Below are 57,671 nucleotides of genomic sequence, written 5' to 3' on the forward strand. Positions count from 1 at the left end.
CGGTTCGAGAGATTGAGGTTAGACGAGCCTGGGCATTCCAAGTTGGTCAGCCCATCTAATGGTGAGGGTGGCGTTAAGGAGCTTGCCGCTGTTGCGCCACCAGCGACCGGCATTTGCTGCCACTTGCTGGGCCACCCCAGGTTTSGCTCCCCTTGCCATCATYTCCCGAAAGATCGTCCTGCCGTGCTTCCATTGCTTGAGCTGGATTRCCCTCACACGATGGCGCATCCACTCGTCCAGCGCTTGCCAGACCCGAGGTGTTTGCGCCAGCCGGAAGTAGGCTTTCCATCCGCGCACGAAGAGGCGCAGCCGTTCTGCCACCGCTTTCAGGGATCGACCCGTCACGCGCGGTGTCAGTTCGCGAATGCGCTCCTTGAACGCCTTGRTTGCCTTRTCGGCAACCCGTCTCTTGACCACCCGCCCTGGTGCTTTGAAGAAAGCATAGCCGAGGAATTTGCGRCCGAAGACGGTGGCAACGGCGCTCTTGGTCTCSTTCACCTTAAGGCGAAGTCGGCCATAGAGACGCCGCAGCAGAGCCATCACCCGCTYGCCCGCCCGCTGTGACCGCACGTAGACGTTACAGTCGTCGGCATAGCGGCAGAAGGCATGGCCCCGCTGTTCAAGTTCCTTGTCCACCTCATCCAGCAACACATTGGCCAGAAGCGGCGACAGCGGCCCACCCTGCGGCGTGCCTCGGGTCCGCTTGAGGACCACACCCCCATCAACAATGTCGGCGTTCAGATAGGCCCGTACCAAGCGGATCACGCCGGGATTGGGGATTTTCTTGCGCAGACGGTCGATCAGGATGTCATGGTCAACCCGGTCGAAGAATTTCTCCAGGTCAACGTCCACGACAACCCGCCGTCCGGACTGCACGAACGATTGCGCCGCCAGGACGGCATCGTGTGCACTCCTTCCAGGACGGAAGCCGTAGCTGTGCTGACTAAAAGTCGGATCAAGAATAGACTGGAGGACTTGCAGGAGCGCCTGTTGGATCAGACGGTCCAGCACCGTGGGGATGCCAAGCTCGCGCTCGCCGCCCCCTGGCTTCGGGATCATCACATATCCGGTTCTTGTCCATCGGCCCGCAGGTTCGATCCACGCTTCCTCCCCACGGTTGGTCACCCTTCCGCAGTTGCACTTCACTTCGCTCGCTGTGACCAGCTTACGGTGGGACTTCCACCCACAAGAATGCGCCCATGCTGGGCGCACAACAAAAAAAGCCGTCGCCTAGGTCAGGCGACGGGCTTTCGTTCAATCCCTACGGAAAATCTTAGACGCCGCTCTGGCCGTCGGAGCCGATATAGGCGATGCGCAGCATGTTGGTGGCACCAGGTGTCCCGAGCGGCACGCCGGCCGAGATAATGATGCGGTCGCCCGGCTTGCCGAAGCCTTCATCGGCTACTATGCGGCAGGCACGGTTGACCATGTCGTCAAGGTCGGTCGCGTCATGCGTGACGACGCAGTGCAGGCCCCACACGATGGCAAGGCGGCGAGCCGTCTGGATGACAGGCGACAGCGCCAGGATCGGCACCTGCGGGCGCTCGCGCGAGGCGCGCAAGCCGGTTGTGCCTGACGAGGTATAACAGACGATGGCCGACAGGCGCAGCGTCTCGGCGATCTGCCGGGCCGCGAGCGAAATCGCGTCGGCGCCGGTTGCCTCCGGCTGCGCACGCTGCGCGTAGATAATACCAGGATAGTGCGGCTCGCGCTCGATGGCGCTGGCGATCGAGGCCATCGTCGAGACCGCTTCGACCGGGTAGTCACCCGAAGCGGATTCCGCCGATAGCATCACCGCATCGGCGCCTTCGAAGACGGCCGTGGCGACGTCGGACACCTCGGCGCGGGTCGGAACCGGCGCGGAGATCATCGATTCCAGCATCTGCGTCGCGACGACGACCGGCTTGCCCGAACGGCGGCAGGCGCGGATCAATTGCTTCTGGATGCCCGGCACGGATTCGAGCGGCATTTCGACGCCGAGGTCACCACGGGCGACCATGAGCGCGTCGGACAGCTCGATGATTTCCTCGATGCGCTCGATCGCCTGCGGCTTTTCGATCTTCGACATGATGCCGACACGGCCGCGCGCGATCTTGCGCACTTCAGCCAGATCTTCCGGGCGCTGCACGAAGGAGAGCGCGACCCAGTCGACATCGTCGGTTTCGAGAACAGCTGCGAGGTCGGTGCGGTCCTTGTCGGTCAGAACCCCGACGGTGAGCAGCGTGTCGGGAAGGCTGACGCCCTTGCGGTCGGAAATCTTCGTGCCGGAAATGACCGTCGTGACGATGCTCTTGCCGTCGCACTTTTCAGCGCGCAGGGCGAGCTTGCCGTCGTCGATCAGCAGGCGGTGACCGGGCTGCACCGATTCCAGAATTTCCGGATGCGGCAGGAACACGCGGGTGGCGTCGCCGGGAATGTCCTTGTTGTCGAGCGTGAAGGTGTCGCCCGGCTTCAGGTCGACCTTGCCTTCGGCGAACTTGCCGACGCGCAGCTTCGGGCCCTGCAGGTCGGCAAGGATGCCGATCGGACGGCCGGAGCGCGCTTCGACGGCGCGGATACGCTTGATCAGCGTGCGCATCACGTCATGGCTGGCGTGGCTCATGTTGATGCGAAAGACGTCGGCACCGGCCTGGTGCAGCTTCTCGATCATCGATTCCTCGGACGAGGCGGGTCCGAGGGTGGCGAGGATTTTAACTTTGCGGTTGCGCTTCATTGATTCGGGCTTTCTTGGGTGCCTGGGGTATCGGAAAGTTGAACCATCCAGCTGCCCTGGCGGCCCGTGTCATATTCCTTGAACCCCATCTTTTGATAGCCACGGGCGTAGCAATCATTGACTCCCGTGATCTTGAACTCGTTTTCCGCCACGCACATCTGCACGTCACCCGTCCATCGGCCTCCCCGGGCAGCGTCTTCGGCGTAGAGATAATAGTATCGGGACTGCAACTCCCCCTCGATCAGCGTCGCACAGGTCGTCGCCGGCACTTGCCACCAGCCTTCCGTCATCCAGCCATCCTTGGCTCGATATCCGATCGCCACGCCCACCAGATTCTGCGTTCCGTTGCACACACGGAAATCCGCGCGGGCCACATCGGCAATGAAGAACGGCGAGAACGCCGCAAGGACAAAAAGGGCAAAACGGGCAAGCGGCCCGGAACGCGTAAGGAAACTTGGCGCGGTCTGGATCAACACGACTTCCAATTGGCTCCCGGTTATTCGATGTTTGTGCTTTCTTGCGCTGCCTCCCGGCGAATGTCAACGCAATGCTAATCGATTATATCCTAGATGACCGACCGTACTTCGGCCGGGCCGCAGCCTTTGCTTGCCAAGCGCGCTTGAACCCATCGGTGACGCGTGCGATCAAAGACGGCCCCGTAAACTGCGATCGACATTTCATCCATGAGCACTTTCAAATCATTTGAACTACTAGCCGGCGATCATGACAAAGGCATGGTGCTGCTCGGCGATCACGCGATGAATCGACTGCCGGAGCGCTATGGACGACTTGGCTTGCCGGACAATGCCTTCGAGCGCCACATCGCCTATGACATCGGCATCGAGGGACTTGTCAGGAACCTGTCGACGAGGCTCCGAGTGCCCGCCGTCCTGGGCGGCTTTTCGCGGTTGCTGATCGACCCGAACCGGGGCGAAGACGACCCCACGCTGATCATGAAGATATCGGACGGCGCGATCGTGCCGGGCAACCATCCGATCACCGTGGAGGAGTGGAATTACCGGATCGAAACGTTCCACCGGCCCTATCACAATGCCGTCAGCGAAACGATCGACAGAGTCGCCAACAAGACCGGGAGTGCGCCGCTCGTTCTCTCGCTTCATTCCTACACGCCGGTCTGGAAACACTTTCCCCGCCCCTGGCACGCAGCCGTCCTGTGGGATACCGACAAGCGCGCAGTCGCCCCCTTGCTTGATTTGTTGCGCAGCGATCCCGATCTCGTGGTCGGTGACAACGAGCCTTACGACGGCGCGCTGAAGGGCGATACAATGTATCGACATTGCATGCTGACCGGCATTCCGCACGCGCTGCTCGAGGTACGCCAGGATCTGATCGGCGACGAGCCGGGTATTGCTGCGTGGGCGGACCGTCTCGCACCGATCTTCGAGACCATGAATGCCGATCCGGCACTGCACGAGTACAACGTGCATGTGTCGCGCACCGGTCCGTACGAATAAAGGAGACCGAGATGGCCGCCCTGACGAGACAACAACAGACCGAATTCGAGGCTGCGGCTTTTCGTCGCCTCGTGGAGCACCTGCGCGAGCGCAGCGATGTCCAGAACATCGATTTGATGAACCTTGCGGGCTTCTGCCGCAACTGCCTGTCCAACTGGTACCGCGAAGCAGCCGAGACGGACGGAGTTCCGCTCTCCAAAGACGAATCGCGCGAAATCGTCTACGGCATGCCGTATGACGATTGGAAGAACCTCCACCAGAACGACGCCTCGGCGGAGCAAAAAGCAGCGTTTGAGCTGAACAAGCCGCACAAATAATTCCTGTGCGGCTCGAATCGGCTTGACCCCGGACACGCTTCGCGGCAGTCAACGCCATCCGAATTTTCCCACCCCCAATCAGGAGAACACGATGTCTGATGCTCATGGCGTCGCCCGCGATCAGCTTCGCGCCTTTGTGGAGCGCATTGAACGCCTGGAAGAAGAAAAGAAGACCATCGCCGACGACATCAAGGACGTCTACGGCGAAGCCAAGGGCATGGGCTTCGATACCAAGATCCTCAAGAAGGTCGTTGCGCTGCGCAAAAAGGACGAGCAGGAACGTATGGAAGAGGACGCAATCCTCGACACCTATCTGCATGCACTCGGCATGATCGAAGCTCCGCCGGAAGGCTGATCGTTTCGCGCCTTACCTTCAAAGCCGCCGACATTCTCGGCGGCTATTTTGTTTGCGATTGGGTCGGGCAGAACTTATCTGCCGGCTTCCTTGGCCGCCTTCTCGATCACGTCAGCAACCTTTTTCGGCTGCGAGGCGAAGACCGCGTGACTGGACTTGATCTCGGTGACCACGCTGCCGGCACGCTTTGCCATGGTCCGCTCCAGTTCGGGGTTGATGGAGCGATCCTCGGTCGCCACGATGGACCAGCTCTTTTTCGTCCGCCAGGCAGGTTCCCCGACTTTGGTGCCAAAGACCTCTTTCGCAGCAAAGACCTGTGACTGCGCCACGAAGGCTGCTTCGGCCTTAGGCAGGTCGGCGGCAAAATCGGCGTGAAAGACGCTTGGATCGAGATAGAGATACTTGCCGTCCTTGGTTTCCTTGATGCCCTTTCCGGCCGGAGGCTTTGAGGCCGCAAGAGTAGCTACACTTTCGCCCTTGTCAGGCTGGAAGGCCGCCACATAGACAAGTCCCTCGACATGCGGGTTCCGGCCGGCTTCCGTAATGACCATGCCGCCATAGCTATGCCCGACCAGTAGCGTCGGCCCATCCTGCAGGTCCAGCACGCGGTTCGCCGCAGCGACGTCGTCGGCGAGCGAGGTCAAAGGTTCCTGTACGACCGTAACGTGAAAGCCGCGCCGCTCCAGGATTTCGGTGGCCTGGCGCCAGCCGGATCCGTCGGCGAAGGCGCCGTGAACAATGACGATGTTCTTGATGTCAGCGGCCTGGGACGCAAAGGCGATGACGCTGGTGGCGAGTGCCAGTGCGAAGGTGGAAACGATACGGCGGTTCATGCGGTCGCTCCTTTAATCTATGGGATGCCGGGCTTGAAATGGTCGGGAGGCGCGGCTGAGGTTGAAAACGTGGGTAATCTGGTCTGCGCGACGTATCGCTGATATGTCAGGCTCCATCGCGATATGTAACGCAGTGTAGGAAGCTCAACCCTGTGCAAATTTGCGTGGGAACGCTGCGCCCGCCGCCCTCGCCAATGCTCATAGAATAAGCATTGAAACAAATTGCTTGATTTTGAGGCGTCGTTCGCGCATTCAATGCCGCACAAGGGACTTCGACCTTGGCCTCAGAGATCATAGGGCAAGACAACCGCAGCATGGCACCTTTCGCGATATCAATGCCGACGCTATCTCATCTGACGCAAATCCCTGACGACCGGCGGTAGACCCCGTGGCCAACCGCTCTTCCAAGCCTGGTGACCTCAACGTGCTCGTCATCGACGAGAACAGCATCCGCGCGTCGATCATCGATGTTGGCCTGCGGGAGGCAGGCTACGACAACGTCACGATCATCGACGACATGAACGGCCTCGCGAGGCGTATCACGGAGATCAACCCCGACGTCATCGTCATCGACCTCGAGAACCCGAACCGCGACATGCTGGAAAGCATCTTCCAGATTTCCCGCGCGGTTAAGCGCCCCATTGCAATGTTCGTTGACCAGTCGGACGAGGCCTCCATCGAGGCCGCCGTCGAGGCCGGCGTCTCCGCCTATATCGTCGACGGTCTGAAGCAGGAGCGTGTCCGCCCGATCCTCAAGATGGCGATCAGCCGTTTCAATGCCTTCTCGCGCCTGAACCGCGAGTTGGAGGAAACGCGCGGCGAACTGGAAAACCGCAAGCTGATCGACCGCGCGAAGGGATTTCTGATGCGATCCCGTGGACTGAGCGAAGATGAGGCCTATGCGCTCATGCGGCGAACGGCCATGAACCAGAATAGAAAAATCGTCGAGATTGCCCAAAGCCTGATCACGGCTGCGAGCCTTCTGGATCCGGGAACCGACGCATGACGAGCACACATCAGATCACCGCCGGCTTTCTGCCGCTTCTCGACAGCGCAATTCTGGTCGCCGCCAAGGAGAAGGGCTTTGCAGCGGAACAGGACATCGAGCTGAGGCTCGTGCGTGAACGCTCATGGGCGACGATTCGCGACCGGCTTGCGGTCAGCCATTTCGACGTGGCGCATATTCTCGGCCCCATGCCGATCGCCTGCAATCTCGGACTGACCGCGCCGGCGCCGCGTATGATCGTGCCGATGGCGCTTGGACTTGGCGGCAATGCCGTGACTGTCTCCGCCGACGTCTGGAGCGAGATGGCCGCATGCGGTGCCTCGCCCGATCTCGACGCCCACGCGAGCGGCCTTGCCCTGCGGCGCGTCATTGATAACAGGAACGGCGAGCGTCTGCGCTTCGGCGTCGTCCACCCCTATTCAGGTCATAACTACGAGCTGCGCTACTGGCTCTCCGCAAGCGGCATCGATCCCGACAAGGATGTGGAGATCGGCGTCCTGCCTCCGCCCGATATGGCGGACGCGCTGACATCAGGCCTCATCGACGGCTACTGCGCCGGCGAGCCATGGAACACACTCGGCGTGCTCCATAACCGCGCGCATCTGGCGACGGTGAAGGCCGCCATCTGGAAATCGAGCCCTGAAAAGGTGCTTGGCGTCAACAGCCGCTGGGCCGACGGGCATCCGGAAGCGCTCGCGGCCCTCCTGCGGGCGCTTTACACGGCCTCCCGCTGGTGCGCCGACATCCGCAATCACGAGGAGCTTGCCAAGCTGCTCGCGAAGCCCGCCTATGTCGATCGGCCTTTGGAAAGTCTGCTACCCGCATTGACCGGTCTGCTGCACATTGGCGGGAAGGAGACGCTGAGCATCAAGGACTTCTTTGTCCCCAATGCCAAGGCAGCGACGTTCCCTTGGAAGAGCCACGCCTTGTGGTTCTACACGCAGATGGTTCGCTGGGGGCACATCCGGCATACCGCAGAAAACCAGCAGATCGCCAACGACACCTACAGGCCCGATATTTACCGAAGCGCCTTGAAGGCGCTTGATGTCTCGATGCCGGCGGCGAGTTCGAAGGTGGAGGGTGCGCTCAAGGTCGAGACGCCCGTCGGCTCGAGCGGCGCGCTAACCCTTGGGCCGGACGGCTTCTTCGACGGCGGCCTGTTCGATCCCGATGACGTCGACAGCTATATCGCGAGCCAAGCTCGCCGCTGAGCACGTGCTTATTTTATACGCATTGCACAAATTTTAGAGTGATTGTTGCACGTGCGTTGACACCGAGGACGTTCGCGGGATCTCCGCGACCAACGATTTTCATTCAAAACCAATAGCTTACTAAAACTGGCACGGCCCTTGCTTTGTTATAAGCAGGCCAACAGGCCAAGAATTCCGCGTCCAACGACGGGCGCCCACAGCAAAGCCGCTGATCAGGATATCTCGCGCACGTCTAGTGAAAGCGCGCCCTGACCAGCGGCTTTTTGTTTTTAACCCCTAGCGATGGATAGGCACGACCTTGTCGGGCCCCGGAGAAGCCATGTCTGTTATCAGGAACACGCAGTCCATGTCCGCCGGCGAACCAGCCAAAGCATTGTGGATGTCCACGATTGCCTTCACCCTCTGTTTTGCCGTCTGGACGATCTTCGCGATCATCGGCATCCGCATCAAACAGGATCTCGGCCTGAACGAAGCCGAGTTCGGATTGCTGGTCGGCACGCCCGTTCTGACCGGTTCGCTTGTCCGTATCGTCCTTGGCATCTGGACCGGCCGTTATGGCGGCCGCCTCGTCTACACGCTCACCATGTTGGCTGCTGCCCTGGCGACCTTCCTCCTCTCCTATGCCCAGACCTACACGCAGATGCTGATCGCCGGCCTCGGCGTCGGCCTTGCCGGCGGCTCCTTCGCAGTCGGCGTCGCCTATGTCTCGCCCTTCTTCCCGCCTCAAAAGCAGGGAACGGCGCTCGGCATCTTCGGTGCCGGCAACGTCGGCGCCGCAGTGACCAAATTCGCGGCACCCTTCGTCTTGATCGCCTGGGGCTGGCAGGCGGTTGCTCAGATCTGGGCGGTCGGCCTGGCATTAATGGCAATCGTCTTCTGGTTCACCACAACGGATGATCCAGCCTTCCGCCTTCGCCGCGAGGGCAAGGTTGCCTCCAAGAGCCTGGCACAGGAATTCGCGCCGCTGAAAAACGTCCAGGTCTGGCGTTTCTCCCTCTACTACTTCTTCGCCTTCGGCGGTTTCGTTGCCCTGTCGCTGTGGCTGCCCCGCTATCTGGTCGGTGTTTACGGCTTCAATCTAGCAACTGCAGGCATGGTCGCAGCCGCTTATTCCATTCCGGGCAGCATCTTTCGTGCATTCGGCGGTGTTGTCTCCGACAAGAAGGGCGCCCGCAGCGTGATGTATGTGATGTTCGCCGTCGCAGCTGTCGCGACACTCATCCTGTCACTCCCGGCTGCCGGCGCAAGCGCAACGGTCGGCATCACGCCTGCGGTCTTCATCGTCGTCATCTTCGCTCTCGGCTTCGTCATGAGCCTCGGCAAGGCCGCCGTCTACAAGCACATCMCGGCCTACTACCCTGAAAGCGTCGGCGCCGTTGGCGGCATCGTCGGCATGATGGGCGGCCTTGGCGGCTTCATCCTGCCGATCGCCTTCGGCTTTCTCAAGGATATGACCGGCCTCTGGTCGAGCTGCTTCATGCTGCTCTTTGCGATCGTGATCATTTCGCTGGTCTGGATGCACCTGTCGGTCAAGCAACTCGACCGCCGTGGCCTCTCCGCCCAAGCCGTCGCTGCCACCTGATCTGAGGACCTGAAACCATGACTGAGAAGCTTGTCATCATCGGCAACGGCATGGCGCCCGGGCGCATGCTCGAGCACCTGTTCGAAAGGACGCCGGGCCAATATCAGGTCACGATCTTCAACGCCGAGCCGCGCGTCAACTACGACCGCATCATGCTCTCGCCGGTTCTGTCCGGCGAAAAGGACTACGAAGAGATCATCATCCACGGCGATGGATGGTACATCAAGCACGGCATCACCCTCTACAAGGGCCACAAGATCATCAAGATCGACCGTGCGGCCAAGACGGTCACGTCGGATCACGGCGTCACGGAAAGCTACGACAAGCTGGTGATCGCCACCGGCTCCGTGCCCTTCATCATTCCCGTGCCCGGCAAGGATCTGCCCGGCGTCATCACCTATCGCGACCTCGACGACGTGCAGGCGATGCTGCTCGCCGCCCAGTCTCGCGAGAAAGCGATCGTCATCGGCGGCGGCCTGCTCGGCCTTGAAGCGGCGGCCGGCCTTGCCTCTCGCGGCATGGACGTCACTGTCCTGCATGTCATGCCGACACTGATGGAGCGCCAGCTCGATCCTGCTGCCGGCTATCTCCTGCAGAAGGCAGTGGAAGAGCGAGGCATCAAGGTCATCTGCAAGGCCAATACCAAGGCCATCATCGGTAACGGCAAGGTCGAGGGCATCGAGCTCGACGACGGCCGTATCATTCCGGCGACCCTCGTCGTCATGGCGGTCGGCATCCGCCCGAGCGTTGGGCTCGCCAAGGACGCCGGCATTGCCGTCAACCGCGGCATCGTCGTCGATGACGGCATGCTGACCTCGGACGGCAGCATCATGGCGCTCGGCGAATGCGCCGAAGTCGGCGGCATGGTCTACGGCCTTGTCGCTCCGCTTTACGAGATGGCCCGCGTCGCCGCCTCGCATCTATCCGGCGACCGTTCCGCTGCCTTCGTGCATTCCGACACGCCGACCAAGCTCAAAGTGACAGGCATCGAGCTCTTCTCGCTCGGTGACTTCGCCGATGGCGACGACCGAGAGGAAATCGTGCTGCGCGACGCCTCAGCCGGCGTCTATAAGCGCCTCGTGTTGAAGGACAACAGGATCATCGGCACCGTGCTCTACGGCGAAACCGCCGACGGCGCCTGGTTCAACGATCTGAAAAAGAAACAGACCGATATCAAGGAAATGCGCGAAACGCTGATCTTTGGTCAGGCCTACCAGGGAGGGTCGCCGCTGGACCCTATGGCGGCCGTTGCAGCCTTGCCGGATGACGCGGAAATCTGTGGCTGCAACGGCGTATGCAAGGGCAAGATCACGTCGACGATCACGTCCAAAGGCCTGACGTCACTGGACGACGTGCGCGCCCACACCAAGGCGTCCGCCTCCTGCGGCTCCTGCACCGGCCTCGTTGAAAAGCTGATGACGCTGACGCTTGGCGACAGCTACAACCCGGCCGCCGTCACGCCGATGTGCACCTGCACCGAACTCAGCCATGACGACGTCCGCCGCCTCATCAAGGCCAAGGGTCTGAAGAGCATCCCTGCCGTCATGCAGGAGCTCGAATGGAAGACGTCGTGCGGTTGCGCCAAGTGTCGCCCGGCTCTCAACTACTACCTCGTCTGCGACTGGCCGGACGAATATGCCGACGACTACCAGTCGCGCTTCATCAACGAACGCGTCCACGCCAACATCCAGAAGGACGGCACCTATTCCGTCGTTCCGCGCATGTGGGGCGGCGTGACGAACTCCAACGAACTGCGCGCCATCGCTGATGTCGTCGACAAGTTCGAAATCCCGATGGTGAAGGTGACGGGCGGCCAGCGCATCGACCTGCTCGGCATCGAGAAGGAAGACCTGCCGGCTGTCTGGGCCGATCTCGGCAAGGCAGGATTTGTTTCCGGACAGGCCTATGCCAAGGGCCTGCGCACGGTGAAGACCTGCGTCGGCTCCGATTGGTGCCGCTTCGGCACGCAGGACTCCACCGGCCTCGGTATCCGCATCGAGAAGTTCATGTGGGGCTCCTGGACGCCGGCGAAGCTGAAGCTCGCCGTCTCCGGCTGCCCGCGCAACTGCGCCGAAGCGACCTGCAAGGATATAGGCGTCATCTGCGTCGACTCGGGTTTCGAGATCCACTTCGCCGGCGCCGCCGGCCTCGACATCAAGGGCACGGAGGTCCTCGGCCTCGTCAGGACCGAGGACGAGGCGCTGGAGCATATCGTGGCGCTGACACAGATGTATCGCGAGCAGGCCCGCTATCTCGAGCGCATCTACAAGTGGGCAAAGCGCGTCGGCTTGGAGGAAATACGCCGCCAGATCATGGGCGACGCCGACAAGCGCGAGGCTTACTACGATCGCTTCGTCTTCTCCCAGAAATTCGCCCAGGTCGATCCCTGGTCGGAGCGCGTCTCCGGCAAGGACAAGCATGAGTTCAAGCCGATGGCGACCATCGGTTACCCGCAGGCCGCTGAGTAAGGAGATTGATATGAACTGGATTTCAATCGGCGACATCTCCGACATTCCGCTGCGGGGCGCTCGCTGCGTGAAGACACCCCAGGGAAAGATCGCCGTCTTCCGAACGGCCGAAAACGAGGTCTTCGCCATCGAGGACCACTGCCCGCACAAGGGCGGGCCGCTCTCCCAGGGCATCGTCCATGCCAAGGCAGTCACCTGCCCGTTGCACAACTGGGTGATCTCGCTCGAAACCGGCAAGGCGCTCGGCGCCGATGAGGGCGAAGTGCGGACCATTCCCGTCCGCAACGAGGACGGCGCCCTCTACATCGCGCTTGAAAGCCTGATGATGGCAGCCGAATGATGCAGAAAGAGGTCAAGACAACCTGTCCCTATTGCGGTGTCGGCTGCGGCGTCATCGCCAAGCTCGCGGAAGACGGCAAGGTGTCCGTCAAGGGCGACCCGGACCATCCCTCCAACTTCGGGCGGCTGTGCTCGAAGGGCTCGGCGCTCGGAGAAACCGTCGATCTCGACGGGCGCATCCTCCATCCGGAAATTGCGGGGGAGCGGGCGGAATGGGGACAGGCGCTTGACCTCGTCGCGCAACGATTTTCCGATGCCATCGCCGAGCACGGCCCCGATTCCGTTGCTTTCTATGTGTCCGGCCAGCTGCTGACCGAGGACTACTATATCGCCAACAAGCTGATGAAGGGCTTCATCGGTTCGGCCAACATCGACACCAATTCGCGGCTCTGTATGTCGTCCTCCGTCGCCGGTCACCGCCGCGCCTTCGGCTCGGACACAGTGCCGGGCACCTACGAAGACATCGAGCTTGCCGATCTGGTGATCCTCACCGGCTCGAACCTCGCCTGGTGCCACCCGGTCATCTACCAGCGGCTGGCGGCGGCCAAGGCCGCGCGCCCCGGCATGAAGGTCGTCGTCATCGATCCGCGGCGGACGATGACATCAGATATCGCCGACCTGCATCTCGCCATCCGCCCGGACAGCGATGTTGCCCTTTTCGTCGGCCTTTTCGAACACCTGATCGCAAGCAACGCCATCGACCAGAACTACGTCGCCGAACATACCAACGGCTTTGCGGAGGCCTTTACGGCTGCCACAGGCGTCTCCTTCAACGAGGTGCTTGATATGACCGGCCTGCCGGCCATGCAGCTTCGCGAATTCTACCGCCTCTTTGCCACGACCGAGAAGGTCGTCACCTGCTACAGCCAGGGCGTCAACCAGTCCTCATCTGGCACCGACAAGGTCAACGCCATCATCAACTGTCATCTCGCCACCGGCCGCATCGGCCGGCCGGGCATGGGCCCGTTCTCGCTCACCGGCCAGCCGAATGCGATGGGTGGTCGCGAAGTCGGTGGGCTTGCCAACATGCTTGCCGCCCACATGGCCATCGAAAATGCCGAGGACCGCGACCGTGTCCAGCGCTTCTGGAATGCGCCGGCCATTGCGCAAAAGCCGGGCCTGAAGGCCGTCGACATGTTCAGGGCTGTCGCCGACGGCCGCATCAAGGCGCTCTGGATCATGGCGACCAACCCGGTTGTTTCCATGCCGGATGCCGACGCCGTCGAGGCCGCCATCAAGGCTTGTCCCTTCGTCGTGGTCTCCGATGTCCTGAAAAGCACAGACACCGCCCGTCACGCCCATGTCCTTCTGCCCTCGCTCGGCTGGGGTGAGAAGAGCGGCACTGTCACCAACTCCGAGCGCCGCATCTCCCGCCAGCGCCCCTTCCTCGATGCACCGGGAGAGGCCCGCGCCGACTGGTGGCAGCTTGCCGAAGTGGCGCGTCGCATGGATTTTGCCCAAGCCTTCGACTTCAGCTCCAATGCCGAAATCTTCGACGAGCACGCCGCTCTCTCCGCCTTCGAGAACAACGGCCGTCGCGACTTTGATATCGGCGCATACGTCGGCTTGAACCGTCAGTCGTACGACGAACTCCCCCCTTTCCAGTGGCCACAGCCCGCAGGCCACAACGCGACCGAGACCCGCTTCTTCGCCAAGGGCGGCTTCTACCACGCCGACGGCAAGGCACGTTTCATCGCCGTCGAACCGGTCGCCTCGGATCGCACCAGCGCCGACTATCCCTTCACACTGAACACCGGCCGTATCCGCGACCAGTGGCACACGATGACCCGGACGGGCAAAAGTGCGCGGCTCTCCTCGCACATCGCCGAGCCCTTCGCAGAGCTTCATCCGCGCGACGCCATCGAGATCCGCGTCGGCAATGCCGGCCTCGTCGAAATCGAAAGCCCTCACGGCAAAGCCCTGGTTCGCGCCCTGATCACCGAGCGCCAGGCGCGCGGCAGCATTTTCGTACCGATGCACTGGAACGATCAGTTCGCCGCGAAGGCACGCATCGACGCCGTCGTCGCACCCTTGACCGACGCAATCTCCGGCCAGCCGGCATCGAAGAATGGTGCGGTTGCTGCTCGACGCTTCAAAGCGGCGCGCTACGGCTTTGCCGTTTCCGCAGCCAAGCCTGATCACCTCGATGCCGCCTATTGGGCGCTGGCAAAGGCCGAAGGCGGCTGGCGAGTGGAGCTCGCCTTCGACCGGCCGGTCGAGGACTGGTGCACGTGGTGCCGCAGCACCTTCGCTATTCCCGAGGGCGTCGAGCCGCTTGGTTACGCCGACCAGCAATCCGGCGATCTGAGGCTTGCCTTCTTTGGCGGCCAGCGACTGCTTGCCGCCTTGTTCCTGGCGCGCGAACCGGTGGCTGTTGCGCGCAACTGGGCGATCTCGCAGCTCACCGCCGAGCACACCAATCTGCGCAAGCGCTTCGCTCTCGTTGCCGGTCGCCCGGGCGCAGACAAGCCCGATCCGGGTGCCACCGTCTGCTCCTGCTTCGGCGTCGGCGTCAACCAGATCGTCGCCGCTGTACGCGGCGGCTGCCACAGCGTCGAAGCCGTCGGCAAGGAACTCAATGCCGGAACCAACTGCGGCTCGTGCCGCGCCGAAATCAGGGGGATCATCGATGGATGTCTTGCAGCAGCCGCGGAATGAAGCACCCGCCCGCATGGAACCGCTTGCCAAGCTGCCGGTGTTCTGGGCACTTGAATCCAAGCGCGTGATCGTCGCCGGCGGATCCGATGCCGCCGCCTGGAAAGCCGAGCTTCTCGCTGCCTGCGGCGCGGAGGTGCATGTCTACGCCGACGCGGTTTCCGACACTTTCGAGAACCTGATCTCGCGCGGCGCCGAGCATCCTCGGGGCAGTTTCGTCCGTCACTGCCATGGCTGGAATGAAACCATCTTCGCCGGCGCGGCCATCGCCATCGCCGACTGTGAGGAAGAGGACGAGGCGAAAGCCTTCTTCGACGCCGCCCGCATGGCCGGCGTCCCAGTCAACGTCATAGACAAGCCTGCCTTCTGCCAGTTCCAGTTCGGCTCCATCGTCAACCGCTCACCCGTCGTCGTCTCGATCTCGACGGATGGCGCCGCCCCGATCCTCGCCCAGGCGATCCGGCGTCGCATCGAGACATTGCTGCCTTGGACACTGAAGGGTTGGGCTGAACTCGCTCAGACATTGCGCGACCGGGTCAATGAACGACTGACTCCCGGCCCGCTCCGCCGCGCCTTTTGGGAGCGATTTGTCGATCGCGCCTTTTCAAGTTCGGATACGCCGGAGGAGGGCGTCGGCGGGCTGCTTCTCGAGGAGGCCGACAGGCTTCGGGAAGCGCCCGCCCACTCCTCGCGCGGTCGCGTGACGCTGGTCGGCGCCGGCCCGGGTGATGCGGAGCTTCTGACGTTGAAGGCCGTCCGCGCCCTGCAAGCCGCAGACGTGATCCTCTTCGACGACCTGGTTTCTTCAGAGGTTCTGGAGCTTGCCCGGCGAGAAGCCAAGCGCATGTTGGTTGGCAAGCGCGGTGGCCGCACAAGCTGCCGCCAGGAAGACATCAACGCCATGATGGTGAAGCTCGCCAAATCAGGCAAGCGGGTCGTACGACTGAAGTCCGGCGATCCGATGATCTTCGGCCGCGCCGGCGAAGAGATTGCCCATCTCGATCGCGAAAACATCCCCGTCGATGTCATCCCCGGCATAACAGCCGCAAGCGCCATGGCCTCCCGCCTCGGGATTTCGCTGACGCATCGCAACCATGCCCAATCCGTCCGCTTCATCACCGGCCATTCTCGTCATGGCGGCCTGCCGATCGATGTCGACTGGGCCGCTGTCGCCGATCGCCACACCACAGCTGTCTTCTACATGGGTGGCAGGACGGCACCGCTCATCGCCGACCGGTTGATCGAGGAAGGCCTGCCGCCGGAAACGCCGGCCATCATCATCAGCGACGTGAGCCGTTCGACCGAACGTGACTGGAGCGGCACGCTCGCAACCATCCCTGAGGGAATTGCGGCGATCGGCTACGACAATCCGGTACTGATTGCGGTCGGCAGTGCGCTTGCAGCACGCCTGAACGTTCGCGACACGAACGGTTTCGACGGTGATCATCGTTTGGTCATGGGTGCGCGCTGATGCAACTCCACAAGATCGCCCCCGCCCTCCTCGTTCTTGCCATTGCCTTGAGCTGGCCGCGCTTCAGCAGCATCTTTCGCGGCGAAACACAGGCCGCGGTGGCAACTGCGCCGCTGACCATGATCGCCAGCGCCGTCAGCCTTTCCGCTCTCGGATTGGCCTTCGCCGGCAACGGACCATGGCTCGGCATGCTGATCGCGGCGCTAGGCCTGCTTCTCGGCTGGACGATGCGCACGCCGGCGCCGCCGTTTGCCATCTCGCTTTCCGCGCTTAGTCTAGCCGCATACCTGCAGTTCGGACCGCCCACTCTCTTCTAGCCGCCATTCAGGCCGCGATCCGCGCCGTCCGTTCCGGCAGCATGTGGGCCGTGGCGCTTAGCAGGTCCGTCTGCGAGATGAGCCCGACGACATGGCCGGTGGGATCGACGATGACAACGGCGTGGGTGCGCCCGTCCGTCAAGACGGGCAACAGACTGACGGCCGGCGCATCTGGAGGAGCGGTTGCCGCCGTCACGATATGGCCGGCAACCTGCTCGGCCTGCATCAATTCGCGCAGCCCGACCGTGCCGATCAATCGCCCAGTGCCATCCTTAACGGGCAGCGTGCGGATGTTGTGCTTCAAAAGCAGCGCGCGCGCATCCTCCGCCGTGGCATTCTCCCCGACCGCAATCACATCACGCGACATGATATCGGCGCAGCTGACGGTGCCATGGGAACGAACGGCAGCCTCTACCTCGACCTGCCGCAGCAAGCGGCTCAAGTCACCACGATCGATATCGAACGTTTCCTCGAACTTCGCCAGCGCCGCATCGACGTCTTCCTCGCGGAAGCCTATCCGTGTCACGGACGGCGGATCGATCGTCTGATGCGTATTGACCGGCGCCGGCACGGCGACGTGCGGATAGTTTCGCCGTCCCAGTTTATGGAAAACAATGCCGAGCGCCACCAGGATGCAGGAATTCAGCGCCACCGGCACAAAGGGGAAAAGCAGCCCCCAGCTCGCTACCGCCGGGCCGCCCAGCACGGCGGTCAGCGCCGCGGCGCCACCCGGCGGGTGCAGGCAGCGGGTGAACGACATGGCGCCGATCGCCAACGAGACGCCGACGCCGATCGCGATGATCGGTTCGTGAATGAAGTGTGCGGCGAGAATGCCCATCATGGCGGAGATCGTGTTGCCACCAATGATCGACCAGGGCTGTGCCAGCGGACTTGCCGGCACGGCGAAAAGCAGCACGGCCGAAGCCCCCATCGGCGCGACGATTAGCGGCAGGTGCGGGCCCTGGCCGAAAAAGTAGCCACAGACCATGCCTGTCAGCGCGATCGCAATCAGCGCGCCAAGGCAGGCAAGCATGCGCTCACGCAGCGTGGCGCCGGCGAGGATCGGCGAAAACAAGCGGCGGCCGAGGGCCTTGGGAGTGCTGGAATCTGACATGACGAACCGACAGTTTGTGAAACGAAGCGTGCGGGTTGCAAGAAGGTTGCGCGCAGAGGTCAGCCGCTTGGAGGTGAGAGGCCGTCCCTGCCCCTCGAGGCAATGAGGACATCGTGAAAAGCCTCGAACGCGTCCGATCGGTCACCCTTGCGGCGAACGAGAAAGGTCTCCACTGCGCCAATATCGCGGGTGACGATATCGGCGGGCCAGCGCAGAAGGTCGTAGACGGAGCGCGGCATGACGCCGAAGGCGTTGCCGGCGACAATGCTGGCGAGGATCGCATGATAGGAGCCGAGCTCGAGCGTGCGCGGCGAAGCGGCGTCCTCAGCCCACTCCTCGGCCATGCGCCGATAGGTGCAGCCTGGTTCCATCACGGCGAGCGTCCCGACACGCAGATCGGCTGCGGCTTTCACCTCGGGATGCTTCGGCGGAAGGACGAGGATCAGATCCTCGAGATAGATCCGCCGCGCTTCAAACCGGCCGAGGTCGAGATCGGCATAGCGCGTCTCGTCCAGCGACGTCTGCGGCGGCCGCGCGATCAACGCGCAATCCAGCTCTTCGGCGAGCACGCTCTGCATGAGCTCCCGTGTCGCCCCCATCGTCAATTGCAGGGAAACGTCGGGCCACAGCGACCCGAACCGCCTGATGACCTCGGGGAGTCGGCTCGCGGCCGTGCTTTCCATCGTTCCGACGCGCATCACGCCCGATGCAGCCAGCGGCCGCACGGCCTGCTTTGCTTCCACGGCCAGATCGGCAAGACGTGTCGCATAGGATAGAAAGATCGTGCCTTCGCGCGTCAACGACATCTTTTTGCCGTCTCGAGAAAACAGCGCCACCCCAAGATCCTCTTCGAGCTGCTGGACGCGCGTCGTGACGTTCGACGGCACACGCCCCACTGCGGCCGCCGCCTTCGTGACGCTGGAATGCGCCGCGACTGCCTTGAAGATTTCAATTGACGACAGATCCATATATTCGCTCGAAAAGAATACGGGAGGCGCTTTATTCTCTAAATGGAAACGAAAATCAACCGCTCTTTCTGGGATGTGACCGCGTTGCCCGATTTTTCCGCCCTGGCCCGGAAAACAAAARAGCCGCCGGATTGCTCCGACGGCTCTTCGAAATTCTTGTTCTGTCCGACTTAGTTCGAGTCGAACTTCCGCACTTCCATGAAGTTGACCGCAGTGCCGCTGAAGCGGCCCGGATCGATGGAGGCTGTCTTCGTGAAGCCCTCGGCATAGACCGCGGTCGGCTGGGCACGAAGCGTCTGGCTGACGAAGCGAGGCGCCTTGACCGGCTTGGTGACCATTTCCATGCGGGCATTGGTGAGCGCCCACTGCGAGATGATCTTCTGCGTCAGCTTCGGCTCGGTGCGAACCGTTGCGCGGCTGGCGTCGGCCTCTGCCGCCTCATGCTTCGTCGGGCGGCCGCCCTTGGTCGGCAGGCCCTGCGACAGTCCATTCGCATCGGTCGGCTTCGGTGCATCGAACGCATCGCCGAAGCTTGCGGACTTCGTCGCCGGCACCAGAGCGGCAAGCTGCAATTGCGGCCTTTCGCCCGGAACCTTTTGCGGCATTGCCGCGTTAATAGCCTGCTCGACGCTCGTGACCGGCGCCTGGTTGGATGCGACTTGACGATCGCCATCAACATTTTGCTGGTCGAGGGCATCGGCAACGGCCGGAGAAAGCGTATCTTCCTGGTCCACCATGTCGTCCTCAGCTTCGGCATCGGCACTCGCCGCGGCCAGAAGCTTTTCGGCAAGCGCCGGTCGTTCACCCGGCGTCGGAACCGCTGCGAGATTCCCCGTCATCGCAGATGGATCAGCCGAGGCGACTTCCGCGTCTCCTGGAGAGCGGCGCGGTCCGAGTAGGGAAGGAACCGGTACGCTGTAGGCGCTGAGATCCGCGAACTGCTGCTGACCTTGCTCGGTCACAGCGGAAAGGGCTTGCTGCGCTGCATTTCCGGATTGCGGAGCGACGAGGGCGCTGGCCATCTCGCTACCGCCTGGCTGATTGGCGAACGCCGGACGCACCTGCGGAATCGGCGCGTTTACACTTGCGACTTCAGTAGCCTGCGCGGGCACTTGCTCGCCGGGATTGGCGGCGTTCGGCATGTTAGCCGCTGGCGGCGTCGCCTTCGCGACCGCCACTGCTGCGCTGCTATCATCATCGGAGCTGTCTTCGGCCTCGTCGGCGCCGCCTCCAAACAGGGCTGCAAACAGCGTCTTATGCTTTGGCTGATCGCCGACCGACGAGCCCGAATAGGCGCCGGAGCTTGCCATCTGCACCTGCGTCGAGCTCACGCGACGCTTGTAATCGGCCACCGCCTGCTCGTAGCCCGGCAGCGGACGGCCATCCGATGGGATGTGCATCGTGTTGCCGTTGGGGAAGAGCCGGACCAGTTCTTCGCGGCTCATGCGCGGCCAGGCGCGGACGCCGCCGACGTCCATGTGGACGAAGGGAGAGCCGGATTTCGGATAGAATCCAACGCCGCCGACCTGCATTTTCATGCCGATGCCGCGCAAAGTGGCCAGTTTGACGTCGGGAATGAAGAAATCCATCGCCTTGCCAAGCATATGCTGGCTCTTCTCGGCGACGCCGGAATTGCGCGAACGCGACTTCAGCATGGCGTTGGTGGCCGGAGAACGGAAGCCGCAGACGACGTTGATGTAGTCGCGCGAGCCGCTCTGACGGTAGACTTCCCAGATGAGGTCGAAAAGGCGCGGGTCCATGTTCGTCGGCTGGTTCTTACGCCAGTCGCGAAGGAACCGGTTCAGTTGCTGGAGACCCTTCGGGTCAAACCGGCCGTTGCGCTTGTAGGTGATGACGGCTTTTTCGCCGGTATGGACGAAATAGAGTTTGAGACTACGCGTTTCGCCTGCCGCCTCGGAAGGCGAACTGACTAGAACAGGCGACGAAACGGCGAGTGCGAGAAGGGCGGCCATAGCCGTCCTAAACACCTTTCCGCAAAGGCCCGTGGACCTTGTGCGCCAGTTCAAGCGCGAAGGTCTCGTATTCCGATTCAGATCCGGCAACTCAATCCCCGTCAGACAGCCGATGGTCCCTCTTTGACACCGTTGACTGTTAAATGCGGTCACACGATGGCAAAAATGCCACACGCGTTCAACCTTTTCTTTACATAGTGAACAGCCCACTAACAAGTGGTTTATGTTTCGTAACAAAAGATGATTGCCGGAGTGTTAATTAGAAAACCTATGCCGCGTCCTTCAGCGGATTGTCGGGGTCTATGCCGTAATCCTTGAGTTTCCGGTACAATGTGGACCTTCCGATACCCAATTTCCGAGCCACTTGACTCATCTGCCCCCGATAGAATTTAAGGGCGAATCGGATCAGTTCTTCCTCCACATCCGCGAGCTTGCGCACATCCCCGGCAGGGTTTGTGCTCGCAATTGCGTTGTCGGGCGCCTCCGTGATTCGTGCAACCGCCTCTTCGACGCTGGCCTGATGGGCCGGATAATCGGTGGCTGAAAAGTCGTTTTGTCGATCGACACGCCTGTTGTCGGCGACCAGCGCCAAATGATCAACGACCTCGTATTCGGGCAGCTGTGCCGCAATCTGCGGGAAATCCGCTTCGGTCAGCTCACCGCCTTCGGCGAGGACCACCGCGCGGAAAATCGCGTTCTCGAGCTGGCGGATATTGCCCGGCCAGTCATAGGCTGTGAGCAAAGCCAATGCACCGGAGCTAACCGACATACGACGGCCGTTCTTCTGCTCGCTCGAGAAGCGCTCGGTGAAGACGCGCACGAGATGCGGAATGTCTTCCTTTCGCTTGCGGAGCGCGGGAATGGTGATCGGGAAGACATTCAGGCGATAGTAGAGGTCCTCGCGGAAGTGACCGTTCTTGACCTCTTCGATCAGATCCTTGTTTGTCGCCGAAATCAGCCGGACATTGACCTTGTGCGCAGTGCGCGCGCCAACGGTCTCAATTTCCCCCTGCTGGACGGCGCGCAGCAGCTTGACTTGAACCTCGAGCGGCAGGTCGCCGATCTCATCGAGGAGGATGGTGCCGCCATCGGCTTCCATGAACTTGCCGATATGCTTTTCGGTGGCACCGGTGAAGGCGCCCTTTTCGTGGCCGAAGAGAATGCTTTCGACCAGATTGTGCGGAATGGCGCCGCAATTGACCGTGACGAATGGCTTGCCGGAACGGTCGCTGCCGGACTGGATCGCACGGGCGACCAGTTCCTTGCCGACGCCGGACTCGCCTTCAAGCACGACAGGAATGTTCGACTGCGCTGCGCGCTGCGCCAGATCGATGACGCGGAGCATTGCCGGGCTGGCCGAAACGATATCATCGAAGCCGACTGCGCCGGAGCGCGATCGGCGGCCGGCGCGTGCCTTGACCTCGCGCTGGTCGAGCTTCAGGGCGTTGGAGATCGAATTGGCAATCCGCTCCGGAGAGACCGGCTTGACGACGAAATCGAAGGCGCCGGCGCGCATTGCCTGCACCACGGTCTCGATACCGCCCTGCCCTGTCTGGACAATCACCGGAACATGCGTGCCGAATTCGTGCAGTGCCTCGAGGAATTCGAGGCCCGTCATCTCCGGCATCATCAGGTCGAGAACGATGACATTATAGAGGCCGCTGCCTCTCTTCACCATCTCCAGCCCGATCCGGCCGTTTTCCGCCTGATGGACGACGTGGCCGTGACGCTCTATCGCGTTCTTGAGCAGTCGACGCTGGATCGGGTCGTCCTCGACGACGAGTATCTGCGCTGCACCCTTGAGCTCATGGTAACCGGTCATTGCTGCCTCACTTCATGCGAAACCTGAGAGGCACTTTGGCAGAAAGGCTTGAACATCCAGTTTTGAGAAACAATTGCATTTTAACGTTTGTGACGAGGCCGAATCCGACCCGAAACGGAGCTTGTGGGCAGGCGAAAGCCCCTTGATGCCAAGCCTTTAGCGGCATAGACAGTCAAGCCTGTCGCAAAAGAGGAAGAGGACCCCGATGATGAAAAACACGCTCTCCGGCACCGCCATTAATTTTTCGGCAAGTTCTGCTGCCTCCGCGACCGACGCCGCTCTGGGCGAACTGCCGACCTGGAAGCTGCAGGATCTCTACCCCTCCGCAACGTCCACGGCCTTTACCGCCGACATGGAGAAGGCCGGCAGACAGGCAATCGCCTTCGAAGAGAAGTGGAAGGGCAAGCTTGCCGATGCCGCGACAAAAAAAGGCGCCGAGGGCATCGGTCAGGCACTGAAGGAGTATGAGGCGCTGGACGACATTATCGGGCGCCTCGGCTCCTTTGCCGGCCTTACTTATTTCTCCGACACATCGAACCCGGTGAACGGCAAGCTCTATGGTGACGCCCAGACAAAGATCACCGAATTCTCCAGCCATCTGTTGTTTTTTGCGCTTGAACTCAATCGCATCGACGACGCCGTCATCAATGCCTGCATGGCAAACGACCCGGATGCCGGCCACTACCGACCCTGGCTCATCGACCTGCGCAAGGACAAGCCCTATCAGCTGGAAGACAAGCTCGAACAGCTGTTCCTAGAAAAATCGATGACCTCGGCGGCTGCCTTTAACCGCCTGTTCGACGAGACGATGGCGGACCTGCGCTTCGAGGTCGACGGCGAGAAGCTGCCGCTCGAAGTCACGCTGAACATGCTCCAGGAAAAGGATCCTGAGGTTCGCCATAAGGCTGCGATGGCGCTGGCGAAGACCTTCAAGGAAAACCTGCGCATCTTCGCGCTGATCACCAACACGCTCGCCAAGGATAAGGACATCTCGGACCGCTGGCGCGGCTTCGAGGACATTGCTGACAGCAGGCATCTTGCCAACCGTGTCGAGCGCGAGGTGGTCGACGCGCTGGCGGCTGCCGTCAAGGAAGCCTATCCCCGCCTCTCGCACCGATACTACAAGATGAAGGCAAAATGGCTCGGCATGGACCAAATGAACTTCTGGGACCGCAACGCACCGCTGCCGGAAACCTCCAATGCCGTGATTTCCTGGAACGAGGCGAAGGACACGGTGCTGTCGGCCTATGGCAACTTTGCGCCGGAGATGGCCGCAATCGCCAAGCGCTTCTTCGACGAGCAGTGGATCGACGCCCCCGTCCGCCCCGGCAAGGCGCCCGGCGCCTTCGCGCACCCGACCGTTCCGTCGGCGCACCCCTATGTGCTCGTCAACTATCTCGGCAAGCCGCGCGACGTGATGACGCTCGCCCACGAGCTTGGCCATGGCGTCCATCAGGTTCTGGCCGGCGCCCAGGGCGCGCTTATGTGCCAGACGCCGCTGACGCTTGCCGAAACCGCATCCGTCTTCGGCGAAATGCTGACTTTCCGCGCCCTTCTCGACAAGACCAAGGACAAGCGTGAGCGCAAGGCGATGCTTGCCCAGAAGGTCGAGGACATGATCAATACGGTCGTGCGCCAAATCGCCTTCTACGAGTTCGAGCGCAAAGTCCACACCGCCCGCAAGGCCGGCGAACTGACATCGGATGATATCGGAGAACTCTGGCTCTCAGTGCAATCCGAAAGCCTCGGGCCGGCGATCAAGATCTCGGAAGGCTACGAGACCTACTGGGCTTATATCCCGCACTTCATCCACTCGCCCTTCTACGTCTACGCCTACGCCTTCGGCGATTGCCTGGTGAACTCGCTCTATGCCGTCTACCAGAAGGCCGACAAGGGCTTTCAGGAGAAGTATTTCGAGCTTCTGAAGGCGGGCGGCACCAAGCATCATTCGGAGCTTTTGAAGCCATTCGGCCTCGACGCCACCGATCCGTCGTTCTGGAGCAAGGGGTTGTCGATGATCGAAGGGCTGATCGACGAATTGGAAGCACTTGATAAGAGCGCATAAGCTCTCGATCCAAAGGCAGGCATGACCAAGGCTGAACGCTACGTTCTGTTCCGGGATGACACGACCGGGCAAGTGATGCTCTTTTCCGATCCGTCGGAGATCATCATTGCCCGGACGCGCGCCGAGTTCCTTGCGGGCCTTGCCCGTATGGAAGAGGCAAAAGCGGCTGGCAAATGGCTGGCGGGCTACATGGCTTATGAAGCCGGCTACCTCTTCGAGGAAAAGCTCGCCGCTTTCCTGCCTGAAGGCCGGGAGACGCCGCTGCTCGCCTTCGGCGTCTTCGATACTCCCGAAGCCGGTATCCATCCTCTCGCGCAGCAGACACACCGCAGCGAAAACGACGAATTCCTGAGCGAGCCCAAGGCCGGTTGGGACTTTGCTCGATATAAAGAGCGATTCGATCGCCTGCATTGGCACCTACGTCAGGGCGATTGCTACCAGGCAAACCTCACCATGCCGATCACCGCCCGCTGGTCCGGCGATCCGCGCGACGCCTTCTGGTCGCTGATTTCGAGGCAGCCTGTGAAATACGGCGCGCTGGTCGATCTCGGCGGCCCCATCCTGCTTTCACGCTCGCCCGAGCTCTTCTTCCGCACCGACGAAGAGGGCTGGATCGAAACACATCCGATGAAGGGAACGGCAAAACGCGGGGCCGATGATACCGAGGACGCGGCAATCGTCGCCGCGATGCGCGACGACATAAAGACGCAAGCCGAAAACCGCATGATCGTCGATCTGCTGCGCAACGACATCTCGCGCATCACGGAGGTCGGCACCCTGGATGTCCCGAAACTCTTCGACATCGAGACCTATCCGACCGTCCACCAGATGGTCAGCCACGTGCAGGCGAAACTCCTTCCGAATCTGACCATTCGCGATATCTTCGCTGCCCTCTTTCCCTGCGGATCGATCACCGGCGCCCCAAAACTCAGTGCCATGCAGATCCTGCACGCGCTGGAAGACACACCGCGCGACGCCTATTGCGGCGCGATCGGCATGATTGCGCCCGGCGGCGGCATGCGCTTCTCGGTGGCGATCCGCACCATTAGCCTCTTTTCCGATGGCAAGGCGGTCTTCAACGTCGGCGGCGGCATCGTCTTTGATTCCACCGCCGAAGCCGAATACGAGGAGTGCCTGCTGAAAGCGCGGTTTGCGATCGGCGATCAGGAGATCGTGCGATGAACGACTTCTCGCTGCTCGAAACACTGCGTTGGGAACCCGAAGCCGGTTTCGTCAGGCTGCGCCTGCACCTGGCGCGCCTCTCCCGCTCCGCGCGCCGCATCGGCTTTCCAGACCCCACGGATGCTACCGCGAAACTGAAAGAAGCGGTTAGCAGCGCCACAACGGCACGGCGAACGCGTCTGACGCTCGACCGGCTGGGGCAGATCGAGATCACCACGGCTCCCTTCGCGCCGATCCCAGAAGGCACCACATGGAAGGTCCGGATTGCCGAAACCCGTCTCGATTCCGCCGACAAATTGCTGCGGATGAAAACGACGCGCCGTGGTGTCTACGAGACCGCACGCGCCGACTATCCGTCGTCCGAAGTTGACGAAGTTCTGCTTCTGAACGAGCGCGGCGAGGTCTGCGAAGGCACCATCACCTCAGTCTTTCTCGACGACGGATCAGGCGTGTTGCGCACGCCACCAATCTCCTGCGGCCTGCTCGCCGGCGTCTTGCGCACCGAGTTGATCTGCCAGCGCAAGGCGCGGGTTGGACGCATCTCTGTCCACGATCTGACAGCCGGAACACTCTATATGGGTAATTCGTTGCGCGGACTGATACCGGCCCGCCTCCTCAGCTAGGCCACGATCTTCAACCGATCGCGGCCGCTTTGCTTGGCGTGATACAGGGCTTCGTCGGCGCGGGCATAGACCTCGCGCGCCGTCTCTCCTGGCCGCAACTCCGCCAACCCTGCAGAGCAGGTGTAAGAGAAGGACGGTGCGGTGGGTATAGGACGCGCGCCGCGCACCATTCCGATGAGGCGTTCTATGATCAGTTCGGCCTGCGCCAGGGTCGTATCCGGCAGGATCAACATGAATTCCTCGCCGCCGATCCGCCCGAAGCTGTCACGTCGGCGGATAACCGGCTGCACGCGGCGTGAGAAATCAATCAGCACATCGTCGCCGAACTGGTGGCCATAGATGTCATTGATGCGCTTGAAGAAATCAAGGTCGATGATGCAGATGCAGCCCACAGTGCCGGGATTGGCAGAGGCCTGCCCCGCGATCAGGCTCTCCAGCGCCGCCATCATGAAGCGACGGTTGGAAATACTGGTCAACTCATCCGTCTGCGAGGCCCGCAGCGCAAAGTCGCGGTCCTGCCGTACGTCTCGCCCGCTTTGCTTCAGAAAGGTGATGTCGCTAGCAACACAAAGCATCCAGCCGTCTTTCTGCACGGTCTCGGTCATCCAGAACCAGCGACCGTCGACGACGTCGGTTTCGAACGCCCTGAACGGCAGCTTGCCCCGGCGCGATTGCGCGGAAACGAGCCAAGTCTCGAAATCAGCAGTGCGAATGATCGTCCCCTTGCCCGCCTTCGTATTGCGCCGCATGAGTTCCGACCACAAGGGAGTCTCGTCCGGTTCGATGGCGAAAGTCGAACGAAAGGCAGCATTTGCATAGCGCAACCGGTCTTCCTGATCGTAAACGGCGATCAGGACCGCGCTTTCTTCCTGCAATTCGGCAAGCCGCTCAGATATCTGGTTCATCCAATTGTTCCGGGGCACGCTGCAAACAATGGTTCGCACTTTGGCGCAGAGCTCAAAAAAGAAGATGGATGGCTCGGCGCCGATTGAATATTCACATGCATCGGAACACAACACCCCGAAAGGAAATTCTGCGATGTTCATCCTCGCCCTGACCTATGTGAAGCCGAACGAGGAAGCCGACAGGCATATGGAGCCGCATATGGCCTGGGTCAAGGAAGGCTATGCAAAAGGCTGGTTCCTCGCCTCCGGCCGCAAGGTGCCGCGAACTGGCGGCGTGGTGCTCGCGGTCGGTCAGCATGCCGAAATCGAGGCCTACGTCGCAAAAGATCCCTTCACGGTGCATGGCATCGCCGAATACGAGATCACCGAGGTCGCCATCACCACGACTATCGAGGGATTGGATATTTTAAAGGGCTGATTCACAACCGGCGCACCGCCAATTCACTGTGCTCTACTTGGAGCACGGGCCGCCCCAAACTTAGGTGTACCTCGACCGCCAAAACGCTTCACCATAGAGTCCGCATGGTCCGTTGCCCGATATGTCTCTCACGAAAGACAGGAGCGCATTATGTCACAGGCTGAAGCAAAACGCGGTACGATGGGTCAGCAGAAGTCAGGTATGACCCAGAACAACACCTCACAGCCCGGAAGATTGCGGCCCGAAGAGTTGGTCCCGTCGCGCTACGCGGTCCGGGTCGGTGAGATTGACGTGCTGGTGGTCAGCGATGGGGTACTGCCGCTTCCAACCGCGATGTTGGGACATAACGCCGACCCGACCGCCCGGGCGGCCTGGCTTAAGGACATGTTCCTGCCGCCGGACGCTTTCGACTGGGCGCTGAACGTGGTCGTGGTGCGCAGCGGCGGGCAGACCATACTCATCGACGCTGGGCTGGGATTGGACCCGGACTTGAACTTGCCGCGGGCCGGGCAGTTGACCAAGCGACTGGAGGCGGCTGGCATCGATCTTGGATCCGTCACCGACATCGTGCTCACCCACATGCACATGGACCATGTTGGCGGGCTGCTCGTCGACGGAGTGAAGGAACGGCTGCGGCCGGACCTGCGGATTCACGTGGCGGCCGCCGAGGTCAAATTCTGGGAGTCGCCCGATTTCTCCCGCGTCTCGATGCCGCCGGGGTTCCCGGACGCGCTTCGGGCGGCCGCCAAACGTTTCACGGAAGAATACCGCAGCCATCTGCGGCTGTTCGATGAAGAGCAAGCGGTAGCGCCGGGCGTGGTCGCCACACGTACCGGCGGTCACACCCCTGGGCACAGCGTGGTCCGCGTGGCGTCCGGCAACGATCGGCTGATGTTTGCCGGCGACGCCGTGTTCGCGGTCGGGTTCGAACACCCCGACTGGTATAACGGTTTCGAACACGATCCAGAAGAAGCGGCCCGCGTCCGGGTCCGACTTTTGCGGGAGCTGGCGGAGACCGGCGGACTGCTGGTGGCTACTCATCTGCCGTTCCCGTCCGTTGGCCACGTTGCAGTCGAGGGCGACGATTTTCGTTGGGTGCCGGTCTTCTGGGACTACTGAGGGCTTGTCGGGTCAGGGCATGAGCCAAATCTGGCCCCATCCGGACAGTCTGTGGCGGACGGTCTTCCATCGGGGGACATTGGCGGCATAGAGTGCGATCATGACGCCTCTGACCTATACACCCTATGGCGGCTCCGCCCGGCCTTTCACCATCGGTTTGATGCCGCTCGATCCTAGCCGCTGGATCGAGCCGGATGACGATTGGGCCCGCTATGTCGGCGAGAAACGACGCCTGATCGAGACACATCGCGACGAGATCTTCGTTGCCGAGGCGGATACCGCGGAAGCACAGCAGGAGGTCTTCGATCTCCTGCTGGCTTATCTTGCGGAATATCATCCGAAGCTTGCCGACAGCGTTGCCCATGCAACCGAGCGGGATGCACCGCCCCTGCTGCGTGCCGGCCTGCTGGTGCAGGACGATCTCGTCATCATGCGACGTAGGGAAGACGGCTGGCATCTTGTCGCCGGCTTTGTCGCCTTCCCGTCCTCATGGTCGCTGCAGGAGAAGTTCGGTCGCCCGATGCAGGCAATTCACGCCGACGTGCCCGGTTTCGGCGAAGGTACGCGTAACGCGACACTCATCACCCGCATCTTCGATAACCTGCAGGTTTCGCAACCTGTGGAACGGCTGAACTGGTCCGTGAACGTCACGGATGAACTATTTTTGCCACTCTCCAAACACCGCCGCCCGCCGTCGGCCGACCCGTTCACGCTCGCCGAGCGCTTTGCTCGCGTCGAGCGCCAGACGCTGCACAAACTGCCGAAGTCGGGCGATATTCTGTTTACCATCCGCGTCTATGTCGATTCGATAGCCGCGATCGCCGACCACCCGAATGCCGCCAAACTTGCCGGAAGCTTCGCCGCGCAGCTGGATAGTCTCGATGAGCAGCAGGCGGCCTATAAAGGTCTGATACTGCAGAAGGCCGAACTCGTCGCGAAGCTTCGAGCGCTCGCGGACACCCTCTCTCCCGCCTGAGTTTTATGCTCTTGCTCTTTATTGTGACGCCGTTTTGTGGTTAGAGCCGATAATCTCGCATTCTCTGCGCAATTTCCAGATGAATTCCTAAAGGCCCATCGCCTTCGTCGCCTTCCACAGGAGAAAAGAAAGAATGACGGAACAAACCCACCCGGTATATGCCGAAATTACTGGCCCGATCGTGATGATCGGCTTTGGCTCCATCGGCCGCGGTACCCTGCCGCTGATCGAGCGCCACTTCAAATTCGACAAGAGCCGGATGGTAGTCATCGACCCGCGCGACGACGCAGATCACACCGAAATCATGGCAAAGCATGGCGTGAAGCACATCAAGGCTCATGTCACGAAGGAAAACTACAAGGAACTGCTGAAACCGCTTCTGACCGAAGGCAGTGGCCAGGGTTTTTGCGTCAATCTCTCCGTCGACACCGGTTCGGTCGACCTGATGAAGCTCTGCCGCAAGCTCGGCGCTCTCTACATCGATACCGTCATCGAGCCCTGGCTCGGTTTCTACTTCGACAAGAGCATGAAGAATGCCGACCGCACCAACTACGCACTGCGTGAAACTCTTCGCAAGGAAAAGGCGAAGAACCCGGGCGGTCCGACTGCTGTCTCCACCTGCGGCGCAAACCCGGGTATGGTTTCGTGGTTCGTCAAGAAGGCGCTCGTCAACCTCGCCAACGATATCGGTGTGAAGTTCGAAGAGCCGGATCAGCACGACCGCGAAGGCTGGGCGAAGCTGATGAAGAAGGTCGGCGTCAAGGGCATCCACATCGCCGAGCGCGACACGCAGCGTACCAAGCATCCGAAGCCGCTTAACGTCTTCTGGAACACCTGGTCGGTTGAAGGCTTCATCTCCGAAGGCTTGCAGCCGGCCGAACTCGGCTGGGGCACCCACGAAAACTGGATGCCGAAGAACGGCAAGAAGCACAAGAAGGGTTGCAAGGCTGGTATCTACCTCGAGCAGCCGGGCGCCAACACTCGCGTCCGCACGTGGTGCCCGACCCCCGGTCCGCAGTACGGCTTCCTCGTAACGCACAACGAGGCGATCTCGATCGCCGACTTCTTCACCGTTCGCGACAAGGACGGCGAAGTCACCTTCCGTCCGACCTGCCACTACGCCTACCATCCGGCGAACGACGCGGTTCTCTCGATGCATGAGATGTTCGGCAACGGCGGCAACCCGCAGCCGGTTCACCACGTTCTCGACGAGGACGAGTTGGAGGACGGCATCGACGAACTCGGCGTCCTGCTCTACGGCCATGAGAAGAACGCTTACTGGTACGGTTCCCGCCTGTCGCTGGAGGAAACGCGCCGCATCGCGCCTTACCAGAACGCGACGGGCATGCAGGTCACCTCCGCCGTTCTCGCCGGCATGGTCTGGGCCCTTGAAAATCCGACGGCCGGTATCGTCGAAGCCGACGAAATCGACTACAAGCGCTGCCTCGAGGTGCAGAGCCGGTACCTCGGCCCGGTCGAAGGCCACTACACCGAGTGGACGCCGCTGGAAGGTCGCCCGGGGCTCTTCCCGGAAGAGATCGACACCAAGGATCCGTGGCAGTTCAAGAACATCCTCGTTCGCTGATCCCAGCCCGAACCGCATTTGAAGATGCCCGCCTTGCGGCGGGCATTTTTGTAACGCCTGCTGTATAAATGCCGTCATGAGACCTTGAAGTCTTGCCTTAACTACCGGCTCGCGCCATGTGTTTCACAACCACACGGATAGTTCTCGTTCCGAAGCCCCGGGAGAAACTCATGAGAATCAGACCCCTCCTTGTCCTCATCGGCGCGTCCGCGGCGTTGAGCGCCTGCACCACGTCGTCGCCGCGCCCGGTACCGGTCGCTGCAACCCCGGCTCAGACAGGCGTTGAGGGTTCATGGTCGGATCCGAACGGCATCATCTCCACATTCCAGGCCGGAACCTTCACCACGCGCACGACCGACAGCAACCAGCTTCTCGCGTCGGGCACTTATGTGAACACCTCCCCGTCGCTGGTCGAGATCAACATGACCTCGCTGGTGCGCAAGACGCAATCCAAGGTCAACTGCGCGCTGGTGACCCAGAGCCAGCTCAATTGCACCTCCGACGCCGGTTCCCAATTCACGCTCACGCGCCGCATGTAGAGCTGTAAGGTTCGATTTGCGTTGGACTAAATGGTTCTGGTCTGCCAAAAGGCCCCGAGGACGCGACCGCCGTTATTTATAGAACGGGGTCGGGCGACCGATTGACGTCACGTTGCTGCCGCGAGATCACGCTGGCCGTCCTCAAATTCTCAACAAGCCGGTTTCAGAGGATGACTGCGTTCGCAGCCTGAGCGGATTTTCGTCGTTCGAAAAAAGAAAGCAGCTCTAGGGTTTGTTGAAAGCAGCCTCTCGCGAGGTTTTTCGTTTACCGCCCTTGGAATGCGCCGCTTCTGTCACAGCTTTTTCTCTTGCCGCCGCTAAATGCTTGGTGGAAACATTGATCACCTAGGGACGGCGGAGCGCAGGGGATATGGCTTCGCCGAAAAATCAGGAGAGCAGGATGACGAATTTTCAGTTCGGTCTGTTGACCGCGTCGATGCTGGCGCTGTCAAGCAGCGCCGCTTTTGCCGATTACGAACTCAATATCCTTCACATCAACGATTTCCATTCGCGCATCGAGTCGATCAACAAGTTCGATTCCACCTGCTCGGCCGAGGAAGAAGGCAAGAAGGAATGCTTCGGCGGCGCCGCCCGCCTGAAGACCGCGATCGACCAGCGTCGCGCCGCCCTGAACGGCAAGAACACGCTGCTGCTGAATGCCGGCGACAATTTCCAGGGATCGCTCTTCTACACGACCTACAAGGGCGCGGTCGAAGCCGAAATGCTGAATGACATGAAGTTCGACGTCATGACCGTCGGCAACCACGAGTTCGACGACAGCGAGGATGGCCTGGCGACCTTCCTCGACAAGGTGCAATTCCCAGTCATTTCGGCCAATGTCCTGGCCGGTGACGGCTCCAAGCTCGGCGATCGCATCAAGCCTTCGCTGGTGCTCGAGGTCGGCGGCCAGAAGATTGGCATCGTCGGCGCCGTGACCAACGATACCGAAGAACTGTCCTCGCCCGGCCCGAAGGTGATGATCGCCGACGACGTGCAGACCATCACCGCGGCCGTCGAAGACTTGAAGAAGCAAGGCATCAACAAGATCATCGCGCTGACCCATGTCGGCTATCCGCGCGACCTCGCAGCCATCGCCAAGATCCCCGATGTCGACGTCGTCGTCGGCGGCCATTCGCACAGCCTGCTGTCCAACACCGACCCGAAGGCGGAAGGCCCCTACCCGACGATGGTCGACAATCCCGGCGGCTACAAGGTGCCGGTGGTTCAGGCGGCATCGTACAGCAAGTATCTCGGCGACCTCGTCGTCACCTTCGATGACAACGGCGTCGTCAAGGACGCCAAGGGCGACCCGATCCTGATCGATTTCTCCTTCACTCCGGATCCGAGCCTCACCGCGCGTATCGCCGAACTCGCCAAGCCGATCGAAGAACTGCGCAAGAAGGTCATCGGTTCCAGCGAAGCCCCGATCCAAGGCGACCGCACTGTCTGCCGAGTCGAGGAATGCTCAATGGGCAACCTCGTCGCCGACGCCATGCTCGACCGCGGCAAGAGCCAGGGCATGAGCGTCGCCATCCAGAATGGCGGCGGTCTGCGCGCCTCGATCGATGCCGGCGACGTCACTCAGGGCGAAGTCATCACCGTGCTGCCGTTCCAGAACACGCTGGCGACCTTCCAGCTGACGGGTGCCGATATCCGCAAGGCTCTCGAAAATGGCCTGAGCCAGATTGAACAGGGCGCCGGCCGTTTCCCTCAGGTATCGGGCTTGAAATACACCTTCGATAAGACCAAACCTGCCGGCAGCCGCCTCGTTTCCGTCGAAGCGAAGGAAGGCGACGCCTTCGTGGTGCTCGACGATGCTAAGACCTACGGCGTCGTCACCAACAACTTCATGCGTGCAGGTGGCGATGGCTACTCGATCTTCGAGACGGCGGGCAAGAATGCCTACGACTTCGGACCGGACCTCGCCGACGTGACTGCCGAATATCTTGCAGCGCACTCGCCCTACAAGCCTTATACGGACGGTCGCGTGACCGAAGTCGCAGCCTCCGGTACCCAGGCAGCTGCCACGACGGCACCCGCACAGGCCGCGCCCGCCTCCCCGGCAGCACCGGCAGCTTCTACGGCACCCACCGCGGCAGCTCCGGCAGCGCTCGCCCCGAATACGCCGACCAACCACGTCATCGCCGCCGGCGATACGCTTTGGGATCTCTCCAAGCAGTTCTATGGCGAGGGCGCGCTCTGGAAGAAGATTTCCGACGCCAACGGCACGCCGGCGCCACGCCACCTGACGATCGGTAAGGAACTGCAGATTCCGTCGAAGTAAGACGATTTGTCTCGATTCTGAAAGCCGGTCCGGGGTTCCGCGGACCGGCTTTTGTTTCTATAGGGTGAACCACCGAAGTCCGGCTGCGTGTGAGCCGGTCAGACAAGACACCAAGGGTTTAAATGACGACCATTGAAACTGCGCACCGCCCGGCGGACCACCCGCCCGTCAAATCAGGCAAGGTCGGCGTCCTGCTCGTTAATCTGGGCACGCCCGATGGCACCGATTACACGTCCATGCGCCGTTACCTGAAGGAATTCCTGACCGACAAGCGCGTCATCGAGTGGTCACCCTGGAAGTGGTACCCGATCCTCTTCGGCATCGTCCTCAACACGCGCCCGCAAAAGGTGGGCAAGGCCTATGAGACGATCTGGAACAAGGACAGGAACGAGAGCTACCTGCGCACCTACACGCGCAACCAGTCCGATCTCATGGCCGAACGCTTGAAGGACCTGCCAAACGTGAAGGTGGATTGGGCAATGCGCTATGGCACGCCCTCGATTCCATCGCGCATCGAGGCGCTGAAGGACGAGGGTTGCGATCGCATCGTTCTTTTCCCGCTTTATCCGCAATACGCCGCCGCAACGACGGCAACCGTCAACGACAAGGCCTTCCAGCAGCTACTCAAGATGCGCTGGCAGCCGGCGCTGCGGACCGTCCCTGACTATCACGACGACGAGACCTACATCGAAGCACTTGCCAATTCGGTGAAGGACCATTTGGCGACGCTCGACTGGCAGCCGGACATGGTACTCGCCTCCTTCCACGGCATTCCTATGTCCTATTTCAAGCTTGGCGATCCCTATTATTGCCAGTGCCAGAAGACCGGCCGCCTGCTGCGCGAACGGCTGGGACTGCCGGAAGACAAGTTCATGGTGACCTTCCAATCCCGTTTCGGGCCGGAAGAGTGGCTGCAGCCCTATACCGACAAGACGGTGGAGAAGCTGGCCCAAGACGGCGTCAAGAAGATCGCCGTTCTGAACCCCGGTTTCGTGTCCGACTGTCTGGAGACACTGGAAGAAATCGCCGAGCAGGCCGCTCATTCCTTCCATGAGAATGGCGGCGAGAAGTTCGCTCACATCCCCTGCCTCAACGACAGCGAGGATGGCATGCGAGTGCTCGAAAAGGTCGTTCGCCGCGAACTGCTCGGCTGGGCCTGATCAGACGCCGCGCTTGTTGCCCCAGAGCAGAACATGCAACTGGGGCAGCACACGGGCCTCGAACCACCGGTCCTCGGTCACCTTGTCGACCAGCCACAGCATCCTGTCCATGATACCGTCGATATCGACGCGCGCATCGTCGTCGTCAGGCGGCGGAGGCGTGTGGTTCCCCGGCTGCAGATAGACGGGCAGATCGGGATAGCGCGCCGCCGCCTCGCGGGCATAGGCATAGTCGCGGTCGTCGAAGACGACGATCTTCAGCGCGATATCGGGCCCGCAGGCCGCCATCTTGAGACAGACCTCGAACGCATCCCAATCCGTCGCCATGCCGCTCGAGGGCGGCTTCAGGCTCAGCACCAGCACATCAAGATCGGCAAACCACTCCTTGGCGACGCTCCCCTGCGTTTCCAGCGCGAATCTGTAGCCTTGCTCATGCCCATGCGCGATCAGACCGCCAAGCGGCTGGATCGCCGGGTTGCCACCCGAAAGCGAGACCATCAGAGGCTTGCCGCCGGAGAGCCGCGTCACCTCCGCCCATATGCCATCGACGGTCATCGGCAGCCATTGATCGCGATACTCGCTATCCACAGCATGCAGGCTGTCGCACCAAGAACAGCGATAATCGCAGCCGCCGGTGCGAACGAAGACGGTCGGCAGGCCGATCAGGACGCCTTCCCCCTGGATCGTCGGCCCGAAGATCTCGCTGACGCGGATCTGGGCCTCGCGAGCCCCGCTCACGGTCGGTATTCCGCCCAGGTCTTCGGTGTCTCGCTGACGCGCACGGCGGAAGTCTCCGGCAGTCGCTCCTTGCACCAGTCGTAGAAGTGCTTGGCGAGATATTCCGAGGTCACGCGATCATGGCCGAACACCTCATTCAGATGCCGATGGTCGAAGCGCTCGTCGATGTAGCGCTTCAGCGGCGAAAGCTCTTGATAGTCTCGAACGAAGCCGTTCTCGTCGAGTTCGGCGGCGGCCAGTTCCACCACGACGATATAGTTGTGACCGTGCAGGCGAGCACACTGGTGATCGGCGGGCAGATGCGTCAGCTGATGCGACGCGGAAAAGTGAAACTCCTTGGTGATGCGAAACATCACTTCACCTCCCTGGCCGAATAGCCTGCTGTGGCCGCCACCCAGAAATCCGGATCCTCGTATTCCGTGGGGTCGGCGACGCCGGCCAGATGAAAGGCCTCGCGCCGCTCGACGCAGGTGCCGCACCGTCCGCAATGGCGCGTACCGCCCTTGTAGCAGGACCATGTCTCGGCAAATGGCGTCCCGTATTTCGCACCATCGGTAACGATATCGGCTTTCGAGACGTTGACGTAGGGAGCCAGCAGCGAAACACTGGCATAGCCATCCAGCGCCTGGTTCTGCATCTCCTGGAAAGCATCGATGAAGCCCGGGCGGCAATCGGGATAGATGAAGTGGTCGCCGCCATGCACGGCAACGGCGACCGCGTCGGCTTTCTGGGCCGCTGCGAGACCGAACGCGATTGCAAGCATGATTGCGTTGCGGTTCGGCACCACGGTCGCCTTCATCGTCTCCTCGGCATAGTGGCCGTCGGGCACGTCGACATCGTCGGTCAGGGCCGAACCCGTCAGGTGCCGGCCGATGGTGCGGATGTCGATGATCTGGTGCGGTACGCCGAGCCGCTTGGCGCAGGCTGTGGCAAAGTCCAGTTCCTTGCGGTGGCGCTGTCCGTAATCGAAGGAAAGCAGGCTGATAAGCTGATGCTCCGCCGCCACGCGATGGGCGAGCGAAATGGAGTCCAATCCGCCGGAGCAGATGACGATCGTCTTCATGATGAGGATCCCTTGTTTTGACCGGGTGGGCTGCGACCGGTATTTCCTGCGCGCCTTCTAATGCAAAGCGCTCCCGTTGTGAATAGTCGACTGACATCCCATATCGAATCCATAAACCGGATAGCTTCGCCAGCCGAAGATGCTGGCGTTTCAGGCCGGCTCGTCTAAGGTTGCATCAGTCGATTCTATCGCGGGGGAGTTTCATGGTTCTGAGTGGCTTCGATATCGTCGTCATAGCACTGGTGATCTTCGTCATCCTCGTGCTGTTTGCAGGCATCAAGATCGTGCCGCAGGGCTACCGCTACACCCTCGAGCGTTTCGGCCGCTATACGCGCACGCTGGAGCCCGGCCTCAACCTCATCACCCCCTTCATCGAGCGTATCGGCGCCCGCATGAACGTCATGGAACAGGTCCTGAACGTGCCGACCCAGGAGGTTATAACCAAGGATAACGCCTCCATCTCGACCGACGCCGTCGCTTTCTACCAGGTCCTCAACGCCGCCGAGGCAGCCTATCAGGTCGCGAACCTCGAGAATGCCGTCTTGAACCTGACGATGACCAACATCCGTACCGTCATGGGGTCGATGGATCTCGACGAATTGCTCTCGAACCGTGATGCCATCAACGACCGGCTGCTGCACGTCGTCGACGATGCCGTCCGGCCTTGGGGCATCAAGGTGACGCGCATCGAGATCAAGGACATCCAGCCACCACGCGACCTGGTGGACGCCATGGCGCGGCAGATGAAGGCCGAACGCGAGAAGCGCGCGCAGGTGCTGGAGGCCGAAGGCTCCCGTAACGCTCAGATCCTGCGTGCCGAGGGCTCCAAGCAATCGGCAATCCTGCAGGCCGAGGGTCAGCGCGAAGCCGCCTTCCGCAACGCCGAGGCTCGAGAACGCCTCGCCGAAGCAGAAGCCAAGGCAACCAAGATGGTGTCGGAGGCGATTGCATCGGGCAACATTCAGGCCGTCAACTATTTCGTAGCCCAGAAATATACCGAAGCTCTCACCGCGATCGGTACCGCCGGTAGTTCGAAGGTCGTGCTGATGCCGGTCGAGGCTTCGTCCATCATCGGCTCGCTTGGCGGCATTGGAGCGATCGCCAGGGAGGTCTTCGGCGACAACCCGACGCCGCCGCCACCACCACGCCAGCAGTCAACCCCGCGAACCACCCCGGCCGTCAACCCCTTCAACCCGCCAACGGAGCGCTGAGCCATGATCGCCAGCCTCGTCGCGGAACTCGGACCCTGGAGCTGGTGGATCGCCGGCTTGGTGCTGCTGGCCGCAGAATTGATCGCGCCGGGCGTCTTCCTTGTCTGGATCGGGCTTGCCGCCCTTATCGTCGGCATGCTGTCGCTACTGTTCTGGGACAGCAGCTTCTGGCTTTGGCAGGTTCAGGCCATCCTCTTTGCGCTTCTTGCAGTCGTGGCAACGGTGGTCGGCCGCAAGCTGACCCTGCAGCACGGTGAAACCGATCAGCCTTTCCTCAATCAGCGGGCCGAAAGCCTCATCGGGCGCACCGCGACGCTGGCGGAGCCCATCCGCGAAGGGCGCGGTCGTATTCGCCTCGACGATACGTTCTGGCTCGTAAACGGCCCGGACCTGCCTGTAGGCACCAAGGTAAAGGTGGTGGCGAGCAGCGGGCGCGATCTGACGGTAGAACAGGTCTGATCAGGCCACGCCGATCCGAAGCAGATCATGGAAGTGCACGAGCCCGATCGGGCGGTTGTCGTCGTCGACCACGATCAGTGCTCCGATGCTGTGCTGGTTGAGCATGGCAAGCGCGGCCGTTGCCAGCACTGTCGGCTTCACCGTCTTTGGTGTCCGCGTCATGATATCGTCGACAACGAGCTCGGAGAGGTTGCGCGTCAGGTTGCGTGCCAGGTCGCCTTCCGTGATGATGCCGCAGAGGCGCTCATCCTCGTCCAGAATACCGACGCAGCCGAAATGCTTCCGAGACAACGTCGAGATCGCCAGCGGCACCGGCGTTCCCTTGGCCACCAACGGGACGCGATCGCCCGTATGCATGATATCGGCGACATGGCTGAGACTCGCCCCGAGTTTGCCGCCCGGATGGAACACGTGAAAGTCGCGCGCCGTAAAGCCTCGTGCCTCAAGCAGCGCGATGGCAAGCGCATCGCCCATGGCGAGCTGCATCAGCGTCGAGGTGGTCGGAGCCAGCCCATGCGGACAGGCCTCTTCCTCGTTCGGCATCAACAGGACAATGTCGGATGCCGTGGCAAGCGACGATCTTTCGGAACATGTGACGGCAATCAGCGGAATCGAGAACCGGCGCGTATAGCCGATGATGCTGCGAAGCTCGGCACTTTCGCCGCCCTTGGAAAGGGCAAGGACGATATCCGTCGTGCCGATCATTCCGAGATCGCCATGGTTTGCCTCGGCCGCATGGACAAAGAAGGCCGGCGTTCCTGTCGACGCCAGCGTCGCCGCGATCTTCACACCGATGTGGCCGCTCTTGCCGACGCCTGTAACGATGACGCGACCGGTGACGCCGTTGATCGTCTCGACGGCCCGCATGAAAGGCCCGGCCAAGCCGTCGTCAAAAGCTCGCTCCAGGGCCTCAAGCGCCCGCCTCTCGGTGCCGATTGTCCGTTTCGCAGACTCCAGGACACCGTTTTCGATGACATTTACCGCTCTCTTGATCATGGCACTGCGTTAGCGGTTTTCATCCGCCGTGTCCATCGGCTGCCCTCACGGGCATCGCAGCGCAACGAATGGTTAACCACAAGCCTTTACGTTCGGGTAACGCTTCGACGCATGCCAGGATACACATGAGCCATTGGAAGGACACGAGCAGTCTCACGCCGCTCCGCGCGACGGGCTTTGCCGTGTCCATGGCTCTGATGGCAGGCACTTTCCTCGCGCCCCACGCCGTACTTGCGCAGTCGACGCCCGTTTCCAACAGCTCGATCCGCTCGTCCACCGCACCTGCTGCTGCGGCGGTGGAGGATGAAGGCGATATCCCTGAAACACCGGCCGGCACTATGTCAACGGCCGACAATGCGGCGCCAGCGGCCACTGCTGCGCCGATTGCGGCTGCCGATCAAAAACCGAGCGACGAGACGACCGGTGCGATCCTCGATGAGGACATGATACGCCTCAACACGCGCGAAGCGCCGCTCGACGAGCGGCTGCCGGCCCGCAAGCCGGAGCCGAATCCGGCGGCCGAGGAAACGCCGGGCATCCGCATCGGCACCTTCGTTCTGCGTCCGACCGTTACCCAGAGCATCAACACCGAGACGCAGAAGGACGCCGGCATCAAACAGACGCGTGGCTTCCTCGAAACGGATCTGCACGCCACGATGACCTCCGACTGGGCGCTGCACCAACTCACGGTGACCACCGACGGCGCCTGGCAGAAGAACGTCAGCGGCGAAGGCGAGGAACAGCCGGATTTCAGGATCGACGGCGACCTGCGGCTCGATCTTCCCGAGGATACGACCGCACATATCATCGGCGGCTACCATTTCTACCGCGAAGACACTGATGATCCGAATGCCATCCAGAACGCGGACCAGCAATCGGATGTTCAGGAATTCAGCACCGGCGCCTCGATCGAACGCGACTTCGGCATCCTGCGCGGCAGCACCGCTATCGATGTCAGCCGTACGATCTATTCCGACGCGACATTGTCCGATGGAACGACCGTTTCGCTGGCCGATCGCAACGAGACGAGCGGCACGATCCGCGGCCGCATCGGCTACGAGCTTTCCCCGGCTCTCATCCCCTTCATCGAAGGCAATGTCGGCAAGACGGTCTATGACGAGAGTATCGATTCCGCCGGCTTCCGCAGGTCGGGAGATAGCTATGGCGCCAAGGTCGGCGTCGAGCTCGATTTGGGTGAAAAACTCCGCGGCGAGGTCGGGGTTGGCTATCAGACTGCCACCTTCGACGACGACCGCCTCTCGGACATCGACGCGGCCGTGGTGGATGCTCAGCTATTCTGGTCGCCGCTCAGAGGTACGGACGTCGACATCGGCCTGCTGACAAGCATCAACCCGTCGACCACAGCTGGCGAATCGGGCTACGTTTCGCATGCTTTGACGACGGGCGTCACGCATCAACTGCGTGATAATCTGACAGGCACTGTCCTCGGCGGCATCATCTATCGCGACTATCCGTCGGATAGCCCGACCAGCGACGAGACGGTCTACACCACGAGCGCCGGGCTGACCTGGAACATCAACCGCTACCTCGATATGACCAGCACCATTGGCTACGAGCTGACGTCCCGCAAGACAAGCAGCGATTCCGAGCAATGGCGGGCCGGCGTCGGTCTGAAACTGAAGCACTGAAACGAAATCCGCCTCCAAGTGGGAGCCTTGGAGGCGGACTAATTCGTTTGACAGGCAGGCTGGTTTCAGAGGCCCTTCAGCAGCGCCTTGAAGCCTTCCTCGACGGTCGGGCGGATGTCCGCACGTTCCAGGGCGAAGGCCACGTTGGCCAGGATGAAGCCGTCTTTGGCGCCGCAGTCATAGGTCGTGCCGCGGAAGTGATAGCCCGCGAACGTCTGGTCCTTCAGCAGCTTCAGCATGCCGTCGGTCAGCTGGATTTCGTTGCCAGCGCCTCGTTCCTGGGTTTCCAGGATCTTGAAGACTTCAGGCTGCAGGATATAGCGGCCGTTGATGAAATAGTTCGACGGTGCCGTGCCCTTGGCAGGCTTCTCGACCATGCCGGTGATGCGAAAGCCATCACCGATCGCTTCGCCGACGCCGACGATGCCGTACTTGTGAGCTTGATCCGGGGCGCATTCCTCGACGGCGATGATGTTGCCGCCGCTCTGGGCATAAAGGTCGATCATGCCCTTCATGCATCCCTTGCCTTCGCTCTTCATGATCATGTCGGGCAAGAGCAGCGCAAACGGCTCGTTGCCGACGATCTCGCGAGCACACCAGACGGCATGGCCGAGGCCAAGCGGCTCCTGCTGACGAGTGAAGCTGACCGTACCAGCCTTGGGAAGCTGGCCAGCAAGCAGCGTCATTTCCGCCTGCTTGCTGCGCTCGCGCAGCGTCTGCTCAAGCTCGAAATGGATATCGAAGTAGTCTTCGATGATGTGTTTGTTACGACCTGTGACGAAAACGAAATGCTCGATGCCCGCTTCCAAAGCTTCGTCGACCACATACTGAATGATCGGTTTGTCGACGACAGTCAGCATTTCCTTCGGCACGGCTTTGGTGGCCGGGAGAAAGCGAGTCCCGAGACCCGCGACCGGAAATACAGCTTTGCGAACTTTTTTATGCTCTGCCACACAATCCTCCTGCGATAACTACACCGCTTGAAATAAAGGCATTTTTGATTGAACTAGATGCGATTTGCTACAGTTTTGCAAATGGTGACTGCGTTCCTACGTCATGGTAAAGAATTTGTTGACTTCGTTCAGGTAGTCTCAGGCCTGAGCGGAAATTTGCGCTCCGCTGTGCCTGAAACGAAAGGACGGATGACCGCCGATGACTCAAAATCACAGAAATTCCCTTCGTGGTCTTGCTATTGCACTCATCGTGACCGCGTCCGCCGGCCTGGCCCCCATCAACGCGAAAGCAGATCAGCGGTTCCAGAAGTGGATCGCGGACTTCTATCAAACTGCCGCTCAAAATGGCATCAGCAAGGCAACCTATCGCAAAGCCTTCTCAGGCGTCAGCGATCCGGATCCGACAGTGCTGGAAAAGGCTGCCTATCAGCCTGAATTTACAACGAAAATCTGGGACTACGTTGATTCCCGTGTAAATCCGTACACGGTGCAGATCGGCCGTCAGATGGCCGCCAAACATGCCTCGACGCTGAATGCGGTCCAACGCCAGTTCGGTGTGGACAAGACGATTCTCCTGGCCATCTGGTCGATGGAATCCAATTATGGCGCAGTTCTCGACAAGGACGACCGCCTGCACTACGTGCCGCGCGCCTTGGCGACCCTCGCCTATGCCGACGAACGCCGCGCGAAGTTCGCCAAGAAGCAACTCATTGCGGCGCTGAAGATCCTGCAGAATGGCGATATCTCGCCCGATGGCATGACCGGCTCCTGGGCCGGCGCCATGGGCCACACCCAATTCATTCCGACAAGCTACCTGCTCTATGCGGTCGACGCCGACGGCAACGGACATCGCGACATCTGGAACTCCGTGCCTGATGCTCTCGCCACGTCCGCCAACCTGCTGCGGAAAAACGGGTGGGATGCTGGCAAAACCTGGGGCTATGAAGTGGTCGTGCCGCCGAATGCCAGAAAACAGGTCGGTAAAACGCATACACTGGCGCAGTGGGCCTCCCTCGGCCTTAGCCGGCCGAACGGCAAGAGCTTCCGCGATGGCGGCAGCAAGGCCGTGCTCAAGATGCCGGCCGGCCCCGATGGCCCGGGCTTCCTGATGACCAGCAATTTCTTCACCATCAAGAACTACAACGCGTCGGACAGTTACGCGATTGCGGTCGGACTGCTGGCGGACGAGATCGCCGGCTACGGCGGCATGAAGCAGCCCTGGCCACGACCGAACGGTACGCTTGATATGAAGCAAAAGTTCGAACTGCAGACGCGCCTGAAGACACTCGGTTATTACGACGGCGAGGTCGACGGGAACTTCGGCAGCGGATCCAAGGCCGCGATTGCCGCGGTCCAGGCTCGCATCGGAATGCAGCAGGACGGTGAGCCATCGCTGCCGCTCCTGAACGCGCTTCGCAAGTAGACGGAATAATCGGCAACATACACTTTTGGAGTGTGGACGCGAGTTCCCGCTCCATGCGAGAATGCCGGCAGATGCGAGGCTGCTGATTATGCGTAAACGAGTACACCGGGCAACGCTCCGCTGGGGTGCGATTGGCACCGCAACGTTGGTGCTCGTCTTCAGCGCGCTGCCGGTGCACGTGGCCGATGCGCAGGAGCGGTATTACTATCGCCGCTCGATTCTCGATTTTTTCTTTGGCCGTCGCTACATCCAGGAATATCCGCCACAGGCACCGTCTCAGAACGCGCCGCAGCGACAGCCTGCGCCGAGAAGGAAAGCGCCGTCGCCGAAGGCGGCTGCGGCTCCCCGTCCCGCCGCTCCCGTCGTCGTTGAGGAAAAGGCGGTCGAGAAGCTTGCCAACGCCCAGAAGATCCTCGTCGTCGGCGATTTTCTCGCCGGCGGTCTTGGCGTCGGCATGGACGCTGCTTTCAAGGATTCTCCCGGCGTCGTGGTCGAGACACATAGCAACGTCGCCTCGGGTCTGGTCCGAGACGACTACTATGACTGGCCGCAACAGCTGACAAAATTCATGGACGAGGCGAAGCCCGCCATGGTCATCGTCATGCTCGGCGCGAATGACCGCCAGCAGATGGTGACGGATATCGGCAAGGAGAAATTCAGGACCGACGGTTGGTATGCCGAATATCAGCGCCGCGTCGTGGCCTTCGGCCAGCAGGTCACCAGCCGCAAGATTCCGCTGCTCTGGGTCGGACTACCCGCCTTCGATTCGCCTGCGATGACCGCCGATGCCGTGCAGCTTAACCAGCTGTTCCGCAAGCAGATGGAGAGCGTCGGCGGCGAGTTCGTCGACATCTGGGACGGTTTCGTCAGCGAAGGCGGCGACTTCATCGTCACCGGCTCGGATATCAACGGCCAGCAGGTCCGCCTACGCACCTCGGATGGCATCAACCTCACGGAAGCAGGCCGGCGCAAGCTTGCCTTCTATGTCGAAAAGCCCGTGCGCCGCATTCTCGGGGTACAGGCAAGCCCGGACCTCGTCCGCCTTGACGCGGGCAATGCGCCGGTGATCGACGCTGTGGCAATGCCCGGCCGCACCGAGCCGATCAGCCTCTCTGATCCCAACCTGGATGGCGGCGCGGAACTTCTTGGCGGCAGGGCACTCCCGGTCAGTGCCACCAAGTCGCCACGTGATCTTCTGGTTCAGGATGGCGAGATGGCGGCTCCCCCTGTTGGCCGCGTAGATGACTATCGCATGGCTCCTGTGAAGCCCACCGCTCAGGTCACCATCAAATAGCCCGGCTGCATGAAGCCGCGCTCCAAAAACGCGCTCTTGATCTCAGTCGAACGCGAGGCTCACCAAACGAAAAAGGGCCGCTCAGAGCGGCCCAAAATCCAATCATCAACTGTGTCGCTTACCGCGGCAGAACCGTCGAGCCCATCAGGGCTTCGTCGATGGCGCGGGCGGCCTGGCGGCCTTCGCGGATCGCCCAGACCACCAGCGACTGACCGCGGCGCACGTCGCCCGCCGTCCAGAGCTTGTCGACCGAGGTCTTGTAGTCGCGGTCGTCGGCAACGACGTTGGTCGAGCCGCGACGGTCGGTGTTGAGCGTGAGCTTGCCGTCGAGTTCCTTGAGCACGCTGTCCTTGAACGGGCCGCTGAAACCGATCGCGATGAAAGCAAGGTCGGCCTTGATGATGAACTCGGTGCCGGCGATCGGCTTGCGACGCTCGTCGACTTCGCAGCACTTCACGCCGGTCAGAACGCCATCTTCACCGACGAACTCGAGTGTTGCCACCTGGAACTCGCGAATTGCGCCTTCCGCTTGCGAGGACGACGTGCGCATCTTCGTTGCCCAGAACGGCCAGACAGCGAGCTTGTCTTCCTTCTCCGGCGGCTGCGGGCGGATGTCGAGCTGCGTGACCTTCACCGCGCCCTGGCGGAACGCCGTACCGACGCAGTCCGATGCGGTATCGCCACCGCCGACGACGACGACATGCTTGGCGCCGGCGAGGATCGGGTCAGAGGCCCAGCCGACGCTGTCGATGTTTTCACGGCCGACGCGCTTGTTCTGCTGCACGAGGTAGGGCATCGCGTCATGGACGCCCGAAAGCTCGATGCCCGGGATACCCGCTTCGCGTGGCGTTTCAGAACCGCCGCAATAGAGAACCGCATCGTGGTCTGCGAGCAGCTGCTCGACCTTCACGTCGACACCGACATTGACGCCACAGTGGAAGGTGACGCCTTCGCCCTTCATCTGCTCGACGCGGCGATCGATGAAGTTCTTTTCCATCTTGAAGTCAGGGATACCGTAGCGCAGCAGGCCGCCGGGCTTGCTTTCGCGTTCGTACACGTGAACCTCATGCCCTGCGCGGCCGAGCTGCTGTGCAGCCGCCATGCCGGCCGGGCCGGAACCGACGATCGCAACCTTCTTGCCGGTGTGAACCGTTGCCGGCTGCGGACGGATGAAGCCGAGCTCGTAGGCCTTGTCAGCGATCGCCTGTTCGACGGTCTTGATCGCAACCGGCGTGTCCTCGAGGTTCAGCGTGCAGGCTTCCTCGCAGGGCGCCGGGCAGACGCGGCCGGTGAACTCCGGGAAGTTGTTCGTCGAATGCAGGTTCTGGATCGCCGCTTCCCAGTTGTTGTTGTAGACGAGGTCGTTCCAATCCGGGATCTGGTTATGAACAGGGCAGCCGGTTGGCCCATGGCAATAGGGAATGCCACAGTCCATGCAGCGCGCTGCCTGTTTCTGCACTTCCTGGTCCGACATCGGGATCGTGAATTCGCGGAAATGCCGGATGCGATCCGAGGCAGGCTGATACTTTGCCACCTGCCGGTCGATTTCCAGAAACCCTGTGACCTTACCCATATTTTCGTCCCTTACACTCATGACCGCCTCGCCTGCGGCCAGTTGTCCATCGTCAGCCTCGACAGTGGAGGCAAGTTGCTTCTTTCGACCGTCATCCAGCATATCCCTTGAGTGCTATCCACGCGTCTGCGCTGCCTGAGGCTGCTGCCGATCCGTGGGTCATTGAGATATTTCGGTCATCCGCCGCGCCAGCCTTCGCCGGCGCAACGGAAGTAAGCGTATTTACTCGGCCGCAATTCCCATGCGGGCGCGTTCCATTTCTTCAAGCGCACGGCGGTACTCGACCGGCATGACCTTGCGGAACTTCGGACGGTAGTCGGCCCAGTTGTCCAAGATCTGCTTGGCGCGGGTGGAGCCCGTATAGTGCAGGTGGTTGGAGATCAACTGGTAGAGGCGCTCCTCATCGTGGCGCGTCATGTCACCGGAGACGTCGACGCGTCCCTTGTGCATGAGGTCGCCGCCGTGATGATGCAGCTTCTCCAGCATGTCGTCCTCCTCAGGAACCGGCTCGAGCTCGACCATCGCCATGTTGCAGCGCTTGGCGAAATCGCCGGCCTCGTCGAGTACGTAGGCAACGCCACCGGACATACCGGCCGCGAAGTTACGGCCCGTTTGGCCGAGAACGACCACCACACCACCCGTCATGTATTCGCAGCCGTGGTCGCCCACGCCTTCGACGATGGCGATCGCACCCGAGTTGCGGACCGCGAAGCGCTCGCCCGCGACACCGCGGAAGTAGCACTCGCCTTCGGTCGCACCATAGAGAACGGTGTTGCCGACGATGATCGACTCTTCCGCGACGATCTTCGAATTCTCAGGTGGCCGGACGATGATCTTGCCGCCCGAGAGGCCTTTGCCGACATAGTCATTGCCGTCACCGACCAGATTGAATGTGATGCCGCGTGCCAGGAAGGCGCCGAACGACTGGCCGGCCGTGCCCTTGAGCGTCACGTTGATCGTGTCGTCCTTGAGGCCGCGGTGGTTGTAGCGCTTGGCGACTTCGCCGGACAGCATCGCGCCAGCCGAACGGTCGACGTTCTTGATATCGACCTCGAAGGACACAGGGGTCTTCGAAGACAGTGCCGGCTCGGCCTCCGCGATCAGCTTGCGGTCGAGAACGTCGTCGATCGGGTGCTTCTGGCGTGATGTCCAGTAGGTCGCATCCTTCGGCGCCTCGACCTTGTGGAAGATGCGGCTGAAGTCGAGGCCCTTGGACTTCCAATGCGCCAGCATCTCGTCCTTCTCGAGCAGCTCCGAAGCGCCGATGATGTCATCGAGCTTGGTGAAGCCGAGCGAGGCCAAGATTTCGCGCACTTCGTTGGCGACGAAGAAGAAGTAGTTGACGACGTGCTCAGGCGTGCCCTTGAAGCGCTTGCGCAGGACCGGATCCTGCGTGGCAACGCCGACAGGACAGGTGTTCAGGTGGCACTTGCGCATCATGATGCAGCCGGCGGCGATGAGCGGCGCGGTCGCGAAGCCGAATTCGTCGGCACCGAGAAGCGCACCGATAATGACGTCGCGGCCGGTCTTCAGACCGCCATCGACCTGCAGGGCGATACGCGAACGCAGGCCGTTCAAGACAAGCGTCTGCTGCGTCTCGGCAAGGCCGATTTCCCACGGAGAACCGGCATGCTTCAGCGAGGTCAGCGGCGATGCGCCGGTGCCACCGTCGAAGCCGGAGACGGTGATGTGGTCGGCGCGCGCCTTGGCAACGCCGGCGGCGACCGTGCCGACGCCGACTTCCGAGACGAGCTTGACCGAGACATCGGACGTCGGGTTGACGTTCTTCAGGTCGTAGATCAGCTGCGCCAGATCTTCGATCGAATAGATGTCATGGTGCGGCGGCGGCGAGATAAGGCCGACACCCGGGGTCGAGTGACGTGTCTTGGCAACGGTCGCGTCGACCTTGTGGCCGGGCAGCTGGCCACCCTCGCCGGGCTTTGCGCCCTGCGCGACCTTGATCTGCAGCATATCGGCGTTGACGAGATATTCGGTCGTGACACCGAAACGTCCCGACGCGATCTGCTTGATCGCCGAACGCTCGGGGTTCGACGAACCATCCGGCAGCGGCATGTAGCGGTCGGACTCTTCGCCACCTTCGCCGGTGTTTGACTTGCCGCCGATCTTGTTCATCGCGATCGCGAGCGTCGTGTGCGCCTCGCGGGAGATCGAGCCGAAGGACATCGCGCCCGTCGAGAAACGTTTGACGATATCGGCAGCAGGCTCGACCTCATCGACCGAAACCGGCTCGCGGCCGAGCTGTTCGGCGCTCTTGATGTTAAAGAGGCCGCGGATGGTGTTCATGCGCAAGGCCGAGGTGTTCACCATCTCGGCGAACTCGCGGTAGCGGTCCTCGGCATTGCCGCGAACGGCGTGCTGCAGTGTGGCCACCGCATCCGGAGTCCAGGCATGGCTTTCACCGCGCATGCGGTAGGCATATTCGCCACCGATATCGAGCGTGGTCGCGAGCAGCGGATCCTTGCCGAAGGCGGAGGTGTGACGCGCAACAGTCTCTTCGGCGATCGCCGTGAGATCGACGCCTTCGATCATCGTCGCGGTACCGAAGAAGTACTTGTCAACCAGTTCCTGCTGCAGGCCGATCGCATCGAAGATCTGACCGCCGCAATAGGACTGATAGGTCGAGATGCCCATCTTCGACATGACCTTGAGGATGCCCTTACCGACCGCCTTGATGTAGCGGTAGACAACTTCGGAGGCGTCCACTTCCTTCGGGAACTCGCCCTTGGCATGCATGTCGAGCAGCGTGTCGAAGGCAAGATAAGGGTTGATCGCTTCGGCGCCGTAACCTGCGAGCAGGCAGAAGTGATGCACTTCGCGCGGCTCGCCGGTCTCGACGACGAGGCCGACCGAGGTGCGCAGACCCTTGCGGATCAGGTGATGGTGCACGGCAGCCGTCGCCAGCAGTGCCGGGATCGCTATACGATCAGGCCCGATCTGGCGGTCGGAGAGAACGATGATGTTGTAGCCGCCCTTGACGGCCGCTTCCGCGCGCTCGCAGAGGCGATCGAGCATCTCAGGCATGCCTTCGGCGCCACGCTCGACATCATAGGTGAAGTCGAGCGTCTTCGTGTCGAAGCGGTCTTCCGTGTGACCGATCGAACGGATCTTTTCGAGATCGCCGTTGGTAAGGATCGGCTGACGCACTTCCAGGCGCTTGGCGTTTGCCATGCCGGTATGGTCGAGAATGTTCGGACGCGGCCCGATGAACGAAACGAGGCTCATGACGAGCTCTTCGCGGATCGGGTCGATCGGCGGGTTGGTAACCTGCGCGAAGTTCTGCTTGAAGTAGGTGTAGAGCAGCTTCGACTTTTCCGACATGGCCGAGATCGGCGTGTCCGTGCCCATCGAGCCGACGGCTTCCTGGCCCGTGGTCGCCATCGGCGACATCAGGATCTTGGTGTCTTCGGTCGTGTAGCCGAAAGCCTGCTGGCGGTTGAGCAGCGACACGTCGCGGCGCAGCGCACGCGGCTCGACCGGCTTCAGGTCTTCGAGGATGAGCTGAGTGCGATCCAGCCAGTTGCGGTAAGGATGCTTGGTCGCGAGTTCGGACTTCACTTCCTCGTCGGAAACGATGCGGCCCTTCTCCATGTCGATCAGCAGCATCTTGCCCGGCTGCAGGCGCCACTTCTGCACGATATCCTCTTCAGCCACCGGCAGCGTGCCGGCTTCCGAAGCGAGGATGACGCGGTCGTCTGACGTGACGAGATAGCGGGCCGGGCGCAGACCGTTACGGTCGAGCGTCGCGCCGATCTGCTTGCCATCGGTGAAGGCGACAGCAGCCGGTCCGTCCCACGGCTCCATCAGGGCCGCATGGTATTCGTAGAATGCCTTCCGCTCGGCCGCCATCGACTGGTTGCCGGCCCAGGCTTCCGGGATCAGCATCATCACGGCATGTGCCATGGAGTAGCCGCCGCGCACGAGGAACTCGAGCGCGTTGTCAAAACAGGCAGTGTCCGACTGGCCTTCATACGAGATCGGCCAGAGCTTGGAGATATCCTCACCGAAGAGCGGCGAAGACACCGATGCCTGGCGCGCCGCCATCCAGTTGACGTTGGAGCGCAGCGTGTTGATTTCGCCGTTGTGGGCGACCATGCGGTAAGGGTGCGCCAGCTTCCAGGACGGGAAGGTGTTGGTCGAGAAGCGCTGGTGCACGAGGGCAACCGCGGACTCGAAGCGCGGGTCCGACAGGTCCTTGTAGTAGGCACCGACCTGATAGGCCAGGAACATGCCCTTGTAGACGACGGTCGCCGACGACAGCGACACCGGGTAGAAGTTGCTCTCCTCGCCGTCGAACTCGTCGTAGATGCGGTTGGAGATCACCTTGCGGAGCGTGAACAGGCGGCGCTCGAACTCGTCGTTCGTCGCCGCGTCCTTGCCAGCGCCGATGAAGACCTGAACGTGATGCGGCTCGGTGGCGGCGATGTCGGGCGCCTTCGACAGCGAGGAGTTGTCGACGGGCACGTCGCGGAATCCGATGAAGACCTGGCCTTCATCGGTGATGACGTCCTGGATCACCTTCTTGAAATGCGCGATCTGCTTTTCATCGTGCGGCATGAAGATGTGACCCATGCCGTACTCGCCGACCTTCGGCAGGGTGATGCCCTGCTTGGCCATTTCCTCACGGAAGAAGCGGTCCGGGATCTGCACGAGAATGCCCGCGCCATCACCCATAAGGGGGTCGGCGCCGACGGCACCGCGGTGCGTCAGGTTCTCGAGAATGAAGAGACCGTCCTTGACGATCTGGTGCGACTTCTGACCCTTCATATGGGCGACAAAGCCGACGCCGCAGGCATCGTGCTCGTTGCGTGGGTCGTAAAGCCCCTGTTTTCGCGGCAGACCGGAGGCGAATTTACGCGTATTGGCCGTCGCGCGCGTCGTTGCTGCTGCGAACTGGTCAAAACCCGTGGATGGCGTCTTCGTCATCTTTCCCTCCTGTCAGAGCCCGCGGGGCCGCGGGCGGCTTCTTGTCCCGCGCCGTCCCTGATCCTAGGTTCGGCGCGTTACAGCGCTGTTGCATTATCGAAGATCCGGTCGCCGGCGGCAGGCTCTCCAGGGAAAGCAACCGTGCGCTCCTGCGCCTGCCATCCGCCTCCGCATGCGGGCTCTTACCCGCTTTTGAAGAACTATAGCGTGAAACCCCACGAGTGTAAGGTTTTTTGGCGCCTCTTCGGCCGTCGCGGCCAAAATAGGACAACAACACTGTCCTAATTCACTTGATCTATGCCAGAAACATCTGGCCTTCGCAAGAGTGCAGATTCAAAAAATCGGCGGTTTACGACTTAATATTGCTCAAATAGCCTATCGGCAAGACATAAAATTACACGTTTACGCATTATTTTGTTTATTGATTGCCGACGTCAATTTTTGTGATGGATTTCACGCCGCCCCTTTGACCAGCCGGAGCGTTGGCGTAATGTCGCCGCCGAACCTGATCCTCCACCACATCCCAAGCGGTCTCCTTTCATGTATTTTGCATCCGACAACTGGGCAGGCGCCCATCGATCCATCGCCGAACGTCTGCTCAGGGAATCCGACGGCTTTGCCGCGGCCTATGGCGCAAGTGATCTCGACCGGCGTGTCGAGCGCCGCTTTGCAGAAGTCTTCGAGCGTGAAGTCGCCGTTCTTTTCGTCGGCACCGGCACAGCAGCGAACTCCTTGTCGCTCGCGAGCGTCCAACGGCCGGGCGGCATCACCTTCTGCCATTCCGAAGCACATGTGATTGCGGACGAATGCGGCGCACCCGACTTCTTCAGCGGTGCCCGCCTGCTCGGCGTTCCTGGCCCGGAAGGAAAGATCGACCCGGAAAAACTCAGGGAAAGGATCGCGGAGTTCCCGCAGACGGCAGTGCAGCACGGGCGGGCAACGGCGGTCACGATCACTCAGGCAACGGAAGCCGGAACGGTCTACTCGCTCACGGAGATCGACGAGATCGCTGCGATCGCCCGAAAGGACGGGCTGCCGCTTCATATGGACGGCGCGCGCTTTGCCAATGCCCTCGTCTCCCTTGGTGTCAGCCCGGCCGAGATGACCTGGAAGCGCGGCATCGACATGCTGTCCTTCGGCGGCACGAAGAACGGTTGCTGGTGCGCGGAAGCGATCGTCTTCCTCAATCCGGAGCAGGCCAAGGAGATGCCGTTCATCCGCAAGCGCGCCGCCCAGCTGTTCTCGAAGTCACGCTTCATCGCCGCCCAGTTCGATGCCTATTTCGAGCACGATCTCTGGCTCGATCTCGCCCGCCATGCGAACGGTATGTCCGATCGTCTGCGCGCGGGCATCACCGCGAGCAACGCGTCCCGGCTGGCGTGGCCGACCTCGGCCAACGAAGTCTTCGCCGTCATTCCGAAAGGCGCGGCGAAAACGGCACAAGAAAAGGGCGCGAAGTTCTATGAATGGCCGGTGCCACCGGCCACACCCGAGCTTGTCGGCCGGGATGAGACGCTGATCCGCCTCGTCACCAGCTTTGCGACCAGCGAGGCAGATGTCGATGGTTTCCTGGACTGCCTCGCAAACTGAGTTCTGAGCCTCAATTCTGATGGCCTGTCACGGCGGATTGCGGCTTGCCACCATCCGTCGTTTTCGCGTCGTGTCCTGCCACGACAATCAGCATCACACAGGCAACCAGCCCGGATACGAAGAGTACACCATACGTCATCGGTCCGTTCTCCTTGCCCCGAAGATCGACCATGGTGATCCGAGCCTAGGCTCCGAACCTAACCAGATGCCTAAGTGGTACGGTTGAGGGCACCTTAAGATGGCAAGCAGGCCATTAACTTTTGGGCGAGGCAGCGAATGAACATTGCGCGGCAACGAAGCGTTATTGCGTGATCGGACCATGATTGATTGCCGATCTGCTGGCCACCATGCCGAGGTCGCGCTATCACGGGCCATGCCCTGATACCTGAAGACGACTAGAGAACGCCGATGGAAATCCGTCCTGAACAGCCGAGCGACATCGCGACGATCCGCCAGATTACAAAGGCGGCCTTCGCGCCGATGGAATACGGTAGCCAGACAGAGGCGGAAATCATCGACGCGCTCCGCAAGGCCAACGCGTTGAAAATTTCGCTCGTCGCCGTCGACGGTGGCGCAGTCATCGGACATGTCGCCTTCTCGCCCGTCACGATCGATGGTGGCGACTACGGCTGGTACGGGCTTGGTCCGGTTTCGGTGCGACCCGACCGCCAGAACGAGGGCATCGGTGGAAACCTCATTCGCGACGGCCTGTCGCGGCTGACCGGTATCGGCGCCAGGGGCTGCGTTGTTCTCGGCGACCCCGGCTACTACGAGCGCTTCGGCTTCGAGAATGACGTCAATCTGATTTTCGAGGGCGTGCCGGCGGAATATTTCATGCGCCAACGGTTCGATGGCCCGCTGCCTGTCGGCAAAGTCTGCTATCACAACGCCTTCACCGCCACTTAAGACGCCTTAACAGGTCTCATCCGCCGGAACCAAGACGACGTACCTTGCCGAGGATGTCCTCCGACAGCGCATGCACCAGCGCCTGGTCGGCGCCCTTGCGCGGCACAAGGACGAACTCCACCTCCTCGAGGATGGGAAGCCTATCGCGCCCGATCTCCTTCAGACCGGAAGGTGCCATGCTGCGCGGCTGCACCAGCACGCCCATGCCGGCCCGTGCGGCCGCCGTCAGTCCGCTGAGGCTGCCGCAGGTGCAGACGATCCGCCAGGCGACCTGGCTTCGGCCCAGGGCTTCGAGCGCGATGCTGCGCGTCACGCTCGGCGGCGGAAACGCGATCAGCGGCAGAGGCCCACCGCTTAAGACATGCTCCGGATCACGCGCCAGCCACACCAGCGGCTCACGGTAGACCAGCCGTCCGCGCGCATCGCCCAACCGGCGCTTCGCCAGCACGAGGTCGATCTCGCCGTTGTCCTGCATTTCGTAAAGCGTTCCTGACAGGGCTACCGTCAGCTCGAGATCGACGGAGGGGTGCGAGCGAACGAAATCCTCGAGCACCGCCGGAAGCTGGCTGGTCACGAAATCCTCGGAGACGCCGAGCCGCAGGTTGCCGCGCAGATTTTGCCCTTTGAATTGCGATTGCACTTGCGCTTCGATCGCCAGCATCGCCCGCGCGTGGCTGAGCAACGCTTCCCCGTCTGTCGTCATGACTACCTTGTGGGTGTCGCGCGCCAGCAATCGCCGCCCGACCGCGCTTTCGAGCCGCTGGATGTGCTGGCTGACGGTCGACTGCCCGAGACCGAGCCGTTCGGCAGCCAGCGTGAAGCTTCCCATCTGTTCGACGGCAACAAAGCTGCGGAGTTGGGTAAGATCGAGCATGGTGATCCAGAAATACGATAACTGTTATTCCTTGCATCCTGTATCATAATGGAAGAAAGAGAAATGATCCACCGATCCGATGAGTAAAGCCATGCGCCGCTTCTTGCCCGATACATTTACGATCCTGCTCGTCTGCACAGTCATCCTCGCCTCATTCCTGCCGGCCACGGGCACCTTTGCCGGCTATTTCGGCATAGCGACGAACCTCGCGGTGGCCCTACTCTTCTTCCTGCATGGCGCACGCCTGTCCCGCGACGTCGTTATCGCCGGCGTTCTGCACTGGCGGCTGCATCTCGTGATCCTGCTGACGACGTTTGGCCTGTTTCCCATCCTTGGCCTCGGCCTTGGCTTTGTGCCGGAGTGGATTCTGCCGAAGCCTCTTTATCTCGGCATACTCTATCTCTGCGTACTGCCTTCGACGGTGCAGTCGTCGATCGCCTTCACCTCCATGGCAGGTGGCAACGTACCGGCCGCCATCTGCTCTGCATCGGCATCGAACATCTTCGGCATGTTCCTGACGCCGCTGCTGGTCGGACTGCTGTTTTCCGTCGGCGGCCATGGCGGCTTCTCATGGGAGGTGCTCGGGCAAATCCTCATGCAACTGCTGCTGCCGTTCATCGTCGGCCAGGTGCTGCAGCCATGGATCGGGGCCTGGATCCGCGCGAAAAAGACGCTGCTGATGCCTGTTGATCGTGGCTCGATCCTGATGGTCGTCTACCTCGCCTTCAGCAAGGCAATCGTTGAAGGGCTGTGGCACGAGTTCTCGGTCACCGACATCGCGGCCGTCATCATCGCCGACACGGCGCTGCTTGCCTTCGTATTGTGTTTCACCATGTTTGGCAGCCGCCTGCTCGGTTTCAACAAGGCCGACGAGATCACCATCACCTTTTGCGGATCGAAGAAGAGCCTCGCCAGCGGCGCGCCGATGGCCAGCGTCATTTTTGCCGGGCAATCGATCGGCGCGATCGTGCTGCCGCTGATGCTGTTCCACCAGATCCAGCTGATGGTTTGCGCGGTCATCGCACAGAAGTACGCGGCAAAGACGGCACATCGCATCACCACGGAAGAAACCGAGGAAGCGGCAAGCCCGGCTTGATGGCAGACAACAAAAAGGCGGCGCTCAAACGAGCGCCGCCGGCATGCTTGGTCTTGGGAGGACCGATTGGGTTAGTTGGTGACCTGTGCCTCGATGGCCTTCGGCGCGCTGACCGGCTCAGCCGCAATCGCGATCTTACGCGGCTTCATGGCTTCCGGAATGCTGCGAAGCAGGTCGATGTGGAGAAGACCGTTCTTCAGCGAAGCGGCGGTAACCTCGACATGGTCGGCAAGCTGGAAGCGGCGCTCGAAGGCGCGCTTGGCAATGCCGCGATAGAGGAACTCGCTGCCATCAACCTTGTCTTCGCTCTTTTCACCCTTGACGGTGAGAGCGTGAGCCTGTGCCTCGATGGAGATTTCGGTCTCATCGAAACCGGCAACGGCCATGGTGATGCGGTAGGTGTTTTCACCAGTACGCTCGATGTTGTAGGGCGGATAAGTCTGGCCCTGGTCAGGTTGGCCGAGGCTGTCGAGCATGGTGAAGAGACGGTCGAAACCGACGGTCGAACGATAAAGGGGAGAGAAGTCTACGTGACGCATGATGTCCTCCTTAAGGAAGCGACGTGTTGCGATAGTTGCCCCTGAAACCCCTTGATCGGCAGCTTCGGGACGGTTTAGCAGGCCCGTTTGGCACCCGCAGGATTGAGATGGGGATGGCCTTTGCGCAGTTCAAGACCCTGGCGTTGGGAGGGAACTCACGCAGCGTGAACCCCGCATGAACAGCCGGTTCGGAAGCCATTCATGCGCAGGGGATTAGGAATCGTGCCTATCGGGTGACACTGGCCCGATGGCTGGAGTGTATCGTCCCTTCGTCTTCAGCCCGATCTCCAGCCGGCATCGCGGAACCTCAAGTTCAGCATGCCGGCTTTTTTTATGGCGTGACGGCAAAACGGCCAGCTTACGTTCACCGCCTGTTACCAAGCCTCTTTTCTTTGATTTGACAGCCCAATCAGCTATCCGTTTTACTCAATAGGCGAATCCGCGAAGCACACGATCGATCGGCCATGGAACAAGTTCTTTTCTCGACCCCCGAAAATCCGGCTCCGGAGAACCGAACCGAAGGCTTCTTCGAAACGCATGACGGCCATCGGCTGCGCTATGCCGTCTTCCGCTCCGACGCGCCGGTGGCGAAGGGTACGGTCGTCCTCCTCCAGGGCCGCAACGAGTATATCGAGAAGTATTTCGAGACGATCCGCGACCTGACGGCCAAGGGCCTGTGGGTCGCGACCTTCGATCTGCGTGGCCAGGGCGGCTCGGACCGGCTTCTGAAGACGCGCACCTATGGCCATGTCCGCCGCTTCGTCGATTACGAGCACGACCTCGACACGTTCCTCGAGAAAATCGTGCTGCCGGATACCCGCCTGCCGTTCTTTCTTCTGGCGCATTCGACCGGAGCGCTGATCGCGATGTCCGCCGCCCCGTACCTAT

48 protein-coding genes and 2 pseudogenes (1 of these 50 running past the window's edge) are annotated in these 57,671 nt (G+C 61.4%); 30 read left to right on the top strand and 20 right to left on the bottom strand.

Features of this window, described 5'->3' with window-relative positions; genetic code table 11:
* Positions 1-18 precede the first annotated feature (18 nt).
* From ltrA to AC1DE4_RS16035, 3 genes are all read right to left on the bottom strand, one after another.
* Complete coding sequence (gene ltrA, locus AC1DE4_RS16025) at positions 19-1,059, bottom strand: group II intron reverse transcriptase/maturase (RefSeq protein ID WP_477882028.1); 1,041 nt, start codon at positions 1,057-1,059, stop codon at positions 19-21.
* A gap of 214 nt (positions 1,060-1,273) precedes the next feature.
* Positions 1,274-2,713: a pyruvate kinase gene (gene pyk, locus AC1DE4_RS16030; RefSeq protein WP_018860297.1), complete on the bottom strand. Its 1,440-nt coding sequence runs from the start codon at positions 2,711-2,713 to the stop codon at positions 1,274-1,276.
* Positions 2,710-3,198 (bottom strand): DUF1036 domain-containing protein, encoded by a 489-nt coding sequence (locus AC1DE4_RS16035; RefSeq protein WP_025658050.1) that lies wholly within the window; start codon positions 3,196-3,198, stop codon positions 2,710-2,712. Before AC1DE4_RS16035 ends, pyk begins: the two co-directional genes overlap by 4 nt.
* A gap of 198 nt (positions 3,199-3,396) precedes the next feature.
* On the opposite strand from AC1DE4_RS16035, the gene AC1DE4_RS16040 reads away from it, so the two are divergent.
* From AC1DE4_RS16040 to AC1DE4_RS16050, 3 genes are all read left to right on the top strand, one after another.
* Positions 3,397-4,188 carry an N-formylglutamate amidohydrolase gene (locus tag AC1DE4_RS16040; protein WP_025658049.1) on the top strand — a complete coding sequence of 264 codons (792 nt, stop codon included), beginning with the start codon at positions 3,397-3,399 and terminating at the stop codon, positions 4,186-4,188.
* Positions 4,189-4,199: 11 nt separating this feature from the next.
* Positions 4,200-4,505, top strand: coding sequence for a DUF1244 domain-containing protein (locus AC1DE4_RS16045; RefSeq protein WP_018860293.1), 306 nt, complete (start codon positions 4,200-4,202; stop codon positions 4,503-4,505).
* Positions 4,506-4,596: 91 nt separating this feature from the next.
* The gene (locus AC1DE4_RS16050) at positions 4,597-4,860 is read left to right on the top strand and encodes a DUF2312 domain-containing protein (RefSeq protein ID WP_007527482.1); all 264 of its coding nucleotides are present in this window, start codon (positions 4,597-4,599) and stop codon (positions 4,858-4,860) included.
* Positions 4,861-4,934: 74 nt separating this feature from the next.
* On the opposite strand, the gene AC1DE4_RS16055 is transcribed toward AC1DE4_RS16050, so the two are convergent.
* Complete coding sequence (locus AC1DE4_RS16055) at positions 4,935-5,693, bottom strand: alpha/beta fold hydrolase (protein ID WP_169682292.1); 759 nt, start codon at positions 5,691-5,693, stop codon at positions 4,935-4,937.
* 388 nt (positions 5,694-6,081) lie between these two features.
* Between AC1DE4_RS16055 and AC1DE4_RS16060 the strand changes: the two genes are divergently transcribed.
* The 8 genes from AC1DE4_RS16060 to AC1DE4_RS16095 all read left to right on the top strand — a co-directional run bounded on the left by AC1DE4_RS16060 (position 6,082) and on the right by AC1DE4_RS16095 (position 16,742).
* Positions 6,082-6,699 carry an ANTAR domain-containing protein gene (locus AC1DE4_RS16060; RefSeq protein WP_169682294.1) on the top strand — a complete coding sequence of 206 codons (618 nt, stop codon included), beginning with the start codon at positions 6,082-6,084 and terminating at the stop codon, positions 6,697-6,699.
* Entirely contained in the window at positions 6,696-7,910 is a 1,215-nt protein-coding gene (locus AC1DE4_RS16065) for a CmpA/NrtA family ABC transporter substrate-binding protein (protein ID WP_169682296.1), read from the top strand. Before AC1DE4_RS16060 ends, AC1DE4_RS16065 begins: the two co-directional genes overlap by 4 nt.
* 319 nt (positions 7,911-8,229) lie before the next feature.
* Positions 8,230-9,492 (top strand): MFS transporter, encoded by a 1,263-nt coding sequence (locus AC1DE4_RS16070; protein ID WP_477882031.1) that lies wholly within the window; start codon positions 8,230-8,232, stop codon positions 9,490-9,492.
* Between the two features lie 17 nt (positions 9,493-9,509).
* Positions 9,510-11,960 carry a nitrite reductase large subunit NirB gene (nirB, locus tag AC1DE4_RS16075; RefSeq protein ID WP_018860288.1) on the top strand — a complete coding sequence of 817 codons (2,451 nt, stop codon included), beginning with the start codon at positions 9,510-9,512 and terminating at the stop codon, positions 11,958-11,960.
* 10 nt (positions 11,961-11,970) lie between these two features.
* A complete protein-coding gene (gene nirD / locus AC1DE4_RS16080) occupies positions 11,971-12,300 on the top strand; it encodes a nitrite reductase small subunit NirD (protein WP_018860287.1) in 330 nt (109 codons plus the stop codon).
* Positions 12,300-14,957, top strand: coding sequence for a nitrate reductase (locus AC1DE4_RS16085; RefSeq protein ID WP_192241596.1), 2,658 nt, complete (start codon positions 12,300-12,302; stop codon positions 14,955-14,957). Before nirD ends, AC1DE4_RS16085 begins: the two co-directional genes overlap by 1 nt.
* Positions 14,929-16,425 (top strand): siroheme synthase CysG, encoded by a 1,497-nt coding sequence (gene cysG, locus AC1DE4_RS16090; protein ID WP_113471947.1) that lies wholly within the window; start codon positions 14,929-14,931, stop codon positions 16,423-16,425. The genes AC1DE4_RS16085 and cysG overlap by 29 nt, the downstream gene beginning before the upstream one ends.
* Positions 16,425-16,742 (top strand): hypothetical protein, encoded by a 318-nt coding sequence (locus AC1DE4_RS16095; RefSeq protein WP_113471946.1) that lies wholly within the window; start codon positions 16,425-16,427, stop codon positions 16,740-16,742. The genes cysG and AC1DE4_RS16095 overlap by 1 nt, the downstream gene beginning before the upstream one ends.
* 7 nt (positions 16,743-16,749) lie before the next feature.
* On the opposite strand, the gene AC1DE4_RS16100 is transcribed toward AC1DE4_RS16095, so the two are convergent.
* The 5 genes and pseudogenes from AC1DE4_RS16100 to AC1DE4_RS16120 form a co-directional block, all read right to left on the bottom strand.
* Complete coding sequence (locus AC1DE4_RS16100) at positions 16,750-17,856, bottom strand: HPP family protein (protein ID WP_192241595.1); 1,107 nt, start codon at positions 17,854-17,856, stop codon at positions 16,750-16,752.
* A 59-nt stretch (positions 17,857-17,915) separates the two neighbouring features.
* Positions 17,916-18,824: a LysR substrate-binding domain-containing protein gene (locus tag AC1DE4_RS16105; RefSeq protein ID WP_192241594.1), complete on the bottom strand. Its 909-nt coding sequence runs from the start codon at positions 18,822-18,824 to the stop codon at positions 17,916-17,918.
* 170 nt (positions 18,825-18,994) lie between these two features.
* Positions 18,995-20,887, bottom strand: coding sequence for a peptidoglycan L,D-endopeptidase MepK (locus AC1DE4_RS16110; protein WP_192241593.1), 1,893 nt, complete (start codon positions 20,885-20,887; stop codon positions 18,995-18,997).
* A 178-nt stretch (positions 20,888-21,065) separates the two neighbouring features.
* Positions 21,066-21,290: pseudogene (locus AC1DE4_RS16115) on the bottom strand (helix-turn-helix domain-containing protein); the annotation flags it as partial.
* A 71-nt stretch (positions 21,291-21,361) separates the two neighbouring features.
* Positions 21,362-22,619: pseudogene (locus tag AC1DE4_RS16120) on the bottom strand (sigma-54-dependent transcriptional regulator); the annotation flags it as partial.
* A 208-nt stretch (positions 22,620-22,827) separates the two neighbouring features.
* Between AC1DE4_RS16120 and AC1DE4_RS16125 the strand changes: the two are divergent.
* The 3 genes from AC1DE4_RS16125 to AC1DE4_RS16135 are packed head-to-tail and all read left to right on the top strand — an operon-like array spanning position 22,828 to position 26,489.
* Entirely contained in the window at positions 22,828-24,684 is a 1,857-nt protein-coding gene (locus AC1DE4_RS16125; protein WP_477882047.1) for a M3 family oligoendopeptidase, read from the top strand.
* 21 nt (positions 24,685-24,705) lie between these two features.
* Positions 24,706-25,866 (top strand): aminodeoxychorismate synthase component I, encoded by a 1,161-nt coding sequence (locus tag AC1DE4_RS16130; RefSeq protein WP_018856044.1) that lies wholly within the window; start codon positions 24,706-24,708, stop codon positions 25,864-25,866.
* A complete protein-coding gene (locus tag AC1DE4_RS16135) occupies positions 25,863-26,489 on the top strand; it encodes an aminotransferase class IV family protein (RefSeq protein ID WP_113470652.1) in 627 nt (208 codons plus the stop codon). The genes AC1DE4_RS16130 and AC1DE4_RS16135 overlap by 4 nt, the downstream gene beginning before the upstream one ends.
* Here AC1DE4_RS16135 and AC1DE4_RS16140 read toward each other — a convergent pair.
* The gene (locus AC1DE4_RS16140) at positions 26,486-27,394 is read right to left on the bottom strand and encodes a sensor domain-containing diguanylate cyclase (protein ID WP_113470651.1); all 909 of its coding nucleotides are present in this window, start codon (positions 27,392-27,394) and stop codon (positions 26,486-26,488) included. The genes AC1DE4_RS16135 and AC1DE4_RS16140 overlap by 4 nt on opposite strands.
* 133 nt (positions 27,395-27,527) lie before the next feature.
* Here AC1DE4_RS16140 and AC1DE4_RS16145 point away from each other — a divergent pair, with 133 nt between their 5' ends.
* The 7 genes from AC1DE4_RS16145 (at position 27,528) to hemH (ending at position 35,475) form a co-directional block, all read left to right on the top strand.
* A complete protein-coding gene (locus AC1DE4_RS16145) occupies positions 27,528-27,812 on the top strand; it encodes a YciI family protein (protein WP_018856047.1) in 285 nt (94 codons plus the stop codon).
* Between the two features lie 180 nt (positions 27,813-27,992).
* The gene (locus AC1DE4_RS16150) at positions 27,993-28,931 is read left to right on the top strand and encodes an MBL fold metallo-hydrolase (protein ID WP_409564061.1); all 939 of its coding nucleotides are present in this window, start codon (positions 27,993-27,995) and stop codon (positions 28,929-28,931) included.
* Positions 28,932-29,031: 100 nt separating this feature from the next.
* The gene (locus AC1DE4_RS16155; RefSeq protein ID WP_192241591.1) at positions 29,032-29,907 is read left to right on the top strand and encodes a heme-dependent oxidative N-demethylase family protein; all 876 of its coding nucleotides are present in this window, start codon (positions 29,032-29,034) and stop codon (positions 29,905-29,907) included.
* Between the two features lie 133 nt (positions 29,908-30,040).
* Positions 30,041-31,492, top strand: a complete 1,452-nt coding sequence (locus AC1DE4_RS16160) for a homospermidine synthase (protein ID WP_062373039.1) — start codon at positions 30,041-30,043, stop codon at positions 31,490-31,492.
* Between the two features lie 170 nt (positions 31,493-31,662).
* A complete protein-coding gene (gene omp10 / locus AC1DE4_RS16165) occupies positions 31,663-32,031 on the top strand; it encodes an outer membrane lipoprotein Omp10 (protein WP_018859923.1) in 369 nt (122 codons plus the stop codon).
* A 400-nt stretch (positions 32,032-32,431) separates the two neighbouring features.
* On the top strand, positions 32,432-34,315 hold the full coding sequence (locus tag AC1DE4_RS16170; RefSeq protein WP_113470648.1) for a bifunctional metallophosphatase/5'-nucleotidase: 1,884 nt from the start codon (positions 32,432-32,434) through the stop codon (positions 34,313-34,315).
* A gap of 122 nt (positions 34,316-34,437) precedes the next feature.
* Positions 34,438-35,475 (top strand): ferrochelatase, encoded by a 1,038-nt coding sequence (gene hemH / locus AC1DE4_RS16175; protein WP_113470647.1) that lies wholly within the window; start codon positions 34,438-34,440, stop codon positions 35,473-35,475.
* Here hemH and queE read toward each other — a convergent pair whose 3' ends face one another.
* From queE to queC, 3 genes are read right to left on the bottom strand one after another with little or no spacing between them, the layout of a single operon-like run.
* Complete coding sequence (gene queE, locus AC1DE4_RS16180) at positions 35,476-36,213, bottom strand: 7-carboxy-7-deazaguanine synthase QueE (RefSeq protein ID WP_192241590.1); 738 nt, start codon at positions 36,211-36,213, stop codon at positions 35,476-35,478.
* Positions 36,210-36,566: a 6-carboxytetrahydropterin synthase QueD gene (gene queD / locus AC1DE4_RS16185; RefSeq protein WP_018859919.1), complete on the bottom strand. Its 357-nt coding sequence runs from the start codon at positions 36,564-36,566 to the stop codon at positions 36,210-36,212. The genes queE and queD overlap by 4 nt, the downstream gene beginning before the upstream one ends.
* The gene (queC, locus tag AC1DE4_RS16190) at positions 36,566-37,276 is read right to left on the bottom strand and encodes a 7-cyano-7-deazaguanine synthase QueC (protein WP_018859918.1); all 711 of its coding nucleotides are present in this window, start codon (positions 37,274-37,276) and stop codon (positions 36,566-36,568) included. The genes queD and queC overlap by 1 nt, the downstream gene beginning before the upstream one ends.
* A 203-nt stretch (positions 37,277-37,479) precedes the next feature.
* Here queC and AC1DE4_RS16195 point away from each other — a divergent pair, with 203 nt between their 5' ends.
* Both AC1DE4_RS16195 and AC1DE4_RS16200 read left to right on the top strand, forming a co-directional pair.
* Positions 37,480-38,487 (top strand): SPFH domain-containing protein, encoded by a 1,008-nt coding sequence (locus AC1DE4_RS16195; RefSeq protein ID WP_018859917.1) that lies wholly within the window; start codon positions 37,480-37,482, stop codon positions 38,485-38,487.
* A 3-nt stretch (positions 38,488-38,490) separates the two neighbouring features.
* Positions 38,491-38,946, top strand: coding sequence for an NfeD family protein (locus AC1DE4_RS16200; RefSeq protein ID WP_018859916.1), 456 nt, complete (start codon positions 38,491-38,493; stop codon positions 38,944-38,946).
* Here the strand turns inward: AC1DE4_RS16200 and AC1DE4_RS16205 are convergent, their stop codons facing one another.
* A complete protein-coding gene (locus AC1DE4_RS16205; RefSeq protein WP_018859915.1) occupies positions 38,947-39,942 on the bottom strand; it encodes a KpsF/GutQ family sugar-phosphate isomerase in 996 nt (331 codons plus the stop codon).
* Between the two features lie 125 nt (positions 39,943-40,067).
* Here AC1DE4_RS16205 and AC1DE4_RS16210 point away from each other — a divergent pair, with 125 nt between their 5' ends.
* Complete coding sequence (locus AC1DE4_RS16210; RefSeq protein WP_113470645.1) at positions 40,068-41,591, top strand: outer membrane beta-barrel protein; 1,524 nt, start codon at positions 40,068-40,070, stop codon at positions 41,589-41,591.
* Positions 41,592-41,656: 65 nt separating this feature from the next.
* On the opposite strand, the gene galU is transcribed toward AC1DE4_RS16210, so the two are convergent.
* Entirely contained in the window at positions 41,657-42,544 is an 888-nt protein-coding gene (gene galU / locus AC1DE4_RS16215) for a UTP--glucose-1-phosphate uridylyltransferase GalU (RefSeq protein WP_007797839.1), read from the bottom strand.
* Between the two features lie 199 nt (positions 42,545-42,743).
* Between galU and AC1DE4_RS16220 the strand changes: the two genes are divergently transcribed.
* On the top strand, positions 42,744-43,967 hold the full coding sequence (locus AC1DE4_RS16220) for a lytic murein transglycosylase (RefSeq protein ID WP_018859913.1): 1,224 nt from the start codon (positions 42,744-42,746) through the stop codon (positions 43,965-43,967).
* A gap of 61 nt (positions 43,968-44,028) precedes the next feature.
* Entirely contained in the window at positions 44,029-45,261 is a 1,233-nt protein-coding gene (locus AC1DE4_RS16225; RefSeq protein ID WP_113470644.1) for an SGNH/GDSL hydrolase family protein, read from the top strand.
* 118 nt (positions 45,262-45,379) lie between these two features.
* On the opposite strand, the gene AC1DE4_RS16230 is transcribed toward AC1DE4_RS16225, so the two are convergent.
* Positions 45,380-46,834 carry a glutamate synthase subunit beta gene (locus tag AC1DE4_RS16230; protein WP_026372160.1) on the bottom strand — a complete coding sequence of 485 codons (1,455 nt, stop codon included), beginning with the start codon at positions 46,832-46,834 and terminating at the stop codon, positions 45,380-45,382.
* Between the two features lie 222 nt (positions 46,835-47,056).
* On the bottom strand, positions 47,057-51,778 hold the full coding sequence (gltB, locus tag AC1DE4_RS16235) for a glutamate synthase large subunit (protein ID WP_018859910.1): 4,722 nt from the start codon (positions 51,776-51,778) through the stop codon (positions 47,057-47,059).
* 540 nt (positions 51,779-52,318) lie between these two features.
* On the opposite strand from gltB, the gene AC1DE4_RS16240 reads away from it, so the two are divergent.
* Positions 52,319-53,368, top strand: coding sequence for a threonine aldolase family protein (locus AC1DE4_RS16240; RefSeq protein WP_169682329.1), 1,050 nt, complete (start codon positions 52,319-52,321; stop codon positions 53,366-53,368).
* 10 nt (positions 53,369-53,378) lie between these two features.
* On the opposite strand, the gene AC1DE4_RS16245 is transcribed toward AC1DE4_RS16240, so the two are convergent.
* Positions 53,379-53,507 (bottom strand): hypothetical protein, encoded by a 129-nt coding sequence (locus tag AC1DE4_RS16245; RefSeq protein WP_019280707.1) that lies wholly within the window; start codon positions 53,505-53,507, stop codon positions 53,379-53,381.
* Positions 53,508-53,776: 269 nt separating this feature from the next.
* Between AC1DE4_RS16245 and AC1DE4_RS16250 the strand changes: the two genes are divergently transcribed.
* The gene (locus AC1DE4_RS16250) at positions 53,777-54,274 is read left to right on the top strand and encodes a GNAT family N-acetyltransferase (RefSeq protein WP_192241588.1); all 498 of its coding nucleotides are present in this window, start codon (positions 53,777-53,779) and stop codon (positions 54,272-54,274) included.
* Between the two features lie 16 nt (positions 54,275-54,290).
* Here the strand turns inward: AC1DE4_RS16250 and AC1DE4_RS16255 are convergent, their stop codons facing one another.
* Positions 54,291-55,148, bottom strand: coding sequence for a LysR substrate-binding domain-containing protein (locus AC1DE4_RS16255; protein ID WP_018859906.1), 858 nt, complete (start codon positions 55,146-55,148; stop codon positions 54,291-54,293).
* A gap of 91 nt (positions 55,149-55,239) precedes the next feature.
* On the opposite strand from AC1DE4_RS16255, the gene AC1DE4_RS16260 reads away from it, so the two are divergent.
* On the top strand, positions 55,240-56,244 hold the full coding sequence (locus AC1DE4_RS16260; protein ID WP_018859905.1) for a bile acid:sodium symporter family protein: 1,005 nt from the start codon (positions 55,240-55,242) through the stop codon (positions 56,242-56,244).
* A 71-nt stretch (positions 56,245-56,315) separates the two neighbouring features.
* Here the strand turns inward: AC1DE4_RS16260 and AC1DE4_RS16265 are convergent, their stop codons facing one another.
* Positions 56,316-56,783 (bottom strand): Hsp20 family protein, encoded by a 468-nt coding sequence (locus tag AC1DE4_RS16265; protein ID WP_018859904.1) that lies wholly within the window; start codon positions 56,781-56,783, stop codon positions 56,316-56,318.
* Positions 56,784-57,247: 464 nt separating this feature from the next.
* Here AC1DE4_RS16265 and AC1DE4_RS16270 point away from each other — a divergent pair, with 464 nt between their 5' ends.
* Positions 57,248-57,671: the 5' end (the start) of an alpha/beta fold hydrolase gene (locus tag AC1DE4_RS16270; protein WP_018859903.1), read on the top strand. The gene runs 551 nt beyond the window's last position; only the first 424 of its 975 coding nucleotides appear in the window; the start codon lies at positions 57,248-57,250; its stop codon lies off the right edge, out of view.

It is taken from the genome of Rhizobium sp. 10N414, from assembly GCF_056394785.1.

Bases quoted from the DNA above. Each gene is read 5' to 3' on its own strand.
- AC1DE4_RS16220 (WP_018859913.1), top strand. From the start codon at position 42,744: ATGACTCAAAATCACAGAAATTCCCTTCGTGGTCTTGCTATTGCACTC.
- AC1DE4_RS16170 (WP_113470648.1), top strand. From the start codon at position 32,432: ATGACGAATTTTCAGTTCGGTCTGTTGACCGCGTCGATGCTGGCGCTG.
- AC1DE4_RS16055 (WP_169682292.1), bottom strand. From the start codon at position 5,693: ATGAACCGCCGTATCGTTTCCACCTTCGCACTGGCACTCGCCACCAGC.
- AC1DE4_RS16155 (WP_192241591.1), top strand. From the start codon at position 29,032: ATGACGCCTCTGACCTATACACCCTATGGCGGCTCCGCCCGGCCTTTC.
- AC1DE4_RS16150 (WP_409564061.1), top strand. From the start codon at position 27,993: ATGGGTCAGCAGAAGTCAGGTATGACCCAGAACAACACCTCACAGCCC.
- AC1DE4_RS16225 (WP_113470644.1), top strand. From the start codon at position 44,029: ATGCCGGCAGATGCGAGGCTGCTGATTATGCGTAAACGAGTACACCGG.
- gltB (WP_018859910.1), bottom strand. From the start codon at position 51,778: ATGACGAAGACGCCATCCACGGGTTTTGACCAGTTCGCAGCAGCAACG.
- AC1DE4_RS16140 (WP_113470651.1), bottom strand. From the start codon at position 27,394: ATGAACCAGATATCTGAGCGGCTTGCCGAATTGCAGGAAGAAAGCGCG.
- AC1DE4_RS16105 (WP_192241594.1), bottom strand. From the start codon at position 18,824: ATGGATCTGTCGTCAATTGAAATCTTCAAGGCAGTCGCGGCGCATTCC.
- nirB (WP_018860288.1), top strand. From the start codon at position 9,510: ATGACTGAGAAGCTTGTCATCATCGGCAACGGCATGGCGCCCGGGCGC.
- AC1DE4_RS16265 (WP_018859904.1), bottom strand. From the start codon at position 56,783: ATGCGTCACGTAGACTTCTCTCCCCTTTATCGTTCGACCGTCGGTTTC.
- AC1DE4_RS16065 (WP_169682296.1), top strand. From the start codon at position 6,696: ATGACGAGCACACATCAGATCACCGCCGGCTTTCTGCCGCTTCTCGAC.
- AC1DE4_RS16130 (WP_018856044.1), top strand. From the start codon at position 24,706: ATGACCAAGGCTGAACGCTACGTTCTGTTCCGGGATGACACGACCGGG.
- pyk (WP_018860297.1), bottom strand. From the start codon at position 2,713: ATGAAGCGCAACCGCAAAGTTAAAATCCTCGCCACCCTCGGACCCGCC.
- queD (WP_018859919.1), bottom strand. From the start codon at position 36,566: ATGTTTCGCATCACCAAGGAGTTTCACTTTTCCGCGTCGCATCAGCTG.
- AC1DE4_RS16240 (WP_169682329.1), top strand. From the start codon at position 52,319: ATGTATTTTGCATCCGACAACTGGGCAGGCGCCCATCGATCCATCGCC.
- AC1DE4_RS16260 (WP_018859905.1), top strand. From the start codon at position 55,240: ATGCGCCGCTTCTTGCCCGATACATTTACGATCCTGCTCGTCTGCACA.
- AC1DE4_RS16095 (WP_113471946.1), top strand. From the start codon at position 16,425: ATGCAACTCCACAAGATCGCCCCCGCCCTCCTCGTTCTTGCCATTGCC.
- AC1DE4_RS16145 (WP_018856047.1), top strand. From the start codon at position 27,528: ATGTTCATCCTCGCCCTGACCTATGTGAAGCCGAACGAGGAAGCCGAC.
- nirD (WP_018860287.1), top strand. From the start codon at position 11,971: ATGAACTGGATTTCAATCGGCGACATCTCCGACATTCCGCTGCGGGGC.
- AC1DE4_RS16045 (WP_018860293.1), top strand. From the start codon at position 4,200: ATGGCCGCCCTGACGAGACAACAACAGACCGAATTCGAGGCTGCGGCT.
- AC1DE4_RS16085 (WP_192241596.1), top strand. From the start codon at position 12,300: ATGCAGAAAGAGGTCAAGACAACCTGTCCCTATTGCGGTGTCGGCTGC.
- AC1DE4_RS16160 (WP_062373039.1), top strand. From the start codon at position 30,041: ATGACGGAACAAACCCACCCGGTATATGCCGAAATTACTGGCCCGATC.
- hemH (WP_113470647.1), top strand. From the start codon at position 34,438: ATGACGACCATTGAAACTGCGCACCGCCCGGCGGACCACCCGCCCGTC.
- AC1DE4_RS16135 (WP_113470652.1), top strand. From the start codon at position 25,863: ATGAACGACTTCTCGCTGCTCGAAACACTGCGTTGGGAACCCGAAGCC.
- AC1DE4_RS16195 (WP_018859917.1), top strand. From the start codon at position 37,480: ATGGTTCTGAGTGGCTTCGATATCGTCGTCATAGCACTGGTGATCTTC.
- queC (WP_018859918.1), bottom strand. From the start codon at position 37,276: ATGAAGACGATCGTCATCTGCTCCGGCGGATTGGACTCCATTTCGCTC.
- AC1DE4_RS16040 (WP_025658049.1), top strand. From the start codon at position 3,397: ATGAGCACTTTCAAATCATTTGAACTACTAGCCGGCGATCATGACAAA.
- AC1DE4_RS16245 (WP_019280707.1), bottom strand. From the start codon at position 53,507: ATGACGTATGGTGTACTCTTCGTATCCGGGCTGGTTGCCTGTGTGATG.
- AC1DE4_RS16125 (WP_477882047.1), top strand. From the start codon at position 22,828: ATGAAAAACACGCTCTCCGGCACCGCCATTAATTTTTCGGCAAGTTCT.
- AC1DE4_RS16200 (WP_018859916.1), top strand. From the start codon at position 38,491: ATGATCGCCAGCCTCGTCGCGGAACTCGGACCCTGGAGCTGGTGGATC.
- AC1DE4_RS16050 (WP_007527482.1), top strand. From the start codon at position 4,597: ATGTCTGATGCTCATGGCGTCGCCCGCGATCAGCTTCGCGCCTTTGTG.
- AC1DE4_RS16255 (WP_018859906.1), bottom strand. From the start codon at position 55,148: ATGCTCGATCTTACCCAACTCCGCAGCTTTGTTGCCGTCGAACAGATG.
- omp10 (WP_018859923.1), top strand. From the start codon at position 31,663: ATGAGAATCAGACCCCTCCTTGTCCTCATCGGCGCGTCCGCGGCGTTG.
- AC1DE4_RS16205 (WP_018859915.1), bottom strand. From the start codon at position 39,942: ATGATCAAGAGAGCGGTAAATGTCATCGAAAACGGTGTCCTGGAGTCT.
- AC1DE4_RS16250 (WP_192241588.1), top strand. From the start codon at position 53,777: ATGGAAATCCGTCCTGAACAGCCGAGCGACATCGCGACGATCCGCCAG.
- AC1DE4_RS16100 (WP_192241595.1), bottom strand. From the start codon at position 17,856: ATGTCAGATTCCAGCACTCCCAAGGCCCTCGGCCGCCGCTTGTTTTCG.
- AC1DE4_RS16210 (WP_113470645.1), top strand. From the start codon at position 40,068: ATGAGCCATTGGAAGGACACGAGCAGTCTCACGCCGCTCCGCGCGACG.
- AC1DE4_RS16230 (WP_026372160.1), bottom strand. From the start codon at position 46,834: ATGGGTAAGGTCACAGGGTTTCTGGAAATCGACCGGCAGGTGGCAAAG.
- cysG (WP_113471947.1), top strand. From the start codon at position 14,929: ATGGATGTCTTGCAGCAGCCGCGGAATGAAGCACCCGCCCGCATGGAA.